This window comes from Burkholderia sp. RF4-BP95 (assembly GCF_001521985.1).
Taxonomy (GTDB): Bacteria; Pseudomonadota; Gammaproteobacteria; order Burkholderiales; family Burkholderiaceae; genus Burkholderia; species Burkholderia diffusa.
Window position 1 is genome coordinate 110936 of record NZ_LOSX01000087.1, and the last position, 57671, is coordinate 168606.

At 63.6% G+C, this 57671-nt stretch carries 48 protein-coding genes (2 of these 48 running past the window's edge); 18 read left to right on the plus strand and 30 right to left on the minus strand.

Going from position 1 to position 57671, the window contains the following annotated elements; translation table 11 throughout:
* Positions 1-1142: the 3' portion of a sigma-54-dependent Fis family transcriptional regulator gene (locus tag WS46_RS29025; RefSeq protein ID WP_059692565.1), read on the plus strand. 547 nt of this gene lie to the left of the window's left edge; the window shows 1142 of its 1689 coding nt (coding positions 548-1689); its start codon lies off the left edge, out of view; the stop codon is at positions 1140-1142.
* A 1-nt stretch (position 1143) separates the two neighbouring features.
* Complete coding sequence (locus tag WS46_RS29030; RefSeq protein WP_059692566.1) at positions 1144-1887, plus strand: GntR family transcriptional regulator; 744 nt, start codon at positions 1144-1146, stop codon at positions 1885-1887.
* 22 nt (positions 1888-1909) lie between these two features.
* Here WS46_RS29030 and WS46_RS29035 read toward each other — a convergent pair whose 3' ends face one another.
* Entirely contained in the window at positions 1910-2734 is an 825-nt protein-coding gene (locus tag WS46_RS29035) for a phosphate/phosphite/phosphonate ABC transporter substrate-binding protein (protein WP_059692567.1), read from the minus strand.
* A 319-nt stretch (positions 2735-3053) separates the two neighbouring features.
* Between WS46_RS29035 and WS46_RS29040 the strand changes: the two genes are divergently transcribed.
* The gene (locus WS46_RS29040; RefSeq protein WP_059692568.1) at positions 3054-4079 is read left to right on the plus strand and encodes a fatty acid desaturase; all 1026 of its coding nucleotides are present in this window, start codon (positions 3054-3056) and stop codon (positions 4077-4079) included.
* Between the two features lie 229 nt (positions 4080-4308).
* Complete coding sequence (locus tag WS46_RS29045) at positions 4309-5517, plus strand: benzoate/H(+) symporter BenE family transporter (protein ID WP_059692569.1); 1209 nt, start codon at positions 4309-4311, stop codon at positions 5515-5517.
* A 73-nt stretch (positions 5518-5590) separates the two neighbouring features.
* On the opposite strand, the gene icmH is transcribed toward WS46_RS29045, so the two are convergent.
* The 16 genes from icmH to tssH all read right to left on the minus strand — a co-directional run bounded on the left by icmH (position 5591) and on the right by tssH (position 28308).
* On the minus strand, positions 5591-6808 hold the full coding sequence (icmH, locus tag WS46_RS29050; protein WP_059692570.1) for a type IVB secretion system protein IcmH/DotU: 1218 nt from the start codon (positions 6806-6808) through the stop codon (positions 5591-5593).
* Between the two features lie 19 nt (positions 6809-6827).
* A complete protein-coding gene (tssM, locus tag WS46_RS29055) occupies positions 6828-10919 on the minus strand; it encodes a type VI secretion system membrane subunit TssM (protein ID WP_059692571.1) in 4092 nt (1363 codons plus the stop codon).
* 25 nt (positions 10920-10944) lie between these two features.
* Complete coding sequence (tssL, locus tag WS46_RS29060; protein WP_059692572.1) at positions 10945-12237, minus strand: type VI secretion system protein TssL, long form; 1293 nt, start codon at positions 12235-12237, stop codon at positions 10945-10947.
* Entirely contained in the window at positions 12237-12515 is a 279-nt protein-coding gene (locus WS46_RS34685) for a PAAR domain-containing protein (RefSeq protein WP_082725415.1), read from the minus strand. The genes tssL and WS46_RS34685 overlap by 1 nt, the downstream gene beginning before the upstream one ends.
* 64 nt (positions 12516-12579) lie before the next feature.
* Entirely contained in the window at positions 12580-13500 is a 921-nt protein-coding gene (locus WS46_RS29065; RefSeq protein ID WP_059692573.1) for a DUF6708 domain-containing protein, read from the minus strand.
* 75 nt (positions 13501-13575) lie between these two features.
* Positions 13576-14517, minus strand: a complete 942-nt coding sequence (locus WS46_RS29070; protein WP_059692574.1) for a DUF6708 domain-containing protein — start codon at positions 14515-14517, stop codon at positions 13576-13578.
* Between the two features lies 1 nt (position 14518).
* Positions 14519-17074 (minus strand): T6SS effector BTH_I2691 family protein, encoded by a 2556-nt coding sequence (locus WS46_RS29075; protein ID WP_059692575.1) that lies wholly within the window; start codon positions 17072-17074, stop codon positions 14519-14521.
* Complete coding sequence (locus WS46_RS29080) at positions 17071-17922, minus strand: DUF4123 domain-containing protein (RefSeq protein ID WP_059692576.1); 852 nt, start codon at positions 17920-17922, stop codon at positions 17071-17073. The genes WS46_RS29075 and WS46_RS29080 overlap by 4 nt, the downstream gene beginning before the upstream one ends.
* Before the next feature lie 7 nt (positions 17923-17929).
* The gene (locus WS46_RS29085) at positions 17930-20467 is read right to left on the minus strand and encodes a type VI secretion system Vgr family protein (RefSeq protein ID WP_059692577.1); all 2538 of its coding nucleotides are present in this window, start codon (positions 20465-20467) and stop codon (positions 17930-17932) included.
* 72 nt (positions 20468-20539) lie between these two features.
* Positions 20540-21886: a type VI secretion system baseplate subunit TssK gene (gene tssK, locus WS46_RS29090; protein ID WP_059692578.1), complete on the minus strand. Its 1347-nt coding sequence runs from the start codon at positions 21884-21886 to the stop codon at positions 20540-20542.
* Between the two features lie 133 nt (positions 21887-22019).
* Positions 22020-22352, minus strand: a complete 333-nt coding sequence (locus tag WS46_RS29095) for a DUF6693 family protein (protein ID WP_059692579.1) — start codon at positions 22350-22352, stop codon at positions 22020-22022.
* Between the two features lie 4 nt (positions 22353-22356).
* Entirely contained in the window at positions 22357-22863 is a 507-nt protein-coding gene (tssJ, locus tag WS46_RS29100) for a type VI secretion system lipoprotein TssJ (RefSeq protein WP_059692580.1), read from the minus strand.
* An 80-nt stretch (positions 22864-22943) separates the two neighbouring features.
* On the minus strand, positions 22944-23429 hold the full coding sequence (locus WS46_RS29105; RefSeq protein ID WP_059447502.1) for a type VI secretion system tube protein Hcp: 486 nt from the start codon (positions 23427-23429) through the stop codon (positions 22944-22946).
* Between the two features lie 96 nt (positions 23430-23525).
* A complete protein-coding gene (tssC, locus tag WS46_RS29110) occupies positions 23526-25019 on the minus strand; it encodes a type VI secretion system contractile sheath large subunit (protein ID WP_059447501.1) in 1494 nt (497 codons plus the stop codon).
* Between the two features lie 27 nt (positions 25020-25046).
* A complete protein-coding gene (tssB, locus tag WS46_RS29115; protein ID WP_059447500.1) occupies positions 25047-25589 on the minus strand; it encodes a type VI secretion system contractile sheath small subunit in 543 nt (180 codons plus the stop codon).
* Positions 25590-25626: 37 nt separating this feature from the next.
* Positions 25627-28308: a type VI secretion system ATPase TssH gene (gene tssH, locus WS46_RS29120; protein WP_059692581.1), complete on the minus strand. Its 2682-nt coding sequence runs from the start codon at positions 28306-28308 to the stop codon at positions 25627-25629.
* A gap of 541 nt (positions 28309-28849) precedes the next feature.
* Between tssH and WS46_RS29125 the strand changes: the two genes are divergently transcribed.
* Genes WS46_RS29125 through WS46_RS29150 form a run of 6 tightly spaced genes read left to right on the plus strand, consistent with a single transcriptional unit; the run spans position 28850 to position 35017 of the window.
* Positions 28850-29497, plus strand: a complete 648-nt coding sequence (locus WS46_RS29125) for a TagK domain-containing protein (RefSeq protein ID WP_063892216.1) — start codon at positions 28850-28852, stop codon at positions 29495-29497.
* Entirely contained in the window at positions 29494-30345 is an 852-nt protein-coding gene (locus tag WS46_RS29130) for a type VI secretion system accessory protein TagJ (protein WP_059692584.1), read from the plus strand. Before WS46_RS29125 ends, WS46_RS29130 begins: the two co-directional genes overlap by 4 nt.
* Positions 30338-30898, plus strand: a complete 561-nt coding sequence (tssE, locus tag WS46_RS29135; RefSeq protein ID WP_059692586.1) for a type VI secretion system baseplate subunit TssE — start codon at positions 30338-30340, stop codon at positions 30896-30898. The genes WS46_RS29130 and tssE overlap by 8 nt, the downstream gene beginning before the upstream one ends.
* Positions 30899-30933: 35 nt before the next feature.
* Positions 30934-32823: a type VI secretion system baseplate subunit TssF gene (tssF, locus tag WS46_RS29140; RefSeq protein WP_059692588.1), complete on the plus strand. Its 1890-nt coding sequence runs from the start codon at positions 30934-30936 to the stop codon at positions 32821-32823.
* Complete coding sequence (gene tssG / locus WS46_RS29145) at positions 32823-33899, plus strand: type VI secretion system baseplate subunit TssG (RefSeq protein WP_059692591.1); 1077 nt, start codon at positions 32823-32825, stop codon at positions 33897-33899. The genes tssF and tssG overlap by 1 nt, the downstream gene beginning before the upstream one ends.
* Positions 33896-35017 (plus strand): ImpA family type VI secretion system protein, encoded by a 1122-nt coding sequence (locus WS46_RS29150; protein ID WP_059692593.1) that lies wholly within the window; start codon positions 33896-33898, stop codon positions 35015-35017. The genes tssG and WS46_RS29150 overlap by 4 nt, the downstream gene beginning before the upstream one ends.
* Before the next feature lie 24 nt (positions 35018-35041).
* Here WS46_RS29150 and WS46_RS29155 read toward each other — a convergent pair whose 3' ends face one another.
* Complete coding sequence (locus tag WS46_RS29155) at positions 35042-35935, minus strand: NAD(P)H-binding protein (RefSeq protein ID WP_059692596.1); 894 nt, start codon at positions 35933-35935, stop codon at positions 35042-35044.
* 142 nt (positions 35936-36077) lie between these two features.
* Positions 36078-37001, minus strand: a complete 924-nt coding sequence (locus tag WS46_RS29160; protein WP_059692598.1) for an AraC family transcriptional regulator — start codon at positions 36999-37001, stop codon at positions 36078-36080.
* A 193-nt stretch (positions 37002-37194) separates the two neighbouring features.
* On the opposite strand from WS46_RS29160, the gene WS46_RS29165 reads away from it, so the two are divergent.
* Positions 37195-37392 carry a hypothetical protein gene (locus WS46_RS29165; RefSeq protein WP_059692601.1) on the plus strand — a complete coding sequence of 66 codons (198 nt, stop codon included), beginning with the start codon at positions 37195-37197 and terminating at the stop codon, positions 37390-37392.
* Positions 37393-37440: 48 nt separating this feature from the next.
* Here WS46_RS29165 and WS46_RS29170 read toward each other — a convergent pair whose 3' ends face one another.
* Positions 37441-38394, minus strand: a complete 954-nt coding sequence (locus WS46_RS29170) for a LysR family transcriptional regulator (RefSeq protein ID WP_059533632.1) — start codon at positions 38392-38394, stop codon at positions 37441-37443.
* A gap of 100 nt (positions 38395-38494) precedes the next feature.
* Between WS46_RS29170 and WS46_RS29175 the strand changes: the two genes are divergently transcribed.
* Together WS46_RS29175 and WS46_RS29180 are read left to right on the plus strand one after the other, a co-directional pair.
* Positions 38495-39853 carry an NAD(P)/FAD-dependent oxidoreductase gene (locus WS46_RS29175; RefSeq protein ID WP_059692603.1) on the plus strand — a complete coding sequence of 453 codons (1359 nt, stop codon included), beginning with the start codon at positions 38495-38497 and terminating at the stop codon, positions 39851-39853.
* 324 nt (positions 39854-40177) lie between these two features.
* Complete coding sequence (locus WS46_RS29180; protein WP_059692605.1) at positions 40178-40612, plus strand: phosphatase; 435 nt, start codon at positions 40178-40180, stop codon at positions 40610-40612.
* 174 nt (positions 40613-40786) lie between these two features.
* Here WS46_RS29180 and WS46_RS29185 read toward each other — a convergent pair whose 3' ends face one another.
* Both WS46_RS29185 and WS46_RS29190 read right to left on the minus strand, forming a co-directional pair.
* Positions 40787-41038, minus strand: a complete 252-nt coding sequence (locus WS46_RS29185; protein WP_059447486.1) for an energy transducer TonB — start codon at positions 41036-41038, stop codon at positions 40787-40789.
* 41 nt (positions 41039-41079) lie between these two features.
* Positions 41080-41361: a hypothetical protein gene (locus tag WS46_RS29190; RefSeq protein WP_059692607.1), complete on the minus strand. Its 282-nt coding sequence runs from the start codon at positions 41359-41361 to the stop codon at positions 41080-41082.
* A 371-nt stretch (positions 41362-41732) separates the two neighbouring features.
* On the opposite strand from WS46_RS29190, the gene WS46_RS29195 reads away from it, so the two are divergent.
* From WS46_RS29195 to WS46_RS29210, 4 genes are all read left to right on the plus strand, one after another.
* Entirely contained in the window at positions 41733-42044 is a 312-nt protein-coding gene (locus WS46_RS29195; RefSeq protein WP_059692610.1) for a hypothetical protein, read from the plus strand.
* A 353-nt stretch (positions 42045-42397) separates the two neighbouring features.
* Positions 42398-44044, plus strand: a complete 1647-nt coding sequence (locus WS46_RS29200; protein ID WP_059692612.1) for an EAL domain-containing protein — start codon at positions 42398-42400, stop codon at positions 44042-44044.
* A 197-nt stretch (positions 44045-44241) separates the two neighbouring features.
* The gene (locus WS46_RS29205; RefSeq protein WP_059692613.1) at positions 44242-46608 is read left to right on the plus strand and encodes a DNA polymerase II; all 2367 of its coding nucleotides are present in this window, start codon (positions 44242-44244) and stop codon (positions 46606-46608) included.
* A 116-nt stretch (positions 46609-46724) separates the two neighbouring features.
* Positions 46725-47852 carry a J domain-containing protein gene (locus WS46_RS29210; RefSeq protein WP_059692614.1) on the plus strand — a complete coding sequence of 376 codons (1128 nt, stop codon included), beginning with the start codon at positions 46725-46727 and terminating at the stop codon, positions 47850-47852.
* Positions 47853-47882: 30 nt separating this feature from the next.
* Here WS46_RS29210 and WS46_RS29215 read toward each other — a convergent pair whose 3' ends face one another.
* From WS46_RS29215 to WS46_RS29240, 6 genes are all read right to left on the minus strand, one after another.
* On the minus strand, positions 47883-48788 hold the full coding sequence (locus tag WS46_RS29215) for a LysR family transcriptional regulator (protein WP_059692617.1): 906 nt from the start codon (positions 48786-48788) through the stop codon (positions 47883-47885).
* A gap of 79 nt (positions 48789-48867) precedes the next feature.
* Positions 48868-50112: an acyl-CoA dehydrogenase family protein gene (locus WS46_RS29220; RefSeq protein ID WP_059692619.1), complete on the minus strand. Its 1245-nt coding sequence runs from the start codon at positions 50110-50112 to the stop codon at positions 48868-48870.
* A 39-nt stretch (positions 50113-50151) separates the two neighbouring features.
* Positions 50152-50910 (minus strand): SDR family NAD(P)-dependent oxidoreductase, encoded by a 759-nt coding sequence (locus WS46_RS29225; RefSeq protein WP_059692622.1) that lies wholly within the window; start codon positions 50908-50910, stop codon positions 50152-50154.
* A 7-nt stretch (positions 50911-50917) separates the two neighbouring features.
* Entirely contained in the window at positions 50918-51682 is a 765-nt protein-coding gene (locus WS46_RS29230) for an SDR family oxidoreductase (protein ID WP_059692730.1), read from the minus strand.
* A gap of 75 nt (positions 51683-51757) precedes the next feature.
* Positions 51758-52789 (minus strand): phosphotransferase, encoded by a 1032-nt coding sequence (locus WS46_RS29235; RefSeq protein WP_059692625.1) that lies wholly within the window; start codon positions 52787-52789, stop codon positions 51758-51760.
* Positions 52790-52809: 20 nt separating this feature from the next.
* Positions 52810-53484 (minus strand): histidine phosphatase family protein, encoded by a 675-nt coding sequence (locus WS46_RS29240; RefSeq protein WP_059692627.1) that lies wholly within the window; start codon positions 53482-53484, stop codon positions 52810-52812.
* A 210-nt stretch (positions 53485-53694) separates the two neighbouring features.
* Between WS46_RS29240 and WS46_RS29245 the strand changes: the two genes are divergently transcribed.
* The gene (locus WS46_RS29245; protein ID WP_082721856.1) at positions 53695-53850 is read left to right on the plus strand and encodes a DUF3309 family protein; all 156 of its coding nucleotides are present in this window, start codon (positions 53695-53697) and stop codon (positions 53848-53850) included.
* Between the two features lie 370 nt (positions 53851-54220).
* Here the strand turns inward: WS46_RS29245 and WS46_RS29250 are convergent, their stop codons facing one another.
* Together WS46_RS29250 and WS46_RS29255 are read right to left on the minus strand one after the other, a co-directional pair.
* Positions 54221-57106 carry a beta-propeller fold lactonase family protein gene (locus WS46_RS29250; protein WP_059692632.1) on the minus strand — a complete coding sequence of 962 codons (2886 nt, stop codon included), beginning with the start codon at positions 57104-57106 and terminating at the stop codon, positions 54221-54223.
* A 269-nt stretch (positions 57107-57375) separates the two neighbouring features.
* Positions 57376-57671 carry the 3' portion of a hypothetical protein gene (locus tag WS46_RS29255; RefSeq protein WP_059692634.1) on the minus strand. It continues 1639 nt past the right edge of the window, so only the last 296 of its 1935 coding nucleotides appear in the window; its start codon lies off the right edge, out of view; it ends in the stop codon at positions 57376-57378.

Consider the following 57671-nt stretch of genomic DNA (forward strand, 5'->3'; position numbering starts at 1 on the left):
TCGTCGGCAAGCCGGCCGAGGAATGGCCCGATGCCGACGAGATCTCGTCGTGGTTCAAGGCCGACTCGCTGATCAACACGATCCGCGACCTGCAGACCGAAGTCGAATCGCTGCGCCTCGAGATGACGCCCGACGACGGCCGGACCCGTCTCGTCGGACGTTCCGACGCGTTCCGCGCGGCCTATGCGCTGCTGGAGACGGCCGCGCCGACCAAGGTCGCCGTGTTGCTCACCGGCGAAACGGGCGTCGGCAAGGAGCGCTTCGCGCGTGCGCTGCACAGCCTCAGCCCGCGCGCGCAGAAGCCGTTCGTCGCGATCAACTGCGCGGCCATTCCGCATGCGCTGATCGAGTCCGAACTGTTCGGGGCGGAGAAAGGCGCGTTCACGGGCTCGCAAGCCGCGCGCGCCGGACGCTTCGAGCGCGCGGACGGCGGCACGCTGTTTCTCGACGAGATCGGCGAGCTGCCGCTCGACGTGCAGGCGAAGCTGCTGCGCGTGCTTCAGGAGGGCGAGGTCGAGCGGCTCGGCGCGACCGACGGCCGGAAGGTGGACGTCCGCGTCGTCGCGGCGACCAACCGCGATCTCGAGCAGGCCGTGCGCGACGGCACCTTTCGCGCTGATCTCTATTACCGGATCAACGTGTACCCGGTGCTGATTCCGCCGCTGCGCGACCGGCAGGACGACATCGCGCCGCTCGCCGACGCGATGCTCGAACGCTTCGCGGCAGTGCACGGCAAGCCGACGCCGACGCTGACCGATTACGCCTACGACACGCTGCGCAGCTACCGCTGGCCCGGCAACGTGCGCGAGCTCGAGAACCTGATCGAGCGCGCGGTGATCCTGTCGCGTCCGAACCGTCCGGTCGACGCGAAGGACCTGTTCCCCGGCGTCGGCGCGCCCGGCGGCGCGACCGTCGACCGGGCCGGGCAGATCCGGCCGGCAGCCGCGATGTCGATCGACTGCGGCTCGATCCTCGACCAGTTGCAGGGCGGCGGCGGGCTCGACGGCCTCGAGCGCGCGCTGCTGCACGAGGCCGTCGACCGCGCGAACGGCAACCTGTCGGCCGCCGCGCGCCTGCTCGGCCTGACGCGCGCACAGCTCAGCTATCGGCTCAACCGCAAACAGGATCAGGAGGACGCGTGACATGAACACCATCCTGCCCGCCCATCCGTTCGACGACTCGCCACCGGCGCTCGAAATGCCGGCCGCCGACGACGCCGCCGAGCCGCATGCCCGCACGCTCAGCGAGCACGCGTATCACCAGCTCCGGCAACACATCATCGAGGGACATTACCCGCCCGGCACGAAGCTGCGCGTCGAGCATCTGAAGGACGTGTACGGCGTCGGCGCGGGCACGCTGCGCGAGGCGCTCACGCGGCTCGTCAGCGATGCGCTGGTCGTCGCCGAAGGGCAGCGCGGGTTTCGCGTGACGCCGATGTCGGTCGACGATCTCGAAGCGATCACGCGGCTGCGCATTCATATCGAGGTCGATGCGCTGCGCGACTCCGTGCGGCGCGGCGACGACGCGTGGGCGCAGCGCGTGCGGCAGAGTTTCGACATGCTGTCGGCGTGGGAGCAGCCGGTGTCCATCGAAAACCGCGCTGCATGGGAAGCGTGCAACCGTCGCTTTCATGAAGCGCTGATCTCGGCGGCCGCGACGCCCTGGACGTACCTGATCCTGCGCATGCTGTCGCAGCAAAGCGAACGCTATCGGCGCGTGTGCATCGGACTCGGCGATTCGAAGCGCGACGTGCATGCGGAGCACACGTGCCTGTTCGAGGCCGCGATGCGACGCGCCGATGCGCGCGCCGCCCTCGCGCTCGAAGACCACATCGGTACGACGCTCGCCGTGGTACGCAACGCGCCGCCCGGCACCTTGCCGTTCTAGCCATCGCCGCGCGGACGAGCGCTCACGCCAGCTCGGGATACCCGTGCGCGGCCGCGTCCCGCGCGAGATCGGCAATCGTGTCGTATGCGGCCGGCGGCAGGCGCTCGAATCCCTTCAACCGCAACGCGGTCGCCCGATCAGCATCGACCGCGACCGCGTGATCGAGCGCATCCTGCAACCCCTCCACGAGGCTCCCGTTCAGCGCCTTCGATGCAATCAACGGCAAGCCCGGCGCCGACGCCGTCATGCCGATGATCCGGATGTCGTTCAACAGCTCGGGCAATGCGTCACACACATACGCGAACGTCACGCAGTCGATCGCCGCGCAATCGGCAGCACCTGCCGCCAGCGCGCGCAGCACGTTCAGGTGCGAGCCGAACGACACGACCGAACCGAAGAAGCGCCCGTCGTGCGCATGCGGCGCGACCGCGTGCCGGAACGCGTTCATCCCGCTGTGTGAATCCGCGCCGTTGAATGCGGCCCGCAATCCGCGACAGGCAGCCAGCGTCGTCGCGCCGCCCGCATGCACGCGCGCCGACACCACCAGCACACTGCTGTAACGCGCGCCGTCGCAGCCGGGCACATCGAATGCCGGTGTCGCGATCAGGTGAACGGCATCGCGCAATCCGAGCATCCGGTACGGATAACCGCATGTCTGCGACAACAGCAAGTCGCTGCGGTGCCACAGCGCGTGCAGATCTCCGAACGGTTCGTCGAGCAGCGCGACGCCGGCCGGCCCGCCGTGACGCGCGAACGCGTCGAGTGCGTCACGCAGCAACGCGCGCCACAGTGCGGCGTGGCGCGGCGTCACGTTATACATCGGCAGTCCGGCGATCCATGGGCTCATGTGCGCATTCTACGCATCGGCGGTGCGTTGGAGAAAGCCCGTTCGCCCGGGTTTCGCACAGGTCCGGCACGCGCCTGGGCGCGGTCAATGCTTATCGGTCGCGCAGCGATAAGCAAATGCAAATTGCTTGGTTGGCCTGACTGCGCGAGCCGGTTAGCGTTCCAGTGTCGCGACGCCGTCGCAAGCCGCTCGCCGTAGCGGTCGACTGCGAGTCGCGACGCAAGTCGGCCACCTGCATCGCGGCCCGCAACGGCGCGATCGTCCGCTACCCGTTACCCGTGCAGCACCCGTATCACCCGCTACATCCCGCCCCAGCACCATGGCCGAATACTTCGACGTCGACCACGCGCGCGCGATCGCCGCACTCGACGCCCGCTTCACTGCCCGCACCGAGTGGCCGACGTGGCTGCTGGTCGTCGCGATCTACGGCGGCTGGCTCGCCGTGCTGCTGCTCGTACGTGCAGAGCGCCTGTCGCTCGCGGCCGCGACACTGCCGCTGATCCTGCTCGGCGCGTGGCACATGTCGCTGCAGCACGAACTGCTGCACGGCCATCCGACGCGCTCCGCGTTCGTGAACCGGCTGCTCGGCTATCCGCCGTTGACGATCTGGTATCCATACACGCTTTATCGCGACACGCACCTCGACCATCACCGCGACGAGGACCTGACCGTGCCGGGCGTCGACCCGGAAACGAACTACGTATCGCGCGCGCAGTGGGCGCGGTTGCCGCGCTGGCGTCGCGCGCTGACCGTTGCGCGCACCACCTTCGTCGGACGTCTCGTGTTCGGGCCGCCGACGAGCGTCGCCGCGATGTTCGCCGACGCAATCACCGCGTTCCGGCGCGGCGACTTCCGCTATCTGCGGATGTGGGTGACGCACGCCGTCTGCGTGGGTGCGCTACTCGCATGGCTGCAGCGGGCGATCGGCGTGCCGTGGTGGTACTACCTGCTGGCCGTCACGTGGCCCGCGCTGTCGCTCGCGATGATCCGTTCGCTGTTCGAGCACCGCGCCGCGCGTCATCCGAAGGCGCGCATCGTCATCAACGAGGCCGGCTTCGCGATGCGGCTGCTGTACCTGAACAACAACTATCACCTCGTGCATCACGACCTGCCGAGGCTGCCGTGGTACGACCTGCCGCGCGCGTACCGGATGCGGCGCGACGCGTATCTGGAGAAATGCGGCGGCTTCGTGATCCGCGGCGGGTATCGCGAACTGCTGGCGCGTCACGCGTGGACGCCGACCGACGGGCCCGTGCATCCGTTCGACCACGGCACGGCGTCGCTGTCGACGGGCAGCGGTGCGAAGGTCGCCGCGGTCGACGGGTATCTTCAGATCAGTACGTAACGCTTGAGTGGGTCGCGCTGCGCCGGGAAGGCGCCCGAGGCGGCGACGCCCGCGCAAGGCCGCACGGCTGCCGCGACGCGCATTGCTTACGAAAAGCCGACAACACCGATCCTCATCGGCAAATTGCCAATTTCGGCGGCAATGCCCAGAATGACGGATCGTCCGGGGCCTCCAACAATCATTCGCCCCGGCTCAGCCTCCCGGCCGCGCGCCGCACTCCCCTACGACGATGCAACCGAACACCTCGCCCGACGCGATCCGCTCGATCGGCAACGACTGGTCCGTCTCCGCGGTCACCGCCGGCTTTCTCGCGGTGCTGATTTCCTACGCGGGCCCGCTCGCGATCTTCTTCCAGGCGTCGCAGGCCGCGCATGTATCCAATGAGATGATGGCGTCGTGGGTCTGGGCGATCTCGATCGGCGCGGGCGTGTCGGGCCTCTTCGCGAGCTGGAAACTGAAGGTGCCGATCGTGACCGCATGGTCGGCGCCCGGCACCGCGCTGCTCGTCGGCCTCTTTCCGCAGCTGACGCTGAACCAGGCCGTCGGCGCGTACATCACGGCCGCGTTGATCATCCTCGTGATCGGCATCACCGGCTATTTCGACCGGCTCGTGCGCCACATTCCGCGCGGCATCGCGTGCGGGATGATGGCCGGCATCCTGCTGCCGTTCGGCATGCATGCGTTCTCCGCCGCGACTGCGCAGCCGGTGCTCGGGTTCGGGATGATCGCGGCGTACGTGATCTTCAAGCGCCTGTTGCCGCGCTACAGCATCGTGCTCGTGCTGATGACGGGCGCCGCGCTCGCGACGCTGCTCGGGATGGCGCATCTCGGCAACGTATCGCCGAGCATCGCGCGGCCGATCTTCATCGCGCCCGAATGGACGCTCGGCACCACGCTCAGCCTCGCGCTGCCGCTCGTCGTCGTGAGTCTCACTGGCCAGTTCCTGCCCGGCATGACGATCCTGCGCGTCTCGGGCTATCACACGTCGGCGCGGCCGATCATCACCGCAACCAGCGTGATGTCGCTTGTCGTCGCGTGCTTCGGCGGGATCACGATCGTCGTCGCGGCGATCACCGCTGCGCTGTGCACCGGCAAGGATTCGCACGAGGATCCGGACCGGCGTTATATCGCGGGCATCGCGAACGGCGCGATCTACCTGATCGGCGGGCTCTTCGCGGGGACGATCGTCACGCTGTTCTTTGCACTGCCGAAGGCTTTCGTCGCGATTCTCGCCGGGCTCGCGCTGATCGGTGCGATCGGCGCGAACGTACACGGGATCTTCGAGGACGAGGCGCATCGCGAAGCGTCGGTGATCACGTTCCTCGCGACTGCGTCGGGGATGACTTGGCTCGGGCTCGGGTCCGCGTTCTGGGGGATCGTGATCGGGTCGCTTTCTTATGCGGTGTTGAGCAGGGTGCGGCGGCACCAGGACACTTGAGCAAGCTCGGAACATCTCCGGCGAACGGCACGTCTCCTGTATCGGTGCATCGCAACACACATCGACTCGCCGTTCAGTTCGATACGGTCACTTCGACACGGCGATTCCTCGATCTTCCCTGTGCCGTGCCGTTGTCGGCCAGCGGATCGGCGTCGCTCTGTCCGGCCGCGGAGATGTTTTGCACCGGCACACCCGCCGCCGCGAGAATCTGCGCGACCTGCCGGGCGCGGGCTTCGGAAAGCGCCTGATTGTTGTTCCGGGATGTCGCGCCAGCCGGCACGTTGTCGGTGTAACCAACGACCCGCACGTGCGCGGCGGGTACCGACGCGACAATGGTCCGACCGACCGTAGCCATGATGGATGCCCACCACGGCGCGACCGCCACGTCACCCGACGCGTACATGCCGTTGAACCGGAGCGTCAGTACATTCGTCGCCGTATCCCGGTTCAGTTCGACGTTGCCGGCAGCCATCTCGTCACGCAGACTCGTGACAAGCTGCGCCGACAGGACGTCCAGCGAGGACGTCGTCGCAGCCGGCTTGTCGTGAATCCAGTGGCTCACCGCCGCATAACCCGCCGCGCCGAGCATCAACGCAACGAAAAGGCCCTCGCCAATCCACCAACGTGTACGACGCGCCCGTACGGGGCGCACCCACGGATCGACGATCGATTGCCGCGGCCGCCGGATCGGCTCACTGTCGCGCATGCTGCCGAATCCGCTAGTCACCACAACCTGGTGCACGGCTTCGCGAACACCCTGAAGACGGGCCGAGCCATCGTTTCCAAAGCGATATCGCCCCTTGAAACCCAGATCGAGGATGTTCTGATACAGCTCGAGCAAATCGAGATGCTCGCGAGGACTCCCGAGCGCCTCGTCGATCAGTCGAAACACGCGATCGCTTCCTTGCCGGTCATGACCCAGCGCCGCTGCCAGGCTGTTCGACTGCCAGTCGGCTCCCGTCGCCCCGCCCTTGCCCCAACGCGTCTGCATCGCCGCTTCGTCAAGCGCGGCGCACAGGCCATAGCTCGCGCGAACAACGTGGTCGGATCGCAGTTTCAACTCGTTGCAGACACGCGTGAACAATCTGAGCTCCTGCTCCAGCCACCAGCGTCGATGCGCGACGGCGTCAGGTTCCAGCACGGTGGGCGTATCCGCCAGCGCTCGCAGCAAGCTGCGCGCCGACTCCAGCAGCGGGTTGACCGCCTGTTCCGCATCCCTGAGACGCGTTGCAAGCGGCGGGGATGCCGGCGCTCCGGCAGGACTTCTCGGATCGGCCGTCGAAATCGTCATCGTGTTCCCTCCTCGCCATTCATCGGGCAGTATTGATCGCGCCCGCCGGCACCGTGCCGCGCGGCAATCCGGGGGGCGGGCCACTATCCGACAGGTCGAACAGCGGCATCGAGCTGGGGCAACGGAATGTTCTCAGCACATCGCTCGTCAGCGGATTCGCCACGCTCCCGGTGCTCGCGATGTCGAGCGCCGCCTTGCGACCGTCGAATTCGAACGCGACACGGGTGCGGCCGGGCGTCGCCGTTTCGACGACCCGCCCCCGCTGGAGCAGTCGCATCAGTGCCCAGGGGCCGTCGGCAGCGATCGTCGACGTGTCGGGACGAATGCGCGGACTGGCGGTGATCTCCGCATGAACGCCACCGCGCGGCCCCGGCCACGACACCGTGAACGGCGCCACGGGACCATGCTGATAGAGCGACGTCTGGCCATCGACGTCGAGCGACAGGCCCAGGATCGCAGGGTCCAGTTCGGGAATGCGGATATCGACCTTCCACGTGAGTTGCTTGTGGCCGGGATCGCTGAAGAAGGTGTCGCGAATCGCTTTCGCGTGTTCGAACGGTTCGAGATCCGGCCCCCGTACGGGTTCCGTCGCGCCGGGAAGCGTTCGGTACCGCCACGGCTTCGCTGATGTGTCGACGAAGGGCGCCAGCGTCTTCGCGAAGAAATCGTCGATTACGCCTCCTTGCGCGAATATGCGGGTGAAATCGTCGATGCCGACATCGCGCTTGCTGTCGGGCGAGAACGGATAGTTGCCCTCGATGGTCAGCCGGCACGTGTCGCCAACGGCTGCCTGCATCTGTCGCGACAATAGTTGCCCGATACCCTGATTGACTTCGCGCGAGCCATCGGCGGCAAGCTGCAGCAGTACCGCCAGGAAAGGCGCGGGCATCGTGTTGGCGGCCATCTTGAGTTTCGCCGCCGTGTCGCTGGCCGGCGGCATGCTGTTGTTCGACAACGCGTTGTCGGAGACCGTGAGCGCCGTGTAGTAATCGTTCAACAGGTTCGTTACACCGTCGAGGCCCGTCGCGCCAGCCCGAGCCGCCGCCTGGGAAGCGCCCTCCGAATCGGCGTTGCCGGTCACGACTTCGCGCAGCGCGGCGAAATGGACGTCGACGAGGTCGCGCTCGACGCGTTCCGACGCGCGAATGCCGAGCGCCTTGTCGGTCTTCTGGTTGATCTGGTCGGCTGCTTTCTGCAGAAACGTACCGCCCGATCCGCTCACCGGCGCCGTCAGCGTTGTTTCATGCACCGCCGCACGAGCCAGCCGCACAAGTGGCGAGTCGGGAGCCGCGAAGCGGCGCAGCACCTGAAGATTGAACGCGAGGCTCGTACCGCTGACCGTCCGGATGTCGTTGAGAAACGCATCCCATTGCCGCGCGTACTCCGTCAGATATTCGCGGCGGACCGCATCCGTCAGCGCGTCGTCCGTCCCCGTCGAATTGCTCACAATTTCAGCCGTTTTTTTTTGAGCCGAATCCGACGCACCCGCCAGGTACGAGCGCCCCATTACCCACGCGTCGTCATCGCGAGCAATCTGCACGAACTCAGGCAGCCGCTTGTCGAACAGATTCCGGTAGCCGTCGAACGTGAAGAGCCCTGACACGCCGCGCGACAACGGCGCGTCGCTCGCTCGCGTAAACACCGTGCCAGCCTGCGGGCCCACCGCGCGCAGCAGCGTGAACTCGTCCGGCGCCTCCTTCTGCATCGCCGCCTTCGCACGTTCGTACAGACGACCGGTCGCGTTGCTGCCGTCGAGGAACGCCCGGGCACGCTGGATCAGTGCGTCATTGCGAATGAGCGGAGACTTCACCACGCGACCACCGGAAAAGAGCTGCTGGACATGGTCGATCATCGACGCACGGCCACCGAAGATCGCTGCACTGTCATGTTTTGCCCAGTCGTCGAGTACCCACGTCTTGACGTCGTCGGCATTGAACTTCGCTGCGTCGTAGAGCATCAGGTAGACGCGCAGCGCATCGTAAGCGACCTTCGAATCGTTAGCGGCAATCGCGCCGGACATCACGTCCTCCATCCGACGCACGATTTGCGGCAACAACAGATTGTCCTCGAGGGCATCGTATGTGCGACCGCTCTCCGTCGCGATGCTCGGCGGCACGTACAGCCCATAGCGCCACTCGCTGCCGGGATCGGAAAGGTCCAGATTAGGAAAAGTCGGCAGATAGCGCGCTTCGGTCAGTGTGTCCGGCACCGATTCGGGTTTCGGCGTCTTGTAGAGTTGCGTCACGCGAGCTGTCAACGCCTGCGCCTTGCGCCCCATCGCGTCGAGATAGTCGCTGTTGTGGCCGAAGCTCACACGCAAGCCAATCGCCAACCAGACGAACAACAGCAGGGTCAAAGTGTGCCCGGTCAAGCGCAACAGCCGGTAGCGGAATTCCCAGCGCAGGTTGGGGCTGACGAGATGTGCTTCCGGGAACACGACACGCGTCAGGAGATCGTGCAGAAAGAAGCTCTGGTTGCCCTCGGCACGCTGCGGCGATACGCGGGCGTGGTCCTGCGCCGCCAGAACGCGTTGGACGACGGTATGGCGCTCTGCAACGACCTCGCCCCCCCGTTGCCGGGCGCTCGTGAAATATACGCCGCGCAACGTCGAATGGAGCTGGGTATCGTCGTAGCGTGAATCGAGAAAGACTCTGTCGATGAGGTCGGTCAGCGGCCCGAGCAGCGCGGAAAACTCCTCCGGGAGGGCTGCAAGCCTTCGCCGCTTCGGCAAGTCGTATTCATCCTGCAGATGCGTATCGATCGAGCCGCTCAATCGTTCGGACAGTTCGGTGAGCTCCTGGTGGCACCGCGCCCGCAGCCCTTCCTTCGCAACTGTTTCCTTGCCGTATGGAAGTGTGAAACCCCATGTCTGAGCTCGCCCTTCCGACGTGAGCGCACCGAAATACTCGGTAAAGCCCGTCAGACCGTCCATCTTCGTGACCAACACGTAAACGGGGAAGCGGATGCCCAGCTCCTGCCTCAGCTCGGCCAACCGCGCACGCAATGCGGCGGCCTCCGCGATCCGTACTTGCTCGTCGGCGTCGGCCAGCGTCGCAAGATCGATCGTCAGCAACGCGCCATTGATCGGTGCGCGCGGCCGGTTCCGGCGCAGCATGCCGAGAAAGCCGAGCCATTCCGCGCGATCGATCTCCTGATGATCATGGCGCGAGCCCGAAAGACCTGGCGCGGAATCAACAGCCGATTTCGATGCCGTGGCCGCCTTCGATTGCGACGGCGCATCTTGTTTCGCATCGTCTTCGGCGCGCTGCTCGTCCGGCGTTGAGCCGCTCGCATTCGCGTCGACGGTATCGGCCGCCGGCTTCGGTTCATCGACATCCGCGCTCGGCGAGGTGCCATGACGTGTGTAATAGCCCGTCGTGTCGATGAGTACCGCATCATTGGTCAACCACCAGTCCACCGAGGCGGTGGCGTCGACAGGTTTCCCCGCGGCACGCTGCATCTGCTCGGCAACGGGAAACGCCAGTCCGCCGTTCATCAGCACGCTGGTCTTGCCCGATCCTCGTGAGCCGAGCGTGATGTACCAGGGCAACTCGTACAAATAGCGCTTGCCCTGGAACAGCCGACCAAGACCGCGCGCACCCGTGCGCATCGATTTGAGGCGCGCGAGCGCGCTGGTCACGATCGGCTCGACTTTCCGAAGCCGCGATGCGGCAGGCGACTCGTCCTTCTTGTCGCCGATGCGCAACATTTTCTTCAGGAACGCATCGTCGGCACGCATCTTCTGCCAGACGCGATACATCCCGAAGATGACGAGAACGGCCACCACCACCGCGATTGCGATGAGTCGGGTCGACGCCGGCTCGAACGGAGCGGCATGACCAAACGAAAGCAGCGGGCCTGCATACCAGATCAGCAGGCACAGCAGGGCGACGAACACGATCGTCGTCGACTGGCCCGCGAGCCAGAGCAGCACCCCGGCGAACAGCAATGTGATCAGCAGCACACGCATGCCGACCCCGGCGAGCGGCTTCAGTCCGCCGAACGCAAAGAACGGTCCGACGAACCAGATCACCAGTGCGACGACAATCAGTGCGAGGAACGCGAGAAACTGGCGCGAGGCCAGAAACGACAGGAACTGGAACTTCTTCATGTGTTATTCCGGAAACGGATCTGGCTTATCGCGCGACGATGATCTCGACGCGACGGTTTTGCGCGCGCCCCTGTGCGGTGCGATTGTCACCGACGGGGTCGGCATCGCCCTTGCCCGCGGCTTCGAGACGATTCGCCGGCACGCCCGCGGCTTGCAACATCTGCATGACCTGAATGGCCCGCTCTTCCGACAGCGCCTGATTCGACGCGAAATGACGGCTGCGAATCGGTACGCTGTCCGTATAACCCAGCACGGCGACCTTGCCGGGTACCTTGGATATCTCGCCGGCGATCTTGGAAATCAGCGGATTCATCGATGCCTGGACCGACGCGGCGCCGGGCTGGAACATCGCATCGCCGCGGAATGTCACGGCGCTGCGGTGGGCAGCTTCGTCAACGCTGACGGTGCCGGCGGCGATTTCGTCCTTGAGCAACTGCTTGAGGTGCAATTGCGGTGGTGCGGGTGGCGGTGTCATCGCGGCTATCGCGGCAATCTGCTTTTGAACGTCGGCGGCACGGTTCATCAGCGCGTATTTGAACCAGGCAAACAGGCCGAGCAGGACCACGGACGCGACGGTTACAGTGATCCACACCGGGAAATCGTGGAACGACAGGCGCTTGCCTTTTGCCGTCGATTGCCAGTGGGGCGATAACGCCATCGGCACGGGTTCGCGTTGCGACGTGATGACGTTGTAGAGGCGTTGGCGGATCGCGTCGTGCTTGCGTTTGTTACCGGTACCCTCCCGATAGCGGCCTTCGAAACCGAGACTGAGAATGCGGTAGATGACCTCGAGCAGGTCGCGGTGCTCATGAGGGTCCTCCAGCAGGCGAGCAATCAGGAGATAGACTTTGTCGCCACCGTCACGGTCTTCGTGGAAAGTGGTCGCGAGACTGTGGCTCTCCCATTCAAATCCCGACGTGCCGTCACGGCCCCATTCGGTCCGCATCGCTGCTTCATCCAGCGCCGTACACAAGCAGTATCGCGCACCGATCATATGGTCGCGGCGGATATTGGCCTGCTCACATAGTTTTTGAAAGACACGCATCTCATGCTCGAGCATCCGACGCAGCAATTCCCCAGCAGAGTCGCCCAGTGCATCCGGCATATCTGCTTGCGCCCTCAACAACGGACGCGCGGCTTCAAGCAACGGATTGTTCGCGACTTTGACCGCATTCAGCCTCTGCATCTCCGCTTCGCCCGGCGGAATTACAAATGTGGTCCTGTTCCGATCCGGATCGACGGTATCGGCAAACGTCGGTGTATCGACGGCGGTCTGTGCATCGTGCCTTTGGCCACCCAGGAATTTCGCACGATCCATCACCCAACCCTCGCAACCGTATTGCTGACGAGAGCACATCCGCACTCCGTGCGATGTCCGTGCAAGGCCACACGGCTTCCGCCGATCGTCAGTGTCGGATGAGCTTCAACAATCCGGTTCACGCCATGTGGTCGACCATCCGGATAGCGTTGAGGGCAATCAACTAGATCGTGAAGCCGTGCGACCGGCCTGCCGCCGATACTGTGAGTGGCAGAGCCAGTAATGATCCGGCCACCATGATCGGTGCCGTCTCCTAATACTGCGATGGGAAGAGACATTAGATGATCCTTGATGAACCGTATATCGAAGCGCAAGGCTCGGTATCGAGAAGAGCTTGGACTGTCACATCGGCTCCGTTGGAATTTTCTCGGGATTGCGCGATGCATCACGCAGGTACGGATCGAATGCATCTACGGCGCATTCAGCTTCGATTTCTGCCGGCCACTTCGGAATCTTGCTCGTGCGCATGGCAAACCATCGACCCAGCGATGCCACGAAAAAGACTGGCGAAAGCGATATTTGGCCGATCGGCTGACCATTCAACGAAAAGAACATGTATCTGAGGCCGGCCGTGTATTTCTCCCGTCGCTCGGCAATATCGTGGCACCAGTAAACGTCTCGATAGACTGATGCAGGCCCCTCTTCCATGTATCGACGAATGAACTCCCAACAATGCTTCAACTGCTCCACGAGCACCGTGTCGCCAGGTAAAGCAAATGTTTCCAGGATGGTTTCTCCGTCCTTGTCAAGCACATGACCACGGATATCCCAGTTTTGTCGGCCCACCATACGCTCGCAACGCCCGAGGGTGAAAAATATATCATCCCATTTCGCAATCAAGACCGTCCCATTTCTCCGAAATACATACACCATCCTATTTTTGCAATTAAATCTGATCGGAAAATGCGTCCACGAAAATGCCTCTTTTGACAGCAACCACCCCATTAATATCCAGTACGGAATCGATATCCCCAAAAAAATACAGAGAGCAATGCGATCAAACCCAACCGCCAGAATAAGTGGAATAAAAAATGAATATACCGGCACCGTCAAACCAACCAAACAGACTGCAGCCATCGATCCACGGTAAATAAACCATCGATCCACACATTCGAGATATGTAGAATTTTCCTTTATTACGGAAATGTTGTAAAATGGCTCTGTTTTATACCTTTTATTTTTAATCAACTGATTCGACCGCTCTTCATCAGTCAACTTTCGATTGACGCGATATTTCTTTGCAAGAAGCCCCGTATAATCCACATCAACTCCCGCCTTCGATTCTCAAGTAACGACGCCACTCCATTTGGTCACGGCAAAGATTTTGCCCTACACCGATCACATCGGCTCCATCGGAATTTTCTCGGGATTGCGCGATGCATCACGCAGGTACGGATCAAATGCATCTACGGCGCATTCAGCTTCGATTTCTGCCGGCCACTTCGGAATCTTGCTCGTGCGCATGGCAAACCATCGACCCAGCGATGCCACGAAAAATACTGGCGAAAGCAATATTTGGCCGATCGGCTGACCATTCAACGAAAAGAACATGTATCTGAGGCCGGCCGTGTATTTCTCCCGTCGCTCGGCAATATCGTGGCACCAGTAAACGTCTCGATAGACTGACGCAGGTCCCTCCTCCATATATCGGCGAATGAACTCCCAACAATGCTCCAACTGCTCCACGAGCACCGTGTCGCCAGGTAAAGCAAATGTTTCTAGGACGGTTTCTCCGTCCTTGTCGAGCACATGACCACGGATATCCCAGTTTTGTCGACCCACCATACGCTCGCAACGCCCGAGGGTGAAAAATATATCATCCCATTTCGCCCTCACAATCAAGCCGTTTGACTTGAAGATATAAACCATTCCATTTCTACAATTAAATCTAATCGGAAAATGCGTAAGACAAAACGACTCCTTAAACAACCCCCAAGACAAGAGCAACCACAACGGAACCATGAACGGAATAGCGAACAACACAAAGCCAATATCAGCTTCGGTTGGCACAAAATGTGCCGGCGAAAACATATACAACGGACCCAGAATCAAAATCACAGTTAAAAAAAACAACGCCAAACTGATGGACGTCATCATTCCTCGATGAATAAACCACCGGTCAACGCATTCCAAATACGTCGAGTTAATTTTGATCACAGAAATATTATAGAATGGCAAAATATCAAGCCTCGCCTTCTGAAAAAATTGATTAGACCTCTCTTCGGCCATCAACTTCCTATTAACACGATATTTCTTTGCATAGAGCCCCGTATAATCCACGTCACCCCCCAGTCACGACAGCCAAATCACTCATCTCCGCTTCCAAGTTTTGATAACGGTCCTTCGCATCCAGGATGCCCCAGCAACAACGCTTCAGCCATTTATCAATCTTGTCGTCCTGAAGAAAAGTAGAAAACACCCCCGCGCCGATAAAAATAAAAATTGCTGCGACCGCCCAAAGAACGGAACCTGCCGAAATTAGAAATGCCGCTCCGACTCCTGCGACTGCCGATACAACAAGCGTCCCAGCTAGCGCGAAATTCTTGTGCCGATATGCTTCAACGGAATTTTTAAGATCCCAAAATGCATTTATTCCAGCAGCCAAAATCCCCAGCACCTTCGACGCAGCCCCCAGCCAAATCTCTGCCATCCCCAACACCGCCGCCCTCCCCTTCAACAAAGTCGTCTCGACCAAATTGCCAGCAGCTTTGGCTATGGTGTCCACCACGGTGGAGCCCAACGCGATCACAGCACTACCTAATCTGAACTGACTCTCTAGCTTGTCGCCCTTCATCGAACCGGCCAGATCTATCGATACCTTCTGATAGGCAGCCCACTGGAAAAGCCCCGCCAGCATGTTGCCGATAAACGGTATTGCCTTGCCTGCCGTTGCCACCCTTTGCGGCACATTGATCCGCTCCCGCCATGCGGACAGATTCAACCGTTCGATCTCCTCTGCGGAATGAAGCGAATTCGCAAGCCATTTGGCCTGCTCACTCTTGCTCAGCCCTTTCGGCATGCCTTTGATCGCCTCTTCATCGATCATCACAAGAAATTTCGACCTGACAACCGTGCTCATCGGCTCTCCTCGAATCTGAAGGCGACGCAATGCGAGCGACACTTCTCGCTGGATGGCGTTTTCGCTGGCCTTCTTGATACCGGAAGATTTCAGTAGTTGGCGAATAAGCGATGCTCGATATGCCTTATACGAGCCGGTCAACTCGACGGGCACAACCGGCCGGCCGCTGACAACACCGCACGCGACGAGGGCATGTCGGACCGGCCCATCTACTGCGCTTTGCAATGCCTGGGTGATCGACCCGCCAAGCGATGCCAATAACTTCCCTATCACTTCGGGGGCATGCTCGGCTACGCGCTTAATGGAGTTGTTGAACGCCAGCATCAGACTGTCCCAGCCGACTGTTTTCCACATGACATCTGGCTTGAGGCTTTCCGAAAATATTTTCTTGTTGCTCTCAAGATTCAGGACAATGCCGCGAAGCACCAGATTCTTGTCATCGGAGATCACGCCGTTCAACCAGCGCTCGTATAACCGCGCGCAAGGCTTGAATTGCTCCGTGCCCTGGATACATGCGGTGAGAACACGAGCATAGACGAGCCCGACTTCCGCGGAAGCGCTATCGTGTGTGCAATCCAGATGGTTCCGCATCTGGCTACTTGTCATCCACTGAACGTGAGACACCGCCAACGGATGCAATGTCCGTTCGCTGAACCGGCCATATTCCTGGTTGAATTCGTTTTGCCACTGCGCTCGAGCAGGTTCGTCGTAATCGACCTCATACTTCTTCCACGATTTCGACGAAACACGACTCAAGTCCGCCGGTGTGGCATCGGGAAGCTTCGGGGGATTTGCCACGTAGATCATGCGCCCGACCCCATCCGGTACGTAATGCCCGTCTTGCTCCAATTCGTCACCTGCGGCGATCTCATTCATTTCCGCACGATCAGTGACAGCAGCCTGGAGACTCAGAATTGCGGTGGAGACGCTCAATTTTCGGGAACGATCGGCAACGGCCATGAATCCGCCGTGAAGCTCGATGGCTCTGGCGCCGATTTCCGCCGCGATCCCGGCGGGATCGTCGATAATCAGCACGGCCCCGGGTTTCGGCCCCAATGACGTGGCGGCGTGTAACAGCCCATCTGTTGTCGATGCTCGCGAGTTGAACCCATAAGGCGAAAACGCGAAGGTTTCAACCTTTGACTTCATCGAATACTCCGCCACGATCGACGCCACGTTATCCAAACTTCGCGCGTGCGGCGCCTTGCGACTTTCCATCCACTTCTTCACATCGAATACGCGCATATGGCGGCTTCGATACGCCTCGTCCTGATTGAGTTGAAGCACCCGTGGCGTCCATTCGGCAACGGAATAGCCGACCCATATCCTTCCAGCGCTTTTTGGTTCTTTTACGGTAATGCACGCTGCAATTTCACGGTGCCCCGTCTTGTTACATGGTTCTCGGCCCTCCACGTAAGCACCGTTCAATGGCACACCAACCGGAACCTTCATCAGATATCCGAGCGGCGTGATCCAGTACTTCTCCCACATCCCTCGTTCGTCGTACACGTACAGAAAACCGTTGCGTAATGTCCGACCCGTATAGGCGGCTGACCCTCTCAGTGGAATCTTCTTTCCCCCATCGCCGTCAGCAGGTAGCAGATCGGCCGGCAGCATTGGTCCACCTGAATCCGGGTGCATGATTGCCGCTCGAACCGGGAGGATCGCTAACCCCTTTTTCTCGCAAAACTCGCAATCGTCGAGCGCAGCCGCCTTCGCCCTGGCCAGTGCAGTTAAAGAAGAACTTGCGTTGGTCACGATACCTCCCGTTCTCGATCAATCCGTTCAATGTCTGCGATTACATTGCTCCACTCATTTTCTGGAAACAACTCAGTCGCCTGGGCATAGGCTCCCGGTGTCGCCGCAGCAACTCGAAGGTGCGGCGCCAATTTCGGATGGCTGGTGAAGCTCCGACCGAGGAGGCAGCCGTGTCGCGCAAAGGCCATGCAATCCGATGCGTCCATAAGGCCAAACTCACTCTGCGCGGTACATAACCATTGATTGATCTCCTGACTGAAGCGCCACAGCTGCTTCATCTCAGTGACCTCGGGCATTGTCGCGAGTGTGCCGTTGACCAGTCCGACGTTGGTCAACGCAATCGACTGAGCCTCGTCGAGCTTGCTCCATTCGACCTCCGGTCGGCTAGTGAACTCGAGCTCATGCCATAGGCCGTGGAAAGGCACCCACCAGCGGCTTATACCGTCACAGAGAGCGGCAAGATGCGGAAGCGGCAATACCCACAACAGATGGAGAAATACGGCGGGGTCTGCAAAGCGCAGCAGAACACGCGAATCATCATCGAGCGTCACAGTGACTTTCCCCGCCAACTGACGTGCTTGCGCCTCGGCGCTCAAATCGCTGCAAATCAACATCGCTGATGCAATCTCAGGGGGAGCGACCACCAGAGACTGCGTAATCTCTTCACGCTGACTATCGTCAAGCTGATCGAGGCGAAGCACTACCGGGAGCAAATGGCGTTCATTTTCAAGCCAGTCGGGCACGATGTCGTGCCAAGGCAAATCACCCCTCCAGTCCCGGACGAGGAGGCGATCAGCCAGCAGATGAGTACTGACCGACATCGCATCGTTAAGTGTGCGGCTTTGCATGTGTCCCTCAGGAGAGCGGCACGATCGCCGCGTGCTTGACTGCCGCCTTGACCATACTCATTTCGCAAACCTTGAGTTCAGCGGCAGGTATACCCTCAGACGCGCTTCGCGGCCCCGGCATCTCGTGAATTGCCGCGTAGGATTGCCACTGCCCGGGCGTGCCGTTGGTAATGCCCGAGTTATTGAGCGTGATGAAACTCTTCCCGCCGCGCAGCGATAGTTCCTCTTCAGCCCAGATTTCGATCTTGGTCGCGGTCTGCCTGATCCGGATTTTTGCCATCAGGTTAATGGTGTCCTTGAGCGATTCAATGTCAATTGAACCTGCGCCGGCAATCAGCTTGATTCCGGCGTCGTAGACGAAAATCCGCAATTTTTCCTTGATAGTTGCAAACAGTGAGCGTCCGGTGGCAATGCCGAGATGCTCACCCGTCGTCAGCGCGAGATGCTCGCCGCTTGCGATATGCGTGCTACCCGCTGTTGTAGCTTGAATACCAGCTGGACTGGCAAGCGTAAGGTGTGGCTCAGCAAACTCTGGAAACGGGTCACTGCCTGATTTGGCTCCGCCCCGGATTGCATCATTCTGTGCATTCAACGCGGTTGTGACCTCACTCTGATCACTATTCGCCTCCTGCGCGTGGTTCTGCTGAGCCAGTTGTGCGAGTCGTTCGTGCGTGTCACGCGCTTCTACAAGCCGCTGGACGGTTTCGCCCATCCCTTTGACATGGCCCTCCGCATCCGACCGTGCCTCGGTGGTGACCAACATTCCCAACGCCGAACGGACCACCCCCCACAAACCGGTCGCAAGCTCAAAGCCGCGACCACGTTCCTCTTGCCGCCCCGCATTCCCCGCAATACGCGTGATGTACCCCAAATTCAACTGCGACGCGCCTTCGTCACTCGACAGGTGCGCCTGAATCTTTCCGTTCGTATCGTCGAAAGCCAGCGTATTCGCCCGCCGAGCACCGATCTCCTTGCTACGAAAACCGGCAAGCGTCTGGTTCTCCGGCAATGCAAACGGCGGCATGTTGAACGCATTCACCGCACTACCGACGATGATCGGCAAGTCCGGATCACCATTCGCGAATGCAACCTCGACCTCGTGGCCGCGACGCGGCAGGAAGATGCCGCCGAACTGATCGCCATGCCACGCACCGGCAACACGTACCCAGCAGCACGAACGTTCATCGTTGTCGCCGAGCCGATCCCACAGGAATTGCAACTTCACCCGACCGTATGCGTCCGTCCAGATTTCCTGGTTCTCCGGACATGTCACAACGGCATATTCGACGCCGGTAATGCGCGGCTTCGCGATCGTGCGCGGCAACCGAAACGGCTCATGGGTCGGCTGCAGCACGAAGTCCGCTTCGCAGTGGTAACGCTGACCGGAACCCGATGCCTCGCCAACCTCTTCGATGGTCAGCTTGCAGCCGATGACCGCATACTCCCGGTTGGCGGCGTTCTGCGGATAGTGCGACAGCACAAAGGTCTGGCCGACGACCAGTCCGCGCAGATTGCCCTGCCCGGAAGCCCTGAGCCCCTGGCAGCGATACGCCTGCATCTGCACGAGCGTCAGGTATTCCGCTTCGGTCCGCGGCTCATTGGGCGCGGCCGACAGACCTCCCATACCCGCCTGCGGCTGCGCATAGTCGCCCCACGTGTAATGCTCCTGATGAGCGAGCCCCGTATCGCGCGGATCCTCTCGCCCAACCGTCAGATCGGCGCGCGGTCGCGTGTAGTCGTAATCGACACTCGTGACTGCACCGGTCGTCAACGCATTCGAGATCGACAACGCGTGAATATGCTCCTCGTCGACACGCCGGCTGTCGGGGGCTTCATAGCGGATCGTCGCGTAGGCTTCGCCGTGCGGCTTGAGCGCGGCGATCGCATCGCACAAGACCAGACGATGCTTGCCGTCGGCATGCTCGAAGAAGTAGAAGATGCCCCACTCCTCCCACAACCGCTGCAGGAACGTCCAGTCGCTTTCGTGGTGCTGGCGCTGGATGTCCCGCTTGGGCCAGACGTTGTTCGGACGCGGCGGCGTCAGCCGCTTATCGACCGGAAACAGGTACGTCGAGAGCACCGCGTCGGTGATCTCGATCACGGACATGTCCTGGAAGATCCGGCAATCGCAGTTCTTCGTCGCCAACCAGAGCCACGGTCGAAGCGTGACCGCGTACACGATCGATCGACCGTCTTCTCGCAGGATGGATGCGCGCGAGACGATTCCGGTGATCTCGCGCGTGCCCGCGCCGATGTTCGCCATTCCAGCGTTGCCTGCAAGGCCGCGAATGAAATGACCGACACCCTCGAGTTGAATCGTGACGGTCAGCTCGGTGCCGATCAGCTTGTCGAGATCGATATTCGCGGCGATGGTTTGCGAGAACGCGAGTTCGTCCGGGGTTTTTAGCTCGAGTGTGTACTCGAACAACTCGCCAACGGCTTCGCCGCCGGTCAGCTTCACCGGCGTGAGGATCGGACGATCACCGTACGTCGGCATGGCCGCGCCGCTAACCGACAGCGTCCGTGGTGAGTCAAACAAAGCCATCCCGACATCTCCATTGAATCGATCGAGCCATCGACTGTCGATAGCAATCCAGCCGCTTCGAATCCGTCACGCTTATGCGCGCACGCCCCACAACTCCAATCTCAACGACGGGAACTCACCCGCCACGTGCAACGCGATACCGCCGTGACGCACGACTTCCTCCCAAAGCGGCCCGCCTTGCGTCAACTCGTAATAGATGTAGCCCGCGTTGAACGGGATCTGCCGCGGTGGCACCGGCAGCGCCTGCAAACCGATACCCGGCAAGTGACTGCGGACAAGGCTCGGCAACCTTTCCGACGGCCCGGCCTTCGCCTGCGCCAGGAATTGCTGCTTCAGCACGTCAGGCGGCATCGCCGCGTGAACGGCGAGCACCAACGCGGTAAAGCCCTGCATATCGACCGGATCGACCACCGCGTTGCGCATCCCGTGGCCTCGATCTTCGAATGCAATGCTCTGCGCGCTGCGCACCAGCACGGCGTTCAGCAGCCGGTGCGTATCGTCGACGACCGGCTTCAGACACAGATGCGGCGTCGTGTGCTGATAAGGCGGATGTGTGTCGAGCGGCCGACGCGTATCCGTGCGCAGATGCGTCGACAGTTCGCCCGCCATGCTGATCAGCAGCGCATAAACATCGGCCGGCGGTACGGTCGGCACCCGCAGCAAGTGCTGCAGCAACGGCTCGTAGCGGTTCAGGATCTGCAGCAGCAGGTAATCCGTAACCGTCGCCGCGCTCGCTGTCGTCTCGTCCGTGCCGGCGAGCCGTTCAGCGAGCGCATTCGCACGCAGATGCGCGAGATCGTGGATTTTCGTCACCCAGCTTGCGAGGAGGTCGCTCGCGCCATAACCGGATACAGGTGGCACAAGCGTGTCGTCGAGCTCGATACTGCCGTCCGCGCGGATCGTCTTGACACGCGTGAGTGCGAGGCCGATCCACGCATCGCCCAGCTCCTTTTCCGGCATCAGGCGCAGGCGCAGATTCGACAGTTGCACGGCCTCGGGGGCAAGACCGATCGAATTCGTGTCGCGCAATTCCGTATCGAACACCAGGTAGCGCGCCAGGGAATCCGCGCTGTTCTCGAACGTCGTTTCTTCACAGTTCGGCAGCCGGACCGGCACCGCGAGATAGATCACCTGATCGAGGTGTTCGGGCCGAATCGTCAACGGAGGCGGCGGAGGTGTATTGCCCGGCGCATCGAACGGCGTGCCGTCGGCGAACACGCCGGCGGCCGTTTTGACGATCACCTTCCCGAGCGCCAGCGACTCCAGGTCGAGCGCATAGCTCGCGAAGCCGAAAAAGAACGGCGACAACGGGGTCGCACGCATATGCGCGTATTTCTCGAAATAGCGATCCTGTTGCTGGAACAGTTGTGGACGGAAAAACAGCCCCTCCTGCCAGGCAACCTTGGCATACCAACTCATACGTGTTGTCCGATTGTCCGTGCGAAAGATGGGCCATACCCATCATGTCTGGCCGCCAGGTCCAACTCGGACCTGGCTGCGCGAAGCGCCTGCATTTTTATGCCATCCACTCAAATACGCGCCATGAGATCGATCAGTTGCTGACCATTCGCGTATGGTTCATGCAGTGCGCGAGGATCTTGTACAAAAAGACGAAGTAACCGATGCCCAGCGTGACGATCGAGATCAGCGTCCAGATCACGATCTTTCCGATCATCGTCGCCAGATCCATCGTGCACTCGAGCCTTCCCACTACCTTGCCGTCTGAATTGACGGCGACCGTTCGACTGATCACGAATCGGTACAGGTAGTACGGATAGACGAACAATGCGAGACCGAACGTGACAATCGAAAGAAGGATCCAGATAACAGCGTGTCCGATGATGTCGGTGACTGTCAGTTCCGATTTCAAATTGAGATTGCTCATGCTTTTATTTCTTCCCCGTCTCTCGCACGCTGACTGCCTTGGCGTCGAGAGCAATGTCCAACTTCAGTTTTGGTGTGAAAAAGCGATACCACGCCTTGTCGGGACCAGTCGGTATCGTGTAAACGACTCGCCAGACCGAATTGGGAAGATCCCGATAAGCCGCGATCACGCCGATGGCCGTCGTATCCGCACCGGAATACCGAACGATCTTCTTGTGCTCGCCCGGACGCAGCTGCAGTTCGTCACGCTTCACGACGTCATCGCCCAATACCGTCTTTTCCTGCGTCTGCAGCGTGAAAAAGTCGGCTGTGCCGAACGCGATGTCGTTCTTCAGTTCATAGATGCGAACGACGATCGGCGCGGCCCGACCGCGATCGTCGGGGTTGACGTCCGGTCGCGCGTTGACCGTCAGGTCAAACCGAACCGGCTCTTTGGGCTTCGGTTCGCCGCTCGCACAGGCCGCAAGAATCACGACGCTGGCGAGCGCGGCGGCAGTCAGGATCGAACGCATGCTGATTTCACCTCGAATGCAGCAAAAAGGCGCTGCGCGTGCGCCGAGACACCCATGCGCACACGCAACACCTCGCCGACTTACGCTTCCTTGTTGCCCTTGATGTCGAAGCCGGCCGTCACCGCGCCGCCGCTGCCGCCTTGCGCGTTCTGCACGACGTATTCCTGCTTCACTTTCGCGAACGACAACGCGACCGTCTCACGACTCTTCTCTGCGTCGCTTTTGCTGCCGGACGGCTTCACGCGTGTGACGATGACGTCGCTCATCGTGATCTTCAGGTACTCGAGCGGGTTGCCACCGGCCTTGCGCATCACGAGCGTCGCCTGATCGATATGCTTGCCGGTCAGCGCGTACTTCATCAGGTTCGGGCTCGCGCGATCGATGTTGTGTTCGAACGTCAGATCCTTGACCGTCGCCTTGCCCGCGCCGCCGCCGCTTCCGGCATGCATCGTCGATTCCTGGGTGATTTCCCAATCCCAGTTCAGGACTTCGATCTCGTCCTTGTGCTTGTCGTCGAGCGATTCACCGTTGATACCATCGATCTTCAGAAAAATGTCCTGCGCCATACGTAGTACTCCTTTACTTACGTGAGTAGAAAAAGGCCGTTCACCACAAAATGAAACGCTTGAATGTCCGGCCCGATGGGATGGGTTATCTTCCGCTTACGCCGCTTCCTTGATTGACGGAAGCTTCGTCACGAGCCGCAGCGAGACCGTCAGCCCTTCGAGCTGAAAGTGCGGACGCAGGAAGAATTTCGCCTGGTAATAGCCCGGGTTGCCCTCGACGTCTTCGACGAGGACTTCCGCCGCGGCGAGCGGTCGGCGCGCCTTGGTGTCCTGCGACGAGTTGGCGGGATCCGCGTCGACATAGTGCATGACCCACTCGTTCAGCCAGCGCTGCATGTCCTCGCGCTCCTTGAACGCGCCGATCTTGTCGCGCACGATGCACTTCAGGTAGTGCGCGAAGCGCGAGCAGGCAAACAGATACGGCAGGCGGGCCGACAGGTTCGCGTTGGCGGTCGCGTCCGGATCGTGATACTCGGCCGGCTTCTGCAACGACTGCGCGCCGATGAAGGTCGCGTGATCGGTGTTCTTGCGATGCACGAGCGGAATGAAACCGTTCTTGGACAGCTCGGCCTCGCGCCGATCCGAGATCGCGATCTCGGTCGGACATTTCATGTCGACGCCGCCGTCGTCGGTCGGGAACGTATGGCACGGCAGGCCCTCGACCGTACCGCCCGACTCGACGCCGCGAATCAGCGAGCACCAGCCGTACTGCTTGAACGAACGGTTGATGTTGACGCCCATTGCGTATGCCGCGTTCGCCCAGCCGTAGCGGCTGTGATCCGAGCCGTTGGTGTCTTCTTCGAAATCGAATTCGTCGACCGGATTGGTCTTGGCGCCATATGGCAGCCGTGCGAGGAAGCGCGGCATCGTCAGCCCGACATAACGAGCGTCTTCGGTATTGCGCAGCGAATTCCACGCCGCATATTCGAGGTTCTGCGTGAAAATCTTCGTCAGGTCGCGCGGGTTCGCCAGCTCCTGCCACGACTCCATCTGGAGCACCGACGGGCCGGCCCCCGTGATGAAAGGCGTGTGAGATGCTGCGGCGACCTTTGCGATCGAACCCAGCAGATCGACGTCGGGCGGCGTATGGTCGAAATAGTAGTCGGCGACGATGCAGCCGTACGGCTCGCCGCCGAGCTGGCCGTATTCCTGTTCATAGATCTGCTTGAAGAGCGGGCTTTGATCCCACGCCAATCCCTTGTACCGACGCATCGTACGGTGCAGCTCGGTCTTCGAGACGTCCAGGACGCGAATCTTGAGATGCTCGTCGGTTTCCGTATTCGACACGAGGTGGTTCAAGCCGCGCCAAGCCGATTCCAGCGCCTGGTAATCGTCGTGGTGCAGGATCAGATTGATCTGCTCGGAAAGCTTGTGGTCGATCTGCGCAATGATCGCCGCGATGCTCTTGTAGGCGTCGTCGCTGATGGTCGCGGTCTGCGCAAGCGCCTGCTCGGCGAGTGTCTGGACCGCGGATTCAACCGCCTCGCGGGCCTGGTCGGTCTTCGGACGGAATTCCTTTTCCAGCAATTGCGTGAAGTCGGATTGAGTGGCCGTCTGCGTTTGCGCGGCCTGTGCGTGTTGCTTCGCCATGGTGGTCATCCTCGATCGGTTCGTCGGTCAATTGGCTTCGTTCTGGTCGACGGCACCCGCTTCGTGATGCTCGGGCTTCGGCGCAGCAGCCAGCGATTTCAGGAGCGCCGGATCCTGCAGCAACTGCGTCACGAGCGCTTCGGCACCCGACTTGCCGTCCATGTAGGTTTGCAGGTTCGCCAATTGCGTACGAGCCTCCAGCAACTGGCGGAGCGGTTCGACCTTGCGTGCGATGGCGGCCGGGGAAAAGTCCTCCATGCTCTCGAAGGTCATGTCGACCATCATCTGGCCTTCGCCCGTGAGCGTATTCGGCACGGCAAATGCGACGCGCGGCCGAATGGCCTTCATCCGCTCATCGAAGTTGTCGATGTCGATTTCGAGGAATCGCCGGTCGGACACCGCCGGAAGCGGCTCGACCGGATGCTTGCCCGACAAGTCGGCCAGCACACCCATGACGAAAGGCAGCTCGACCTTCTTCTCCGAGCCGTAAACCTCGACGTCGTACTCGATCTGCACGCGCGGCGCACGATTGCGCGCAATGAATTTCTGCGAACTGCTGGAAGCGGACATGGACAGGTTCTCCTGAACGGTGGGAAATGGACGGCGCTTAGCCAAGCGGCTCGTCCAAGCGAGAAGGCATTGCATCGAAGGTCAGCGCCTGCGCGGGATCGGCGGCCGGGTCGGCAACACCGACCGCAATGCGCGCGAGCTCACCTTTCGACGCGAAGGCATCGAGCCAGAGCGCCGACAGGCGCGGCAGGATGTGTTGTTCGATGAAACCGATAAGGACGCGTGCACCGGTTTCCTGAACGAGACAGCGACCGACGATGTAGCCGACCACCGCATCGTCGAACGTGAGCGCGATGTCGTGAGCGTCGGACATCCGTTTCACGACGCGCCCCAGGTGCAAGCGCACGATGCGAGCGAGCGCGTCGTCGGCCAACGGCCGGTATGGCACCACCGTCACACGGCCGACGAAGGCCGCCGGGAAAGTTTTCAGCAACTCGGGAGCAAGCGCCTGCCGCAAGCCGTCCTGGTCCGGTGCGAGCGCGGGATCGGCACACAGGCTCGCGCTCAAGTCCGCGCCGACATTGCTCGTCAGCAGGATCGTCGTGTTGCGGAAATCGACATGGCGGCCGTCGCCGTCTTCCATGTAGCCCTTGTCGAACACCTGGAAGAACATTTCGTGCACATCGCCATGGGCCTTTTCGACCTCGTCGAGCAGGACGACCGAATACGGACGGCGGCGCACTGCTTCGGTCAGCACGCCACCCTCGCCATATCCGACGTAGCCCGGCGGCGCCCCCTTTAGCCCCGAAACGGTGTGCGCTTCCTGATACTCGCTCATGTTGACCGTGATCAGGTTTTGCTCGCCACCGTACAGGGCCTCGGCCAGCGCCAGCGCGGTTTCAGTCTTGCCGACGCCCGATGGGCCCGCGAGCAGGAACACGCCCAGCGGCTTTTTCGGATCGATCAGGCCGGCTCGTGCGGTCTGCACGCGTTCGCCGATCAGGCGCAGCGCGTCGGTCTGACCGACCACGCGCGCCTCCAGCGTTTCCGACAACCGACGCACTGCGTCGAGTTCGTCCGTGACCATGCGGCCGGCAGGGATACCCGTCCAGTCGGAAACAATCTCCGCGACGATTGCCGCATCGACCTCCGGAAACACGAGCGGCGCATCGCCCTGCAGCGTCAGCAACGCCTGTTCGAGTTCGCGGAGCTCTTCGCCCGATACCGGTTCGTGCGCCATATCGCCACGCACGGTTTCACGTGCGGCAAGCAATGCCTGCGCGGCCGCCGTCTGTTCACGCCAGCGGACCTCGACCGCAGCCTCGTCCGCTGCGAGCGCGGCGATGCGTTCGCACACGCTTTCCAACGCCTTGCCTACGCCCAGCCCGATACGAGCTTCCTGCGCGAGTAGCGCCTCTTCCGTGCGGACGGCAGCAAGCCGTTGACGTACATCGTCGAGCTCTCTCGGCGTGGCATGCTGAGACAGCGCCACGCGTGCGCACGCGGTGTCGAGCAAGCTGATCGCCTTGTCCGGCAATTGCCGCGACGGGATGTAACGGTGAGACAACGTCACTGCACCGCGAATCGCCTCGTCACGCACCACGACGCCGTGATGCGCCGAAAACGTTTGCACGAGCCCCCGCACCATGTCGACGGCAGCGGCCTCGGACGGCTCCGCGACCTGGAGCACCTGAAAGCGTCGCGTCAATGCGGGATCTTTCTCGATATGCCGCTTGTACTCGGCCCAGGTCGTCGCGCCAATCGTGCGCAGCGTGCCGCGCGCCAGCGCCGGCTTCAGGAGGTTGGCGGCGTCGCCCGTGCCGGCCTGGCCGCCCGCGCCGATCAGCGTGTGGATTTCGTCGATGAACAGGATGACCGGCACCGGCGACTTCACGGCCGCTTCGAGTAACGCCTTCAGTCGTGCCTCGAATTCCCCCTTCATGCTGGCGCCCGCCAGCAACGCGCCGACATCGAGGCTCAGCAGACGCACATCCGCAAGCTTCGGCGGCACGTTGCCCGATGCGATCGCACGCGCGAGCCCCTCCACCACGGCCGTCTTGCCGACTCCGGCTTCACCGGTCACCAACGGATTGTTTTGTCTACGGCGCAGCAACACGTCGATCATCGTGCGAATCTCGAGTTCGCGCCCGATGACCGGGTCGATCTCGCCGGCACGCGCACGCGCCGTCAGATCCGCGCAGTACTGATCGAGTGTGCCGCCCTTCGGCGTGGCCGGCATCGCACCGGACGCTTCGCCCGGCGTGGCAGGCAAATATTCGCTATGGTCATACGGGCCGTCGTCCGCTTCCGGCGAGCCGGCTATCCAGGCTGGCAGAACGTCGTCGACATCACCGACCGGGATTTTGCCGAACGCCGGAGAGATCTCAAGCATGACGCGCCGCAGTTCGGGTGTGGACACGAGTGCCGCGATCAGCCACGCGCCGCGCACGCGGCGATCGCCGTATTCGAGCGTCGCGAGCACCCAGGCACGCTCGATCGCCGATTCGATATGCCACGAAAAGTCGTTGATCGAGCTCGCGCCGGCGGGCAAGGCGGCCAGTGCCCGAGCGAGATCGCGCTCGAGCCCATCGCGATCGATCGCGGCGTGACGCACGATCCGTTGAAGATCGCCGTCCGGTTGTTGCAACAACTGGTGCAGCCAGTGAGCGAGCTCGACGAACGGATTCCCGCGCAGCTTGCAGAAATTCGTTGCTGACTCGATACCTCGGTAAAGCTGGACCCCGAGCTTACCGAATAGCGCTTGGCGAGAAATGGTCATGATGATCTTTGTTGTTGGCCGCAATGGTTCCAAGCACCATGCAGCATCTCTCAGGACTGCTATACAGACTTTCTTCCGGACGACCTCCGGAAATACTGACACGCCCCTCTCTATTCAATTCAATCGGCCAATCAAATAGAAGGCGCATTATCGGCACGAATTGCAACTTCCGTCAATGCGAAAAATCAGCAATATTTTCCAAGAACACCTCCAAATCTATTTTTCGCAAATCCCCATCACCCCACACACAACTTCAGGTCGATGCTCGACTGCGGGCCCAACCAATCACCCCAAACAACCGCGCACAAGTCGTTGTTATTTTGAGATAAATTCATTTTTCTCGAGAATTAACACTTATCAAGAAATCGATAATTTTTTGATTGCAAAGGCATTAAATTCATTTTGTGACTTTGTTTTACATTTCAAATTTCATCTCAAAAAACATTCGCACAAAGCCCGTCATCACGCTTATTTTTATCTCAATAAACAACCGGCTGAAACTCGTGGTTAAATTGGGGACTTCTCGTCATTGGACTTCCAGATGCGTTCCTTTCGTCTGCCGTGGCGTCGCCAATCGGATGTCTCGCACACCGGGCTGCCGCGTGGCAACAGTCATGCGCGATCCGGCCACGCCGTTGCTGCTGCAGCCACCGTGCCAGCAGACGATTCACTCGCGTCACCGTATGCCGACGACCTGCTCGGCCAGCTCGGGATCGGCGGCCTGGAGCGCGGCGCGCGACGTTCGGATCCTTCGTCTCACACTTCCATTGGCGCGCCCGACAGCACCGACGCGCTGATCGATACGTTGCACGCGCAGTATTGGCGCGCGCTGGCCGATCCCCACGCGTCGGTTACCGTGGAATGGGCGTCAACTGCAGGAGAGGCGGAGCCGATCACGCGCACGTCCGCGCCCGATTCGCAGGGCTGTCTGGATCCCCGTCGCGATCATGATTCGATCGAAGCGATGCTGCTTGGCGATCGCACGCTCGAGGACGTATTCGAGCGACTGGATGAGCACAGCGCCTCCTTGCCAGAAGACGAACCCGTTCCCGAGATCCTGCATCTGTTCGCGCCTTCCGATTTTCGAGCGGAGGCCGTGCAGCATCCCCCCGCGCTCACACGGCGCGAACACCACGTGTTGACTATGGACAGCCCGCTGTCCGCGCCCTTGCGCAAGGATGAAGATTGACCCGGCTTACCGCTTCCTGCCCGCCCCCACTCGCTCGTCTGGACAAGATCCCACTCAGCGAGCAGATCGAACAAGTGTCCGCGCGCCTGCGCGCGCAGCCGACCATCGCGTCTCATCGGTGGGCACTGTTTCAGTTGTTGTGCGTCATGGGTGAATGGCCCCGGGCAATCCAGCAGTTGCAGACATGGGCCATGCTCGAACCGACACACACTGCAACCGCGCAGGTCTATCGCGACCTGATCCGTGCCGAATGCCGGCGCAAGCAGGTGATCGAGGGGCTCGCGCAGCCAGGCTTCGTATTCGAGCAGCCGGCGTGGATCGACGGATTGTTGAACGCACTGCACCTGGCCGCCTCGGGACGGATCGCCGCAGCCGACGACGCGCGCGAAGCGGCCTTCGATGCCGCTCCGACCGTCGCTGTGCGTATCCCGCAGGGCTCGGCAGCCTGGATCGTCGATAGCGATTCCCGTTTCGGCCCCGTGTGCGAAATCATCGTGGCCGGGCACTATCGCTGGATTCCGTTCGCCGATCTGGCGTCGTGGCAAGTGTCGCCGCCGACGAAGGTCGTCGATCTGGTTTGGGCGCCGTGTACGTTCACGCTTGGCGATGGCGCCATCGCTCACGGCTTCATGCCGGCTCGATATCACGGTTCGGAGATTGGCAGCGACGCCGTTCGCATCGGGCGCGAAACGACCTGGCGGGAGCACAGCCGAACCGGTGTCACGGCGCTTGGCCAAAAGACCTGGTCAACGGATCGAGGTGACTTCGGACTGTTCGAACTGGCAACCGCGGAGTTCGGCACAGGTCTCGGAAGCAGCGCCTCGGTCGAAGAGCCGATCAATGAGTGAGAACAGGAAAGTGCCTAGGGCCACCGACTCGCTCGCCGTCCGCACGCCACGGCGCGCCAATACGCATTTGATGCCGACCTTGCTCGACCGCCTGCGTGACGATGCACCGCACCGAAGCACCGAAGCGCCGGAGGAATACACGGTCACCCGCAAACAGATGCGCGACATCGTTCAGCGCGATCTCGCGTACCTGCTGAACACAACGAGCATCGAGGATCAGATCGATCGGAGCCGTCATCCGCACGTCGCTGCGTCGACCTTGAACTTCGGCGTGCCGCCCCTTGCGGGCGCCTTCATCGCGTCACGTCATTGGAACGACGTCGAGCAGACGATCCGGCGGGCCATCACCGATTTCGAACCGCGGCTGATTCCGGATTCCCTTGTGGTCTCTCCCCGCACCGGCAGCGGCGACGCCAGCGAGCATCACAACGTCCTCGCGTTCGAGGTTCGCGGGCTGATCCACATGGATCCGTACCCACTCGAATTCATGGTGCAGAGTTCGCTGGATCTCGAGACCAGCGAGATCCGCATTACCGGCATGCGCACGGGTTAAGCACCCCACGCCACAACGACTACGAGACCGTTCCGATGGACCCGCGACTGCTCGACTACTACAACCAGGAACTCATCTACATGCGCGAACTCGCGACCGAATTCGCGCATGCACATCCGAAGATCGCCCGCCGTCTCGGTATGCAGGCCGGTGAAGTGGCGGATCCCTACGTCGAGCGCCTGATCGAGTCGTTCAGCTTCATGGCCGCTCGCATGCAGCTCAAGCTCGATGCGGAATTCCCGCGCTTTACCGAACGGTTGCTTGAAGTCGTTTACCCGAATTACGTCGCGCCCACGCCGTCGATTGCCGTTGCACGCCTGCATCCCGGGGGCACGGAGGGCAGCCTTGCCAACGGATATCGGATTGCGCGCGGCACCGCCTTTACGGCCCGCGTTCCCGATGGCGAAAGAACGGCGTGCCGATTCACGAGCGGGCAGGACGTGACGCTCTGGCCGCTGACGATCACCGAGGCCCGCTTGACGGGTGTTCCGCCGGACATCGCCGGCCTCGAGCGCTACGTGCCGCCCGATACGCAGGTGCGCGGCGCATTGCGGCTACGCCTGGCAACGACCGGTGACGTGCGAATTTCCGACCTGAAGGGGCTCGATCGACTTCCCGTCTACCTTGCCGGTGACGAGCAGGTTGCATCCCACCTGTTCGAATTGCTGCATGCCGGTGCCGTCGCGTCCGTGATCGGCGCGCCCGGCGAGTTCGGCATCCCGGGGCGTCCGCTCGCAGCGGTGACACGTAACGCAGTCGAGCATGAAGGGCTGCGCACCGACCAGAACCTGCTGCCGCTCACCTGGACGAAGTTCCATGGGCATAACCTGTTGCACGAGTATTTCGCGTGCCCGGCCCGATTCTGGTTCTTTGCGCTGAACGGGCTCGCCGAAGGCTTTTCGGCGGTGCACGGCCGCGAAGTCGAGATCGTCGTGTTGCTCGACCGCTCGCCGGCTCAACTGGCAAACCTCGTGGACGCTTCACGCTTCGCGCTGTTCTGCACACCCGTCATCAACTTGTTCAGCAAGCATACCGACCGGATCGAGATCACGCCGCGAGAAACCGAGTTTCACCTGGTGCCGGCACGGCTCGCACCGCTCGACTACGAGGTGTTTTCGGTGGAGGCCGTGTACGGCCGCGTGGCCTCGACGTCCGCCGAACTCACTTTCCGCCCGCTCTACCAAACGCTGAACAACGACGAAGGCAATCACGGTCGCTACTTCTCCGCGCGGCGCGAGCGACGCCTCGTGTCCGATTCGGCTCGTCGTTACGGTACACGCACGCCTTACATCGGCACGGAAGTGTTTCTCTCCCTCGTCGATCAAAACGAGGCCCCCTATAACGAAAACATCCGCTACCTGTCGGTCGATGCACTGCTGACAAATCGCGATCTGGCTACGCTCGTGCCACGCAACGGTATCGACGACCTGGACACGGCCGAATCCGCGCCGGTCGCGAGCATTGGCCTCATCCGCGCGCCCAGCCCTCCGCTACCGCCCCACGCGGAGCGGGAAATGGCATGGCGCCTGATCCGCCAGCTCAATTTCAACTACCTGCCACTCGACGATTTCGATCACCGTGAAGGGGGGCAAGGGCTGCGCGATCTGCTCCGCCTGTACGTCGCGGACGGCGATTCCGGACAAGGCCGGCAAGTCGAAAGCCTCGTCGGCGTAAGGACGCGCCCCGTGACCCGCAAGCTGCCGGGAATCGGTCCGATGACATTCGGGCGCGGTATCGAGTGCACACTGACCGTCGACGAGACGGACTTCTCGGGCGTGAGCCCTTACCTGTTCGGTGTGGTCCTCGAACATTGGCTCGCGCGGCACGTATCGATCAACAGCTTCACGCAAACCGAACTGCATTCGATGCAGCGAGGTCGCATCGCACGCTGGCCGGTGCGCACGGGCACACGCGGAGTGCTGTGATGAAGCGCGCCACGCTGCCCGCGCAGCTTCGCCACAGCATGCTGTCGCCTGAGCAGCTCGAACGCTTGCAGGCCGAGCCCTGGCGGTTCGGGTTTCTGTCGCTCTTGCGCCGCATCGGCGCGAACCCCGCCATCGATCCGATCGGCACGGCACGCCGGCCAGGCTCGGAACCATTACGGCTTGGCCAGCAACCGAGCCTCGCCTTTGCCCCGCGAGAAGTCGCAAGCGCGGAACAATCCGCGGGGCGGTTGAAGGTGCGACTTTTCAGTCTCGGGATGCTCGGTCCCCATGGTCCGCTCCCGATCCACTTCACCGAAATCGCGAAGGATCGCCAAGAGAGCCGGCGCGACACGACGACCGTCGATTTTTTCGACATCTTCCATCATCGCTACTTCACGCTGTTCTATCGCGCGTGGGCGTCGGCTCAATCAGCCGCCGGACTCGATCGAACGCAAAACGAGCGATTTTCGTTCTACATCGCGAGCCTCGCGGGACTGGACATCGGCGAGATTTCCAGGCGCCCGTTGCCCTCGCACGCGCGCCTCGCCGCCGCGGCGCATCTCGTACGCGAATCGCGCAATCCCGACGGCCTGCGCGCGACGCTCGAGCACTACTTCGGCGTGCCGGTCGCGGTTGAAGAGAACGTGTTCCACTGGATCGAAATCGACCCGGCCGACTGCGGCCGAATGGGCCGCCCGGGTGCTGCCGCGACGATGGGACAAGGCGCCATGCTCGGACGTGTCGCGCCAGACCGTCAGCACCGCTTTCGAATCATCATCGGCCCGCTCGATCTGGACGCCTATCTGCGCTTCACGCCTCAAGGCGAGGATCTGCCACAGCTCGTCGAATGGGTGCGGGCGTTCGTCGGCTACGAACTGGAATGGGAACTCGAGTTGCGTATCAAGCCGGAGAGTGCGCCACCGGCGGTGATGGGCGGCCAACAACGCATGGGCTGGTCCGGATGGCTCGGCCGCCCGGACCAGCGCAAACCCATTACCGGCATGCGGTTCGAACCCGAACGTTACGCGCGTCATTTCGATCGCCGCCCGACAAGCCCTGGAACCGACCGACCATGAGCAAGAAGCAATCGCCCACCCCCGCGAAGCCGAGCCGCCCCTCCGCGATCGACGCCACGCACTTCGACTGGCTGTTGCCGGTAAGCGACGACGCACCGTGCGGCTCGGATCTCGAGTATGACCACGATTTCGTGGTGCTTTTCGCTGACGCGGCATCCAGGCCGGATGTGCAGTACGGCGCGTTTGTCGGATCGCCTGAACCGCTCAACTGGAGCGAGCTCGAGCGCAACTGCCGACGGCTGATGCTGCGCACGAAGGATATCCGTGTCGCGGTGCTCTACGCCCGTTGTCGCACGCGCCTCGGCGGTCCGTCGGGATTGGCGGAGGGAACGGGGCTGCTCGCTGCATGGCTGCAGGCATTTCCCGACAGCGTTCACCCCCAGGCAAGCACGGACGATGATCGCGGCGCCGCGCTGGAAATGCGAATGAATGCCCTGCAGGCGATGACGGATCCCGACGGATTGCTTGCCGACGTCCGGGAGATCGTGCTGATGAAGTCGACCGCCACGCGCCTGCAGATGCGGGATGTCGAACGCGCTTTCGCCCATCCGCGTTCGGCGGATGCGCTCGCACCGGATTCAGTCATCCAGCAGTTGCGTGATCTGCGGGCGCAACAGCCGGACATGATGAACGCGTTCGATGAAACGATCTCGAATCTTGCCGCGATCGACATCTGGGGAGCGACTCATCTCGACACGTATCTGCCCGACCTTTCGCCATTGATTCGATTGCTTCAACTGTTGAATGTCGCGGGCACGCACGTCGAGGCAACTTCGGACGTCGAACATGTTTTCGTTGATGACATTGACGGCCAGAATCGAGACGGTGTGCAGCCCGACGGAGAATTCACGTCAATTTCTCCGGATAACGAATTGAACTCGGGCGCAAACGCACCGCATGCTGCTCCTTGCATCGAACCGGTGCCGATGACCCGCCACGAGGCGCTGGCTCTGATCAATACGGCGCGCCGGTGGTTCGAAACGAACGAACCAAGCAGCCCGATCCCGGTATTGCTGAAGCGGGCCGAACAGTTCGTTGGCAAACGCTACGTCGAGGTGGTCAACGCGATTCCGGGTGATCTTCTTGCACAATGGGACCAGATGGATAGCGTGGAATAGCGTCGGAGGCGCCGGCCACCTGCGTCACGCCCGCGCTGCGTGCACCCGCACCAGCGCAGCGAGCGCCTCCTCCGGTGTCGTCGTGCCATACACGCGCTCCGACACACCAGCCTCGACGTCGATCTGCCCCGCGTTGTGCACGTCGTACAGATCGACGATCAGTTGCGCATGTCGCTCACTAAGGCCCGCGCGCAGCAGCGTCGCGGTCCATGCGTCGCGCGGCAGTTCGCGCGCGACGATCTCGCGGTCCGCGGCTGCGCCGAGCGTCTCCGCGATGTCTCGCACGCTCACGCGCCGCGGGCCCTCGATGCTGACGATGCGCGGCCCATTGCCGGTCTCTGCGGCATCGAGCAGCAGCCGCGCCGCCGCGACGCCCACGTCGGGCGCCCATACCGTCGGAAACACCTTGTCGACCGGATGGTGAAAACTCGGCAGCACGCCGGTTGCAAGCGCGACCGGCAACACGCGAGTCCAGTTCTGCAGATGTTCTGCCGAGCGCAACAGCGTCAGCCGGGTCGGGACCGTCTTCAACCTCTCTTCCAGCAGATGAAACGACCGCGTGATGCCCGTGTTGCCGGCAAGTTCCGCGCCATAGTCCGACAGCGCGAGCAACGCCGGCGGCGGATTCGCGGCGAGTGCGCCGGTCACGACGTCGAGCGTGCGCGCCATCGTCGCGGCCGGGTCGCCGTCGGCGACGGGCACCGGACACAGCATCTGCACGGCTTGCGCGCCGTCGATCGCCGTGGCGATCGCACCTGCATCCGTCAGGTCGGCGATCGCCACTTCGCAGCCGAGTTGCGCGAAACGTTCGCGATGGCGTGCGTCGCGCAGCACGGCGCGCACGGGATGGCCTGCGTGGCGCAGGGTCGTCACGGTCGACGAGCCGACGTTGCCTGATGCTCCGAAAATCACGAACACGATCCGCTCCTGGAGGATGAAGGTGCAGTGATTGTCGGCGTGCGCGAACGGGAAGGCGCGCAGGCGCGGATGATGCGAACAGGAAAGGATGACGGGATGCGGGGCCGCACACGGATCGCACGGCCCACCGGTTCGTCAGCGGCTATCGATCCGACGCCGACGCATCGTCCTCGCCGTCATAAGCCAGCCGGAGCCCGCCCCGCGCCCCGGACCGCGCGACCTCCGTCGGCGTCGCGCCCAGCACGCGACTCATCCAGTTCGCCATATGGCTCTGATGGGCGAACCCGGCTTCGAGCGCGATCTGGCTGATGCTGAGCCGGCCTTCGAGCAGCAACGCCTTCGCACGCTCGACCCGGCGCCGCACCACGTACTGATGCACCGGCATCCCGAGCGTCTCGCGAAACAGCACCTTGAAATGCGGCACGCTGATCGACACGAGCGCCGCAAGCTCGGCAAGCGTCATGCGGCGTTCGAGGTTGGCCTCGACATAGTCGATCACGCGCGCCGCCGCCTTCGGCGCGAGCGTCCGCCGGCGCTCGCGGAACACGGGCTGGCCATCGACCAGTCGCGCGACGAGCGCCGTGCACAGGCTCTCCGCATAGAGCGGGTCGGACGCGTCTTCCGCCTCGAGTTCGGCGGCCATTGCCCATGCGATGTGTTGCAGGCGCGGATCGCGCACCTGCAGCCGCCGGCGGATCTGCGCCTGCGACGGCTTCAGCTCGAGTTGCTCGAACGTGCGCCGCACGAACGTGTCGCTGAGCATGACGTGCAGGATCCGGCAGTCGGCGCTGTCCGTCCATTGGCCCGGCAGGCCGGCGGGAATCACGTCGATGTCGCCGTGCGCCTGGATGCGCGACACGCGCTGGCCATCGCACACGCAATCAGCGCGCACGGGCGAGCCGATATGCACGCCGATGCGGTGATGATCGGCCGCCGGAATCCGGTACGTACCCGCGCGAATCTCCAGCAGCGACGCGCCGAAGCCGCGCCAGCCGAGCCCGCGGCTGGAGCGCAGGCTGACCGGCACGCCATTGTCGGTCGGCGCGGCGAGAATCGGATCGCTCATGGTTCTTCTCCACCAGATCGTGGGTCGAACGCGCATTGTGACGCTTTTTCCGGCCGTTTGCCGGGCGCGCGCCGCCATTCCCGCAACGAGCAGAAAAAGATCATCCGTTCCTGCTCCGCCGCATCCTTGCGTGCGCGCCGACGGGCGCCGCGGCGCTTACGATGGGCTTCATCCGACACCTACGGAGACCGTCATGCCCCATTCCTGCCTATTGCGCGCGGCGTTCATTCCCTCTTCGCCGTCCCGGACAACCCACCGTCCCGACGGCCCCGCTCCCCGCAACGACCGGATCGCCTTCGCCGCGCGATGCCTGCGCATGCTCGGCTGGTACCGCCTCGAACGGCTGCTCGCGTCGATTCCCGACAGCAACGACGACTTCGGGCTCGTTTGACCGACGGCACGCACGGCTCGCACACGCCGCCCGCGTCCCGGCGTGCGCCTACTTGCGCCGCCGCTCGTGCGGCGCGACCGTCGCGCCGTCGATCACCGGCGCGCCCTGCTTGATCAGGAAGTCGCGAAACAACCCCGTCACCTGTGAGATCCGCCGGTCGGCGAGCGTGACCACATACCATTCGCGCTCGATCGGGTTGCCCGGAAACGGCAGTTGCCCGAGCAGCCCCGTGCGCAACTCGAGTGCACACGCGTGCAACGACAGGAACGCGACGCCGAGCCCCGCTTCGGCCATCTGCTTGATCGCCTCGTTGCTCGACAGTTCGGAGCCCACATGGAAACGGTAGCCGGCCGTCTTGAACAGGCTCTCGACGGTCGAGCGCGTGCCCGCGCCGCGTTCGCGCACGAGCAGGTGCGCGGATTCGAGATCCTTCAGCGCGACGCGCTTGCGCTGCATCAGCGGATGGCCCGGCGCCGCGACGAACACCATCGGATGCTTCGCGAACTCGACCGCGTGCGTGCGCAGCTCCTTCGGTGCGCTGCCCATCACCGCGAGATCGATTTCATGCGTCGCGAGCATGCGGATGATGTCGTCGCGATTGCCGACCTTGAAATAGGTCTTCACGTGCGGTCGCGTCGCGGTGAATTTCACCAGCAGCGGTGGAATCAGATACTCGGCCGTCGTGATCGCGCCGATCCGCAGCGTGCCGCCGAGGTCGCCCGTCAGCGCGGCCACTTCGTCGCCGGCCTCGCTCCATAGATGCAGGATCTCGCGCGCATAGCGCGCCACGATTTCACCGGCGGCGGTCAGCTGCACGCCGCGCCCCACCCGCTGCAGCAACGCGGCGCCTACCGCCTCCTCGAGCAGGCGAACCTGCAGCGACACGGCCGGCTGCGTCAGGTTCAGCTCCTCGGCCGCGCGCGACACGCTGCCGAGCCGCGCGATCATGTCCAGCGCCTTGAGCTGCCGGAACGTCGCGGTCTTTCCTATAAGTGAATACATATGAGTCGCTTATAAACATTAAATTGTTCGCGTAGGTTCAAAACTATATCGTCGGTTCTTGAGCAATGTCATCCGAATCGTCATCAGCGGGAGCCACAACATGGACCACATCACGCCTACCCTTGCAACGGATCGCGCACCGCGCGTGCCGCGCATCGTGATCGTCGGCGGCGGCGCCGGCGGCCTGCAACTCGCCACGCGCCTCGGCGACACGGTCGGCCGCCGCGGGCAAGCCGACGTCGTGCTCGTCGACCGCTACCCGACGCACTTCTGGAAGCCGCTGCTGCACGAAGCCGCATCCGGCCATCGCGATCCGGCCTCGCACACGATCGAATACGCGGCGCAGGCGAAGCGCCACGGCTTCCGCTTCGTGCAGGGCGCGTTGCAGCAGGTCGACCGCGCGGCACGCACGGCGACGATCGCGCCGGTGCAGGACGCGGACGGCACGGAGATCCTGCCGCAACGCGAGCTCGGCTACGACGATCTGGTGCTGGCCGTCGGCAGCGTGACGAACTTCTTCAACGTGCCGGGCGCCGCGCGGCACGCGCTACCGCTCGAAAATCTCGACCAGGCCGAGGATTTCCGCCGCAAGTTCCTGGCCGCCTGCACGAAGGCGAACCACCTGGCCGAGCAGCAGCCGGCGCACCGCGCGGCACCGATCTGCATCAACGTGATCGGCGCGGGCGCGACGGGTGTCGAACTGGCCGCGGCGCTGCGCCACGCGATCCAGCAGCTGACGACGTATCGCTTCAAGGCGCTGGTGTCCGCGCGCGACGTGCATATCCGGCTGATCGAAGGCGGCCCGCGCATCCTGCCGGCGCTCGACGCAAGGCTGTCGGCCAGGATGCACGCGCAATTGCGCACGCTGAACGTCGACGTGCTGACGGATACACGCGTCGCGGAAGTGGGCGCGGACGCGGTCATGACCGCAACGGGCGAGCGGCTTGCGAGCGACATCACGATCTGGGCGGCCGGCGTCGCGGGCCCCGCGATCCTGCGGGAACTGGGCGACATCGCGCTCAACCGTTCGAACCAGGTGATCGTGACCGACACGCTGCAGACGCCCGACGATCCGCACGTGTATGCGTTCGGCGACTGCGCTGCATGCCCGTCGGCCGATGCGAGCGGTTTCCTGCCGCCGCGCGCGCAGGTCGCGCACCAGCAGGCCGTGTATCTAGGCGATGCGCTCGCACGGCGCCTCGCCGGCAAGCCGGTGTCGGGCTTCACGTTCCGCGATGCGGGCACCGTCGTGTCGCTCGGCCAAGCGGGCGCCGTGTATCAGGCCGACCTCGGTGTGCGTTCGCGCTCGCTGATCGTCGACGGGCTCGCCGCGATCGGGCTGTACAAGTTCCTGTACCGCAAGCATCTGTTCAGCGTGTACGGACTGAAGCGCGCGCTGTTCCAGTCGCTGAGCCACTGGCTGCAAAGCCGCAACCAGCCGTCGATCAAGCTGCACTGATCGCCGACCGCCACGCGGCATCGCAAGACGGCGTATCGGGCGCATCTCGCCCGATACGCCGTTTTTTCATCTGCACACATCGGGTGCATTCATTTCGTGCGCGCCTTTGGTGCATCACGTCGAAGCGCGTCGATACGATGCAGATCATCCGGAAAACACGCCCTCACATGCATCCCGCGCCAGCGCTGGCTCACCGCCCCATTCATTAGTCGAATCGTATGAGTCGGATATAAATATTAATTGGTCGCATATTCCGGATCGACGCTAAGGTGTGCGGCATTCCCGTCCGCGAACGGATCGTCACGTCTCAGGAGAGGAATCACCGTGGTCATCGAAGCCATCGTCACCCGTCTCGACGCCGCATTCGCTCAGATCGAAGCGACACCGGATTCCCACGAATCGCGCAACCAGCGCGATGCGATCATCCAGTGGCTCGACAGCGCGTCGGAGCAGGGATATCGACTCGGTCTCGTCACGACGCTGCCTGCCGCCCGGCTCAGCGACATGTTCGAAGGCCAGTTCGGCCGCGCGAACCTCGACCGCTTCTCGGTCGTCGTGACCGACGCTCATCAGCAGGACTCCGTAGCAAATCAGCATCCGTTCGACGTCGCGCTGCAGGCGCTGGGCGTGCCGCCCGAGCGCGCGGTGGCCGTCGCGAGCAGCGAACCGGAACGCCGCGAAGCCGAGACGTTCGGCCTGTCGCGTTGCGTGCGCATCACCGACACGATACGCTCGATCGCATCGTCAGACCTGCACTGACCTGAGCACCTGCATACGCGCATCGGAACGGCTCGCGGTTCATCGTGAAGATGCTGCACAACGCACGCGAGTCGGATTTTCAGGCAGCGTGCGACGGCGCGACGATTGCCGCGCGAAGCCACGTCTACGATTGCGGGAAATTGAAGTGCTGCTACGGCTGTCCGTGACGCGTCGTCAGTCCACCGGGTAATCGAGATCGTGCCAGCGCTTCGCCGATTTCCCACCCGAGCCGAGGTGACCGCCGGGGAAGCGCATCACGGCAATCGCGTGAAGCGCCTTCTCGTCGAGCGCGGCGTCGCCGCAACTGCGCCTGACCTTGAGATCGCGGACACGCCCGTGCTCGTCGAGCCAGACACGCACGATCACGCGCCTTCTCGACGTGCCGTTCTGCACGCCGCGTGACAGCAGGCGGTCCATCAGCGACATGAGATTCTCCGTGAAGGTCGAATGCGTCGGTCATCGCGGCGTCAATGCTGGACGGCCGCGGTTTTGTGCGCCGTCCGCACGGCCTTCGGCTTCGCGACGACGGGCGCCTTCGGATCGATGCCGACCGCATGCTCGACCTTGCGGGTCTTCGCGGGCGCCGCGTGCGCCTTCGACACGGGTTTCGCGTCGGCGTGCACCGCGGCCGGCGCATTCGACCGCGAAGAGCCGGTTTGCCGCCCCGGCTTCACGGCCGTCACACCGCTCGCCGCCACGGGCGAATGCTTGATCTGATGTGCGTATTCCTTGACGTCGTGGTCGCTCATCCACGATTCCGTATAGGCCGCCGACGCGGGCTGCGACAGGTTGAGATACGCGACCGATGCGACGAGAAAGGCACGAATTTGCGTGCGACGATTGAATGCGGTAATGACGAATGCTCCTTGCGAACTGGCTCGACGCCCGGTATCGGCGCCGTCGTGGCGGCACGATAAATGAGCGCATTCGGCATCGCAAGCGTCTGACGGGTGATCCAAACGATTCTTGACGTTTGAACGATCGATCCGGTGCGCGAGACCGCTCACGCAGCGCGTTCGACCGCGTCGGACATGCTGATGTCGTCGCGCCTGCGGGGCCTCGGCGGCTTGCCGAACTTGGGCCCGCCGGCGGTGTCGAACGTGCATCGCCGGAGAATCACATGAAACGCGCCGCTCCTTTCGCCATCCTGATCCTGCTTGCCGCCGTCGGCTTGCCGGCGGTCGCCGGCGCCGCGACGGACAATGCCGCCGCGCCGGTTGCGCAGCAGGCGAGAAACTGCGTGCCGTCCTCGACGTCCGCCGGCACCGCGCCCGGCTCCCGCGCCGCACCAAAGGCGCCGCCGATCCGCATCTGCGTCGGCGATTCCGATACGCAGCTGAACCTGCCGTGGTTCCTGACCGACGTCCTTACCGCCGTGGACACGCATCAATCGCCCCGCGACCTGCTCCACAAGATGCGCAACGACTTCTGAAGCACGGCCGCCGGAAATGACGCGCGGCGCAAATATTTCTCCACGAGCATCAATCTCGATATTTATCTACATTTTGGATAGCAATATTTCGTAATAAGGTGGGACACGCCTTATACTTGCCGCGCACCATCCTCGTGCCAAGAGACGGTGACTTCTGTCCCGGCTGCATACCGATGCGGCCGGGTTTTTTTTGGGCGTGCGATACCGATATACATGCGTTGTCGATGTATGTTACGAGAAAGCGCCTCGAATCCTGTGCCCGCCGCGCTGTCGCTTCGTGCGTTTCGCGAGCGTAGAATCGATTTGCGTCCCGATATGGGCGCGAGCCGCGGTGCCCCGGCCAGGCACGGCGAATGCCTCGCGCCAAGCCATCGACCGGTTCGACCTGCATTCACATGCGAACAACAACAAGTACGACCCGAGGACCCGCCGCGCACGCACCGCGCCCGAAGCCCGCGTTCCAGCGCAGCGGCGCGTGGCCGCATGTCGTCTTTCCCGGCGCCCTGATCGTCTGCATTCTCGTGTTCATGCTGGCGCTCGTCGTTGCAGGGCGCCTCGCGCGCGACTCGATTGCACGGCACGAACGCGACGTCGCGAACGACATCGTGATATCGGTCGACCGCATCCTCGACGGGATTCGCTCGCGGCACCCGAATGAGTTGAACGCGCTGGTCGGGCGGCCCTGCACGACGATCTTCAGGACGCTCGCCGAAGTGGGCACTCACCTGCGCTATCTTCGGGCCGTCGGGCTGGCGAACGGCGGTCGCGTCACGTGTTCGTCGGCGCTGGGCGCGATCGACGTCCCGCTCGACGCGTACATTCACGCGCCCGCGCCGGGGATGACGGCCATCACGCTGCTTCGGCAGACGCCGTTTCAGCAACACGTTCCGGTGCTGGCGGCGTTTCGCGCGACCGCGCCCAACTCCGGCGTCCTTTATGTGGTCGAGGGCGACTATGTGGCGGACATGCTCGCGCACGGGACCCGCTTCGGGGCGGAAACGGCCACGCTGTCGATCGAGGGCGCGGGCAGCATCGATCAGCATGGCGCGTTCGTGCCGTCATTCGGCGCGGCGCCGGCCACCGGCAGCAAGATCGCGTCGAACGCCTGGCCGTTCACGGTCTCGGTCACCTCGGCGGAACCGTACGTTTCGCAGGTGCAGCGGCGCTACCGACTCATCTGCCTGACGATCGCGCTGCTGGTCAACGGCCTCGTCGCGGCCGCGTACCTGCTCGCAATAGCGCCGCGCCGGCTGTTGCTGAAGGCCGTTCGCAATGCGCTGAAGCGCAACGAATTTCATGTCGTCTACCAGCCGATCGTCGACGTCGAAACGCGACGGACCGTCGGCGTCGAGGCGCTGCTGCGCTGGCACCATCCGAAATGGGGGGCCATCAGTCCGGCCGTGTTCGTGCCGCAGGTCGAGTCGAGTGCGGTCCTGCCGAAGGTGACCGAGTTCGTGCTTCGGACGGCCGTATCGGAGCTGACCGCACTCGCGCCGTCGATGCCGCTGCGCATCGCGATCAACGTCGCGCCGAAGGATCTCGAACGCGCCCGCTTCGTGTCCGTCGTCGAAGACACGATCGGCCGGCTTCCACCGCGTTGCACGCTGGTGCTCGAAGTGACCGAGCGCATCCTGCTCGAGAAGAATCCGCGCACCACCGAGATGTTCGCCACGCTGCGCGCGAAAGGCGCGAAGTTCGCGATCGACGACTTCGGCACGCATCACAGCAACCTCGACATGCTGTCGCGCTTTCCGTTCGACTACGTGAAGATCGATCGACAGTTCATCTCGCAGCTCACGACGGGCAACGCGAAACTGATCGAAGGGATCGCGGCGGTCGCCCATCACTACGGCCTTAAGATCATTGCCGAGGGCGTGGAGACGGAAGAGCAGCATCGCGCGCTGCATGCGGTCGGGATTCAGTACGCGCAGGGTTATCTGTATCAGCGGCCACGGCGAGCGGAACACCTGAAGCGGAACTTCGCGCCGATGCCGGCTTGAGTGCCGCAGCGGCGCGGCACGCTCGGCAGACGAATACGTGACGCAAACGCGTCGTCCGGTCTGCACGCGGTCGATGCGCTGCGTGGCGGATCGCGCGGCGGCTTCCTGCCACCTGATGCCATCGACGCGCCCTTCGGCGGGAACCGCGCGAGAGGCGCTAAAATCCGCCGCCTGGGCATCCACGACGAGCAAGCGTTTTGACGGCGTTCGAGCAGGGTTTCATCCTCACCCGCCACTGGCGGGACACCGCATCCGGCATCGAGATCGAGTTCTGGCTGGCAACCGAACACGGTCCGCGCCGCGTGCGGCTGCGCCCGCAGGAAGCCGTCGCGTTCGTGCCGGCCGAGCAGCAGGCGCTCGCCGAACGCGCGCTCGCCGGCGAACGCGATGCCGAACTGCGCCCGCTCGCGCTGCGCGACTTCCGGCAGCGCGCGGTGGCCGGCCTCTACTGCCGTCGCTACCGCCACCTGTCCGGCCTCCAGAAACGCCTCGCCGCGGCCGGCGTCGACGTCTACGAAGCCGACGTGCAGCCGCCCGATCGCTACGCGATGGAGCGCTTCATCACCGCACCCGTGCTGTTTCGCGGCACGGCCGGCCGCGACGGCACGCTGACCGACGCCGAACTGAAACCCGCGACCGACTATCGGCCGACACTGCGCTGCGTGTCGCTCGACATCGAGACGAGCGTCCACGGCGAGCTGTATTCGATCGCGCTCGAAGGCTGCGGACAGCGACAGGTCTACATGCTCGGCCCGCCGAACGGCGACGCGCCGGCCATCGACTTCCGCCTTGACTACTGCGACAGCCGGGCCGAGATCCTCACACGCCTCAACGACTGGTTCGATGAACACGATTCCGATGCGGTGATCGGCTGGAACCTCGTGCAGTTCGACCTGCGCATCCTGCATGCGCATTCGGAGCAATACGGCGTACCGCTGAAGCTCGGCCGCGGCGGCAGCGTGCTCGAGTGGCGCGCGCACGGCCAGCAGCCCGACCATTTCTTCGCGGGCGCGGCCGGCCGCCTGATCCTCGACGGCATCGACATGCTGAAATCGGCGACGTGGACGTTCCCGTCGTTCAGCCTCGAATACGTGTCGCAGTCGCTGCTCGGCGAAGGCAAGTCGATCGACAACCCGTATCAGCGGATGGACGAGATCCAGCGCCGCTTCGATCACGACAAGCCCGCGCTCGCGCGCTACAACCTGAAGGACTGCGAACTCGTCACGCGCATCTTCGACAAGGCCGACCTGCTGTCCTTCGCGCTCGAACGCGCGACCGTCACGGGCCTCGCGGCCGATCGCACCGGCGGCTCGGTCGCCGCGTTCACGCACCTGTACCTGCCGCGCATGCACCGGCTCGGCTACGTCGCGCCGAACCTCGGCGACGTGACGGGCCAGAACAGCCCCGGCGGCTTCGTGATGGATTCGCGGCCCGGGCTGTACGACTCGGTGCTCGTATTCGACTACAAGAGCCTTTATCCGTCGATCATCCGCACGTTCCTGATCGACCCGGTCGGGTTGATCGAGGGGCTCGCGCATCCGGGCGACGACATGTCGGTGCCGGGCTTTCTCGGCGCGCGCTTCTCGCGCACCGCGCATTGCCTGCCCGACATCGTGCGGCGCGTGTCGGAAGGCCGCGACGAAGCGAAACGCCAGCGCAACGCACCGCTGTCGCAGGCGCTGAAGATCATCATGAATTCGTTCTACGGCGTGCTCGGTTCGACCGGCTGCCGGTTCTTCGATCCGCGCCTCGCGTCGTCGATCACGATGCGCGGCCACGAGATCATGCATCGCACGCGCGAGCTGATCGAGGCGCAGGGCTACGAAGTCATCTACGGCGATACCGATTCGACCTTCGTCTGGCTCGGGCGCGAGCACGACGACGACGCGGCCGCCGCCAAGGGCCGCGCGCTCGTCGACCACGTGAACCGCTGGTGGCAGGCGCACCTGCGCGATCGCTTCGGGCTGGAAAGCGCGCTCGAACTGCAGTACGAGCGGCATTACCGGCGCTTCCTGATGCCGACCGTGCGCGGCGCGGAGGAAGGCAGCAAGAAGCGCTACGCGGGCCTCGCGCTCGCGGCGAACGGCGGCGAGGACCTCGTGTTCAAAGGGCTCGAAACCGTGCGCACCGACTGGACGCCGCTCGCGCAGGCATTCCAGCGCGAACTGTACCGGCGCGTGTTCAAGCGCGAGCCGTACCAGGATTTCATTCGCGACTACGTGCGCCGCACGCTGGCCGGCGAATACGACGCGCAACTCATCTATCGCAAGCGCGTGCGCCGGCCGTTGAGCGAATATCAGCGCAACGTGCCGCCGCACGTGCGCGCCGCGCGGATCGCCGACGAATTCAACCAGGCGCGCGGTCGGCCGCTGCAATACCAGCGCGGCGGTTGGATCAGCTACGTGATGACGACGGCCGGCCCGGAGCCGCTCGAAACGATGCGCTCGCCGATCGACTACGCGTTCTACGTGAGCCGTCAGTTGCAGCCGGTCGCCGATGCGATCCTGCCCTTTCTGCGCGACGATTTCGAACGCGTGATCTCGGGGCAGGGGCAGTTGTTCTGAGCTTGCCGCACGGCGTGCACGGCTTCCCGAGCCGTCCGTCTCGCCGCCGGCCACGGAGATGCCGGCTAAAATACCGGCCTGCCGCGCCCCCTTGCCGCGGCCGGAGGAGATTCATCATGACCGCACGTCGCGGTGCCGCGGTCGCCATCGCGCCCGGTCACGAGACAGCCAGCCTGTCGAAAGCCCAGCGAACCTTCAATACGCTCGTCGAGCACATCGAAAAGCGGCGCGAGCGGCTCGGCGCGTGGGAAGCCGTGATGCCGGCGTTCCAGAAGAAGTTCGTCGACGGGCTGTTGCCGCTCGAACAGGAAGCGACGGCGCTGCGGATCCGGCTGATTCATCTGCTCGACGACACGTTCCTGCGAAAAGGCTTGAGCAAGGCCGAGCAGCGCATGCTGTCCGACCTGATCGCCGACATGGCGCGCGACCTGCTGAACGTCAGCGACGACGCGGCGTTGAAGGTCATTTTCAACCGGCACGCGGAATCGGCGCGCGTCGGCAACGTCGCGGCCGAGCCCGAGCCGACGGAACGGGAGCGGGAGCCTCAACCGCAATCGCAACCGGCTGAGGATCTCGACTCACTGTCGCCCGACGAACTCGCCGAGCGGATGCAGGCCGAACTCGACGCACAGTTCGAGCGCGACATGGCCGCTCACGCAGCCCGCGAGGCCCAGCGCGCAAAACGCAAGAAATCGCCGAAGCAGTCGGCCGCGCAGGCCAGAATCGAGGCCGAGCAGGCCGAATCGAGCAAATCGATCCGCGAGATCTATCGCAAGCTCGCGAGCGCGCTGCACCCCGATCGCGAAACCGATCCGCAGGAACAGCAACGCAAGACCGCGCTGATGCAGCGGGTCAACCGCGCTTACGAGAAGGGCAACCTGCTGCAACTGCTGGAACTGCAGCTGGAGATCGAACAGATCGATCGGCGCGCGATCGACGGCCTCGGCGAAGCGCGGCTCACGCGCTACAACGGCATCCTCGAGGAACAACTGCGCGAACTCGATCAGGAGATCCGGCACGTCGAGAACGATTTTCGGCGGAGCTACGGCATCGCGTCGTCCACCAAGGTCGCGCCCGATACGGTCCTGCGCATGCTCGCGCGCGACATCGCCGGCATGCAGCGCGGCAACCAGGACCTGGCCGTCGCGCTGCGCGAATTCGAGGATCCGGATCAGGTCAGGGCCTGGGTGAAGGACATGAAGCGCCGGCCCGCATCGTCGCGCTTCGACGACGATTCGTATTGAGCCGGCACGCGCGGGCGCACGCCGCGCCCTTCACTGCGGCTCGCCCATCCCGCCCATCAGCATCATCAGTTGCTCACGCAGCCACCGACTGCCCTGATCCTGATCGGCGCTGCGATGCCAGTAGCAAAAGTATTCGAGCCCCGGCATCTCGAACGGCAGTTCGAGAATTCGCGCCGGGTAACGCTTCAGCAGCCTGAGCGGCGCCGTCAGCGCGAGATCGCCGCGCATCGCGATCAGCGGCGCGACCATGTAGTGCTGCACGCGCATCTGGATGTTGCGGCGCAGCCCGAGGCGCGTCAGCTCCGCATCGACGTGCCCGCTGCCCTTGCGACGGCTCGACACGTGGATGTGCCCCATCGACAGGTAGTCGTCCATGGTCAGCGTGTCGCCCTTGAACGGGTGATCGTCGCGGATCATGCACGCGTAGCGGTCGCGCACGAGCAGCGCCTGGTGCAGGTGCGGATCGCCGATCAGCGGCGCGTCGATCGCGATGTCGACGGAGCCGTTCGCGAGCGCGGTCGCCACTTCGCGGCGATCCATCGTGTAGCTGCGCACGTGCATGCCGGGCGCATGCGTCTGCAGCAGTTCACCGAGCGCGGGCAGCAGCAGCGCCTCGGTCAGGTCGCTCATGCTGAGCCGGAACACGCGCTCCGACGAAGCGGGATCGAACACGTCGCCTTCGTGCGCGCTCGAATCGAGCAGTTGCAGCGCCTCGCGCACGCGGCCGACGATGTTCTCGGCCATCGGCGTCGGCATCATCCCGGCCGGCGTGCTGACGAACAGCGGGTCGTTCAGCGTCTTGCGCAGCCGCGCCAGCGCGTTGCTGACGGCCGGCTGCGTGAGGTTCAGCACCTCGGCCGCACGCGTCAGGTTGCGCTTGTTGTAGATCGCCTCGAATACGACGAACAGGTTCAGATCAATCTTCGAAAGGCGCATCGCCGGATCTCCTTGCCGGCATCTTAATACGGCGTGCGTCTCCCGCTCCGCCACGTCGCCTCCCCGCGCGGCGCGCGGCTCAACCTCGCGGCGGCCGCGTCAGGTACGGCTCGGTCGAACCGCGCACGGCGTCCTTGATTTCCATGCGCGCGATCGCCTGCAGATGCACCTCGTCCGGGCCGTCCGCGAAGCGCAGCGCGCGGCCCCAGGTCCACAGGTCGGCGAGCGGCGTGTCGGGGCTCAGGCCCATCGCGCCGAACACCTGCATCGCGCGGTCGCACACGTCCGTGTAGACGGTCGGCACGAGCGCCTTGATCATCGAGATTTCCTTGCGCGCCGCCTTCGCGCCGACCTTGTCGATCATCCATGCGGCCTTCAGCACCAGCAGGCGCGCCTGATCGATCTCGATGCGCGAACGCGCGATCCATTCGCCGATCGTGCCGTGCCGGTTCAGCGGCTTGCCGAACGCCTCGCGCGACTGCGCGCGGTCGATCATCAGTTCCAGCGCGAGTTCGGCCGCGCCGATCGAACGCATGCAGTGGTGAATCCGGCCCGGCCCGAGGCGCGCCTGTGCGAGCGCGAAGCCGCTGCCTTCGTCGCCGAGCAGGTTGCGCGCCGGCACGCGCACGTTGTCGAACGTGATCTCGCAATGCCCTTCCGGTGCGTAATGATTGACCACCGTGATGTTGCGCACGACCGTCACGCCCGGCGTGTCGCGCGGCACGAGGATCATGCTCTGTTGCCGGTGCGATTCCGCGTCGGGATCGGTCTTGCCCATCACGATGAAGATCCTGCAATTCGGATGCGCGGCGTTCGTGATGAACCACTTGCGGCCGTTGATCACGTATTCGTCGCCGACGCGCTCGATGCGCGTCGTGATGTTGGTCGCATCCGACGACGCAACGTCGGGCTCCGTCATCGCGAACGCCGAACGGATCTCGCCGCGCAAGAGCGGCAGCAGCCACTGTTCGCGCTGCTCGGGCGTCGCGAACATGTGCAGCAGTTCCATGTTGCCGGTGTCCGGCGCGTTGCAGTTGAACACCTCCGACGCCCAGCCCACGCGCCCCATGATCTCGGCGAGCGGCGCGTATTCGAGATTCGTCAGCCCGGTGCCCGGCTCGTCGTCCTTCAGGTGCGGCAGGAACAGGTTCCACAGCCCTTCGGCCTTCGCGCGCGCCTTCAGCGCCTCCATGAACGACACGGGATACTGCCCCGCATGCACTTCCTCGTTCCACTGCTGGATGCGCGGCACGATGTGCGCGTCCATGAACGCGCGCACGCGCTCGCGCAGTTCTTCCACTTTCGGGGTGTAGCCAAAGTCCATGATCGACTCCTCGAGATTTTCGTGTTCCGTTCGTTCGGTTCAGAAGGCCGACACACCGCCGTCGACGGCGACGGCCTGCCCGGTCAGATAGGTGTTTTCCTTCGCGCACAGCGTGAGCATCGTCGCGACGATTTCCTCGGGGCGGCCGAGCCGTTTCATCGGCGAGCCCTGTGCGAGAAAATCCTGGCGATCGCCGATGTCGCTGTCGGTGACCATCGGCGTCGTGCTGTAGAACGGACACACCGCGTTCACGCGAATGCCGTGCCGCGCATATTCGAGCGCGGCCGTCTTCGTGAGCCCGACCACGGCGTGCTTCGACGCCGCGTACGCGGCCAGCTTCGGTGCGCCGCCGAGCCCGGCCATCGACGCGACGTTCAGGATCACGCCTTCGCGCTGCGCGAGCATCTGGCGAATCTGGTGCTTCATTCCGAAGAACACGCCCTTCGCGTTCACCGCGAAGCTCAGGTCGAGATCGGCTTCCTCGGTCTCGATCAGCGCCTTCAGCGGCGGGGCGATGCCCGCGTTGTTGATGCCGACGTCGAGCCGCCCGAAGCGCGCGACCGCCGCCTGCACCAGCGCCGCGACCTCCGCTTCGATGCGCACGTCGCAGCGCTGCGCGATCACGTCGGCGCCGGCCGCGCGCAGCGGCGCGGCCACGCGTTCGAGCGCGGCCTCGTTCAGATCGCCGAGCGCGAGCCGCGCGCCCATCGCGGCCAGCTCGCTCGCGAGCAGCGCGCCGAAGCCGCTCGCGGCGCCGGTGATCATCACGGCCTGCCCGGCGTAGCTGTCGAGTTTCATCGCGCGCTCAGATCGTCAGGCCGCCGTCGACGACGATGCACTCGCCGTTCGTGTAGCTCGCCGCGTCCGACACGAGATACAGCACCGTGCCGGCCATCTCGCGCGGCTCCGCGTGACGGCGCAGCGGAATCTTCGCCATCCAGGTTTCGTAGATGTCCTTGTCGGCGAACAGCGCGCCCGCGAACTTCGTCTTCGTGAGGCCCGGCAGCAGCGCGTTCACGCGGATGCCGAACGGCCCGCATTCCTTCGCGAACGCCTTCGTCATGTTGACGACCGCGGCCTTCGTGATCGAGTAGATGCCCTGACGGTCGCCCGGCTGCAGCGCGTTCACCGACGCGGTGTTGACGATCGCGCCGCCGCCCTGCGCCTTCATCATCTTGCCGGCCTCGACCGACATGAAGAAGTAGCCGCGGATGTTCACGTCGACGGTCTTTTCATACGCGGCGAGATCCGTATCGAGGATGTGCCCGAAATACGGATTCGCGGCCGCGTTGTTCACGAGGATGTCGAGCCGGCCGTGCTTGCCGCGGATCGTCTCGAAGGTCGCGGCGATGTCCTCCAGCCGCCCGACGTGGCACGCCAGCGCTTCCGCGCGGCCGCCCGCCGCGACGATCGCGTCCGCGACCGCCTGGCAGTCGTCGAGCTTGCGGCTCGACACGATCACGTGCGCGCCCTGCGCCGCGAGCAGCTTCGCGATTTCCTCGCCGATGCCGCGGCTCGCGCCGGTCACCAGCGCGATCTTGCCCGTCAGGTCGAACAGATTCGTTGCCATGTTGCTGTGCTCCTCCATTGATGTTTTTCGTGCCGCCGCGTGGCGATGCCAGCGATGCCAGCGATGTCCGCGATGTCAGCGATGTGCGCCGATCACGTCGACCGCCATTTCGGCCAGCCGGCCGGCCATCGCGCCCACGCGCAGCGCCTGCTCGCTCGACGCATTGCCCTGCAACGCGCGCGCCTTCACGCCCTGCGCGATCGCCGCGAGCCGGAAGAAACTGAACGCGAGATAGAAGTGCCAGTCGCGGATCGGCGCGATCCCGCGCAGTTCGCAGTAGCGCGCGACGATCGCCGCTTCGTCGGGAATGCCGAGTTCGGCACGATCCTGGCCCGCGAGCCCGCGCACCTGACCGCCCGACGGCAGGCGCAGGCACATGCAGAAATACGCGAGATCGGCGAGCGGGTTGCCGAGCGTCGACAGTTCCCAGTCGAGCACGGCCTGCACGCGATAGTCGTCGCGCGCGAACATCAGGTTGTCGATCCGGAAATCGCCGTGCACCAGCGCGGGCCGGCCGGTGTCCTCGGGGCAGGCTTTCGGCAGCCAGTCGATCAGCGTCTCCATCGCGTCGAGGCGCTCCGTTTCCGCCGCGCGATACTGCTTCGTCCACACGCCGATCTGCCGCTCGAAGTAGTTGCCGGGGCGGCCGTAGTCGGCGAGGCCCACCGCGTCGACGTCCACGTCGTGCAGCGCGGCCAGCGTGCGCAGCAGCGCGTCGTAGCAGATCGCGCGATCGGCCTTCGGCAACTCCGGCAGCGCCGGATCCCAGAAGATCCGGCCGTCCTCGAAGCTCATTACGTAGAAGAGGCTGCCGATCACGTCGCGGTCTTCGCAGAGGTGATACGGGTGCGCGACCGGCACCGCGGTGCCCGACAGCGCGCTCAGCACGCGGAATTCGCGATCGACCGCATGCGCGGATTTCAGCAGCTCGCCGGGCGGCTGACGGCGCAGCACGTAGCGGCCGCTCTTCGCGTGCAGCAGGAAGGTCGGGTTCGACTGGCCGCCGGCAAACTTCTCCATGTCGAGCGGGCCTTCGAAACCCGGCACGTGCGCTTCCAGATAGCGCGTAAGGCGAGCTACGTCGAGGGGCTGGGAAGGGTTCGTCATCGTCGCGATCGTTCGTGGGGTCAGCCGTAGGTTCGCCACGCATGTCGTTCGGAATCCTCTAAATGTGGAATGCCGTTGAACGACGCGAGGTGGAACGCCTCGGCGTTGAAGAAAAACTGCGAAAGGCTGCTGTTGCGGATTTGCAGGTTCAGCGCGATCGCGCTCGACGCCGGTGCGGCGAGCACCTGCTGCACGGTCACCGCGATCGGGCCGCCGGAACTCACCGCGAGCACGCGCTGGCTGCCGCCCTGGCGGATCGCGGCGCGGGCGTCAGCGACGCGTTGCTGGAAATGCGCCCAGGTTTCGGGCGCGGTGTCGCCGAGCTTGTCGTCGGCCCACAGGTGCAGCACCTGCCGCAGCGCGCGAAAGTATTCCTTCATCGAGCCGGCCGCGAGCCGCGCGATCTCCGGATAGTCGTTCGCCGCTGCCGCGAACAGCCCGTGGAAGTCGTATTCGTTCAGGCCGGGATGGCGGTCGACGTGCGCGCCTTCCCCGCCCATCCCGCGCAGGATCGCATCGACCGTCTGCGCATGCCGGTTCATCGTGCCGCAGATCACGCGGTCGAACGTCAGGCCCTGCCGCGCGAAGTACTCGCCGAGCCAGACGCCCTGCTGGTCGCCGGCCGCGGACAGCCGGTCGTAGTCGTCAGTGCCGAACGACGCCTGCCCATGCCGCACCAGAAACAGTTCTGCCATTGCATGCCCGCCTGAGGGAAATCGAAGGCCCAGCATAGCGGCCGGGGATGCATTTTTGAAATTTATTTTCTGAATCGGACGGTATTCATCGCATGAATTCGCGGTATTCGAACGGTGCGCTGTCGCCGGCTCGCGCCGACGGCCGTGCCTGGCGGCACGGGAATTGCGCCCGCAGGCACCGTTATGTCGAACAAGTTCAGGAGGGGTGCGATGCTCGGTACAATCCTTATCATCGTTCTGATTCTGCTGTTGATCGGAGCATTTCCTGCATGGCCGCACAGTCGAAGCTGGGGTTACTGGCCATCGAGCTCCCTCGGGCTGATCGTCGTCATCGTCGTGATACTGGTGCTGCTGGGCCACATTTGAGTGTGATGGCGCGTGCCGGTTGAACGGGCACGCGTCGTTCGATCGCGCCGCCGTGGCTTCTTTACAAAAGCCGGCGATGAATGCCAACCCGGCATCGGCGGCCACGCAACCGGCCGACAGTCGACGGCGAAATCCTGACCGCATGTTGCGCACGCAGCGCGCCTGCGCATTGTGCATGCGGCCTCCGCTTGCGCGGCTGTCCGCGTCTCGCGCCGCGCACCTGCGGCCCGCACCACCATCGACCGACACATTTTGTGCATCGCACGACGGATCCTGCGCAAAAAGTATCGATCCGGCTTTTCTTTTGATGTCGTAAAAAAACGGGCCCTCCCGACTGGAGGGCCCGCATCCACACCGAGCGGCAGAACGATCAGTCGTCGTCGCGGCTCGCCACCTTCTGCGTCACGCCCCTGAGCTTCGGATACGGCTGCGCGCCCATCATCCCTTTCCACAGCACGCGGTTGAACTGATCCGCCGGCACCTCGTCGGCATCGTCGAAGTCGAACTTCGCCGTGACCTTCGCCCAGTACGCCGCGTCATGCTTCGGCGTGACGTCCGGCCCCGCGGCGTATTGCAGCGCGTTCTCGCCCGCCCCTTCGGCCAGCCGCAACCCGGTGCCCTTCAGCGCCGTCGACGCGACGGCCGTGTAAGTCCACGACGCGGGGCCGTGCACGTCGAACACGTCGGTCATCGGCCGCTGGTACGCGGTATTCAGGTTCATGTGCTGCGTGCCGAGCACGTCCTCGATGGTGCGCAGCGCATTGACCTGGCTGTAGCGCGTCCGGATCACCGCACCCTGCTTCACGTACGGCCCGACGATATACGCGGGCCCGCGATGCGAATCCACGTGGTCGGGGCCGTCCTGCACGTCGTCCTCGGTCACGACGATCAGCGTGTCGTTCGCATACGGACTCTTCGCGACGGCCTCGACCAGCCGGCCAACCGCCAGATCGTTGTCCGCCTGCTGCGTCTCCGGCGTGTTCACGCCGGCGAACGCCGTGCCGAACGCCCCCATGTGATCGTGCGACAGGCGCACCAGCGACAGCGTCGGCAGGTTGCCGCTCGCGACGTACTGGTCGAACTCGCGTTTCCACTCGTTGAGACGCCATTGGTCCGGATACGTCTGGTCGAAACCGCGGAAATACACGTCGGTCATCGACGCCAGCCGCGGGTCGAGCGCGGCGACCTGAACGACGCCGGCCGCGCGCGGATCGACGATCGGGTTCGCCGCCGTGCCGATGCTGCCGATGTTGTTCACGAGGAAGCCGTAGTTGCGGACGGTGCCGCCGCCGGCGAGCACCGCGTCGAAGATGTAGCCGCGCTGGCGGCCGAACGGCGCATCGGACGACGCATGGTTGCCGGTGCCGGGCAGCAGGTTCGCCGCGCCGCCCGGTAGGCTGGCGGCCGCGTTGCTGTAGTTCGTGGTGCCGGCCGGCCCGGCCGCCGCATCGCGTTGCTGCACCGACTCCCAGTTGACCGGCACGTTGCGGTTCGTGCCCTCGCTCTCGTACGACAGGCCGCGATTGACCGCCGCGTAGTTGATCTGCTGGGTGATCGTCTCCGTGTTGGTGACGCGCCCCTGCAGCGCCCACGACCAGCCGTCCATGCTGCCGTCGCCCGGGTTCATGAAGTTGTCGAGCGTCACGAACTGGCTCGCCAGACGATGGAAGTTCGGCGTGATGTTGCGGCCGAACTGGGCCAGCCGCGGATCGCCGTTGGCGCCGTTGCCGATGTCGCCGAGCACCTGGTCGAACGTGCGGTTTTCCTTGACGACGTAGATCACGTGCTTGATGTGACGGCGCAGAAAGCCCATCACTTCGTTATCCCTGTCGTTGTCTTCCGGGCGATAGAAGTTGTTGCGCGCGGCCTGCTGCGTCAGCGTCGGCAGCTCATTGGCGGCCGGCACCGGCGCGCTCACGAGCGACGCGCGCTCGAGCTGGAACTGATACTCGTTCGACGCGCGCGACGCCGCGGCCTCCGCGGGGGTCGCGCCGAACAGGTGGCCGGGGTTCGGGCCGGTCGTGCTCTTGCCGTTCACCACGTACATCCACGTGCCGTCGGCGCTGAACGTCACGTCGTGCGGCTCGAACGCGGTCGGAATCAGGCCGGTGACGCGATACGCGCGCTCGCCGACGAGCGGGATGACGGCGATTTCGTTCGCGCCGGCGTTGGTCGCATAAAGCGTGCGGCCATCGCGCGACAGCGTGACCGCATACGTCGCCGCGCCCGTATGCGCCTGGCCATGCGCGAGCACGCCCGCCGGCGCGCGCGCATCGATCCGGGCCACGATCGCGTTGGCGTTCGTGTCGATCACCGCGACCTGGTCGGCATTGTCCTGCGCGACGAACAGCCGCGATTGCGACGCGTCGAGCGTCATGCCGAGCGCGTTGCCGTCCAGCTTGATGCGCTTGACCAGCCGGCCGCGAGACGGCGACGACACGTCGATCGCGACGATCTCGCGATCGCGATCCGACGACACGTACGCGATGCCGTTGCCCTTCATCACGACCGCGAACGGGAACGTGCCGCCGGCGTCGCCGCTGCGACCTTCGTTGCCGGAGAAGAACGGACGCAGGTCGTGCTCGTAACGCACGTTGTTGGTCGCGGTGTCGATCACGCTGATCGAATCGTTGTAGTTGTTCGCGACGACGAGCGTCTTGCCGTCGGCCGACAACGCGAGCCCGGCCGCGTTCGGCTGCACGCGGATGCCGACGCCCTTGCCCGCATGGCCGAGCGCGATCGTCGTCGACAGCGCCCACGCGCCGCCCTGCTGCGCATAGACGTAGACCGCATCGTCGCTGCCGCCGGTCGCATAGAGCTTGCTGCCGTCATGCGAAAACGCCAGGCCGACGAACGCATTGGTCTGCTGAAGCACCTGCCTGAGCATCGGGCGCGTCTTGTTCGCGCCGGCGACGTCGTACAGGAAGATGAATTGCGTCGAGGCCGCGGTGTCGACCGACCCGTCCGGTTTGTACAGCGAGTTCTGGCCGGCAGTGATGATCGCCAGCGTCTTGCCGTCCGGGCTCAATTGCGAGCGCACGGCCTCCCCCGCGACGAAATGCGGATAGGCCGGCAACCCCGGATTCAGGAATTGCTGGACCGCGCCGCGCACGGCGAGCGGCGTGACGAACTGACCGCTCGGCACGCGGGTGGCGTCGGCGGCGTTGAAACCTTCCGCATGCGCGTGCGACGCAAGCAGCACGGCCGACATGACGGCTCCGAGTCGGAGCGCGCGCTTGACCTGGCTATTTCTCATAGGAATCCTCTATACCTGTGGGGGCGATTACCGTCTGACGTGTCCGGCATGATCCTGGCCTCGTCTGCCCGTGCCGCGCGGTGGCGAGGGCCTGTGCCAATCGATCGAGTGCGTTGCGTCGGCGATCGCCGACGTGCCGGCATTACATCGCCGCCCAATGTCAAGCGGATGACCGGCTCCGTTGCGGGCCGGCTTATTACACATCGTTACAGCGAAGGCGTTTCGATGACAGCCATCGCGGTGTCATCGTCACGTTCGATGCGTCGCCGTCACGGCGTCCACCGATAAACGGTGATGCTGTTTCCCTTCACGTTGTTCTTCGTCACCACGTATTCGCCGTTCGAGCGGCGGTACGCGCGCACGCTGTACATCGCGTCGATCGCGCTGCTGGTATCCACGGTCGCGGGGCTCGCGTTGACGAGCGTCGTGTCGAGATTGCCGGTGTCGAGGTTGAACGCGTCGATGTTCGGCCACAGCGGCCCGCTGCTGCTGAACCAGTAGCCGACGAACAGGTGGTTGCCGGCCGCGTCGATCGACTTCGCGCCGCCATGCGGCAGCGTGATCA

What these genes read in the sequence shown, in the direction of transcription:
- WS46_RS29030 (WP_059692566.1), top strand. Translation starts at nt 1,144, where the DNA reads ATGAACACCATCCTGCCCGCCCATCCGTTCGACGACTCGCCACCGGCG.
- WS46_RS29035 (WP_059692567.1), bottom strand. Translation starts at nt 2,734, where the DNA reads ATGAGCCCATGGATCGCCGGACTGCCGATGTATAACGTGACGCCGCGC.
- WS46_RS29040 (WP_059692568.1), top strand. Translation starts at nt 3,054, where the DNA reads ATGGCCGAATACTTCGACGTCGACCACGCGCGCGCGATCGCCGCACTC.
- WS46_RS29045 (WP_059692569.1), top strand. Translation starts at nt 4,309, where the DNA reads ATGCAACCGAACACCTCGCCCGACGCGATCCGCTCGATCGGCAACGAC.
- icmH (WP_059692570.1), bottom strand. Translation starts at nt 6,808, where the DNA reads ATGACGATTTCGACGGCCGATCCGAGAAGTCCTGCCGGAGCGCCGGCA.
- tssM (WP_059692571.1), bottom strand. Translation starts at nt 10,919, where the DNA reads ATGAAGAAGTTCCAGTTCCTGTCGTTTCTGGCCTCGCGCCAGTTTCTC.
- tssL (WP_059692572.1), bottom strand. Translation starts at nt 12,237, where the DNA reads ATGGATCGTGCGAAATTCCTGGGTGGCCAAAGGCACGATGCACAGACC.
- WS46_RS34685 (WP_082725415.1), bottom strand. Translation starts at nt 12,515, where the DNA reads ATGTCTCTTCCCATCGCAGTATTAGGAGACGGCACCGATCATGGTGGC.
- WS46_RS29080 (WP_059692576.1), bottom strand. Translation starts at nt 17,922, where the DNA reads ATGCAAAGCCGCACACTTAACGATGCGATGTCGGTCAGTACTCATCTG.
- WS46_RS29085 (WP_059692577.1), bottom strand. Translation starts at nt 20,467, where the DNA reads ATGGCTTTGTTTGACTCACCACGGACGCTGTCGGTTAGCGGCGCGGCC.
- tssK (WP_059692578.1), bottom strand. Translation starts at nt 21,886, where the DNA reads ATGAGTTGGTATGCCAAGGTTGCCTGGCAGGAGGGGCTGTTTTTCCGT.
- WS46_RS29095 (WP_059692579.1), bottom strand. Translation starts at nt 22,352, where the DNA reads ATGAGCAATCTCAATTTGAAATCGGAACTGACAGTCACCGACATCATC.
- tssJ (WP_059692580.1), bottom strand. Translation starts at nt 22,863, where the DNA reads ATGCGTTCGATCCTGACTGCCGCCGCGCTCGCCAGCGTCGTGATTCTT.
- WS46_RS29105 (WP_059447502.1), bottom strand. Translation starts at nt 23,429, where the DNA reads ATGGCGCAGGACATTTTTCTGAAGATCGATGGTATCAACGGTGAATCG.
- tssC (WP_059447501.1), bottom strand. Translation starts at nt 25,019, where the DNA reads ATGGCGAAGCAACACGCACAGGCCGCGCAAACGCAGACGGCCACTCAA.
- tssB (WP_059447500.1), bottom strand. Translation starts at nt 25,589, where the DNA reads ATGTCCGCTTCCAGCAGTTCGCAGAAATTCATTGCGCGCAATCGTGCG.
- tssH (WP_059692581.1), bottom strand. Translation starts at nt 28,308, where the DNA reads ATGACCATTTCTCGCCAAGCGCTATTCGGTAAGCTCGGGGTCCAGCTT.
- WS46_RS29125 (WP_063892216.1), top strand. Translation starts at nt 28,850, where the DNA reads ATGCGTTCCTTTCGTCTGCCGTGGCGTCGCCAATCGGATGTCTCGCAC.
- tssE (WP_059692586.1), top strand. Translation starts at nt 30,338, where the DNA reads ATGAGTGAGAACAGGAAAGTGCCTAGGGCCACCGACTCGCTCGCCGTC.
- tssF (WP_059692588.1), top strand. Translation starts at nt 30,934, where the DNA reads ATGGACCCGCGACTGCTCGACTACTACAACCAGGAACTCATCTACATG.
- tssG (WP_059692591.1), top strand. Translation starts at nt 32,823, where the DNA reads ATGAAGCGCGCCACGCTGCCCGCGCAGCTTCGCCACAGCATGCTGTCG.
- WS46_RS29150 (WP_059692593.1), top strand. Translation starts at nt 33,896, where the DNA reads ATGAGCAAGAAGCAATCGCCCACCCCCGCGAAGCCGAGCCGCCCCTCC.
- WS46_RS29160 (WP_059692598.1), bottom strand. Translation starts at nt 37,001, where the DNA reads ATGAGCGATCCGATTCTCGCCGCGCCGACCGACAATGGCGTGCCGGTC.
- WS46_RS29165 (WP_059692601.1), top strand. Translation starts at nt 37,195, where the DNA reads ATGCCCCATTCCTGCCTATTGCGCGCGGCGTTCATTCCCTCTTCGCCG.
- WS46_RS29170 (WP_059533632.1), bottom strand. Translation starts at nt 38,394, where the DNA reads ATGTATTCACTTATAGGAAAGACCGCGACGTTCCGGCAGCTCAAGGCG.
- WS46_RS29175 (WP_059692603.1), top strand. Translation starts at nt 38,495, where the DNA reads ATGGACCACATCACGCCTACCCTTGCAACGGATCGCGCACCGCGCGTG.
- WS46_RS29185 (WP_059447486.1), bottom strand. Translation starts at nt 41,038, where the DNA reads ATGTCGCTGATGGACCGCCTGCTGTCACGCGGCGTGCAGAACGGCACG.
- WS46_RS29190 (WP_059692607.1), bottom strand. Translation starts at nt 41,361, where the DNA reads ATGAGCGACCACGACGTCAAGGAATACGCACATCAGATCAAGCATTCG.
- WS46_RS29195 (WP_059692610.1), top strand. Translation starts at nt 41,733, where the DNA reads ATGAAACGCGCCGCTCCTTTCGCCATCCTGATCCTGCTTGCCGCCGTC.
- WS46_RS29200 (WP_059692612.1), top strand. Translation starts at nt 42,398, where the DNA reads ATGCCTCGCGCCAAGCCATCGACCGGTTCGACCTGCATTCACATGCGA.
- WS46_RS29210 (WP_059692614.1), top strand. Translation starts at nt 46,725, where the DNA reads ATGACCGCACGTCGCGGTGCCGCGGTCGCCATCGCGCCCGGTCACGAG.
- WS46_RS29215 (WP_059692617.1), bottom strand. Translation starts at nt 48,788, where the DNA reads ATGCGCCTTTCGAAGATTGATCTGAACCTGTTCGTCGTATTCGAGGCG.
- WS46_RS29220 (WP_059692619.1), bottom strand. Translation starts at nt 50,112, where the DNA reads ATGGACTTTGGCTACACCCCGAAAGTGGAAGAACTGCGCGAGCGCGTG.
- WS46_RS29225 (WP_059692622.1), bottom strand. Translation starts at nt 50,910, where the DNA reads ATGAAACTCGACAGCTACGCCGGGCAGGCCGTGATGATCACCGGCGCC.
- WS46_RS29230 (WP_059692730.1), bottom strand. Translation starts at nt 51,682, where the DNA reads ATGGCAACGAATCTGTTCGACCTGACGGGCAAGATCGCGCTGGTGACC.
- WS46_RS29235 (WP_059692625.1), bottom strand. Translation starts at nt 52,789, where the DNA reads ATGACGAACCCTTCCCAGCCCCTCGACGTAGCTCGCCTTACGCGCTAT.
- WS46_RS29240 (WP_059692627.1), bottom strand. Translation starts at nt 53,484, where the DNA reads ATGGCAGAACTGTTTCTGGTGCGGCATGGGCAGGCGTCGTTCGGCACT.
- WS46_RS29245 (WP_082721856.1), top strand. Translation starts at nt 53,695, where the DNA reads ATGCTCGGTACAATCCTTATCATCGTTCTGATTCTGCTGTTGATCGGA.
- WS46_RS29250 (WP_059692632.1), bottom strand. Translation starts at nt 57,106, where the DNA reads ATGAGAAATAGCCAGGTCAAGCGCGCGCTCCGACTCGGAGCCGTCATG.